Source organism: Mesorhizobium sp. M0207 (assembly GCF_040321995.1).
Classification (GTDB): Bacteria; Pseudomonadota; Alphaproteobacteria; order Rhizobiales; family Rhizobiaceae; genus Mesorhizobium.
On the sequence record NZ_JAMYSQ010000010.1, the window covers coordinates 107,886 to 163,982 of the forward strand.

Genomic DNA, 56,097 nt, shown 5'->3' on the forward strand with positions numbered 1-56,097 from the left:
CAAACTCAGCTCCCTTTCTTCAACTCTGGAGATTGGCGAAATCCTTGGCGAAGGCACCTTTCTCCCCGTCACTATACGGGGAGAAATGCCCGGCAGGGCAATGAGGGGCAGCGCACACCTCATGTGATTTGACGCTGCCGCGCGCTGACCTACCCTCTAATGCCGAACCGAGGAGACGAGCGATGCAGTCACCTTTCAACCGAAGCGTCATGCTGGCAGCGGCGGTGATCCTTGCCGCCGCCACCGCAGCCTATGCCCATCACGGCTGGTCGTGGACGCAGGACGGATTTTTCGAACTCAAGGGCAAGATCACGGCCATCTATATCGGCATCGGCAATCCGCACGCCACGCTGGACGTCGATGCCGAGGGAGAGGCCTGGCGGGTGGAGATGGCGACGCCGTCCCGCACGATCGCCGCCGGCTTTACCGAGGAGGTCGCCAAGATCGGCGACGAGGTGACCGCGATCGGCAACCGCTCGCGCGACGAAAACGAAAAACGCATGAAGGCAGTGCGCGTCATCGTCGGCGGCAAAACCTATGACGTCTATCCTGACCGCGTGCCGCCGGCCTGAATGGACGGGTTTTTCGCCGGCATCGAGCAACTCGCTTTGGTGCGGGGACTGAAGGCCTCCTTCGTCGCCTACCCCATCGTCAATGCGCTCCACATCATGTCGATCGGCGCGCTGCTGACCAGCGTCTGGCTCATGGATCTCAGGATCCTCGGCGCCTTCCGCTCGCTGCCGCAGGCGCCGTTCATCGCGCTGCTGCGCCGTACCGCATTTGCCGCGTTCGGCGGTGCGCTTGTCACGGGGTCGCTGCTCTTTTCAGTCAGGGCGAGCGAGTATGCGGCGATGCCAATCTTCCTCGCCAAGATGGGGCTCATCCTGCTTGCCGGCGCCAACTTCCTCGCCTTCATGCGGCGCGCAAAAGGCGGTGAGGAGCCGGTCGATGGGGCCGCGACCATGCTGGCTGTGCTCTCGCTGATGCTGTGGACGGCCGTGCTTTTCGCGGGACGGTTTATTGGATTTCTCTAAGGGACTGGCGAGACGGTGCGTAGCAACGTCGAAACGCAGACGGAGGCATCGCTGAAGCGCTGAAACATTGCCTGAAAGCGCCGGGCGCCTCGCTCAACAACTTGATGATGGTGCGCATCTACACCGTCAATTCCGGCTTCTACAACACCGTCAACCGCGTCTACGCGAAGTACTTCTCGACGAACGCGCCGGCGCCCAGCTTCGTGCCAGTGGCGTCCTGGCCGATGGAGTTGAAGTTGAGATGGATACGATCGGAGCATCTCTCGGTGCACCCTTCTATGCCTTCTTCCTACTTAATTGCTTCATTGGCTGCGACTCGAAATTCCAATATCCAAGACTGCCAAGCAAAATTATGCGTTACAGGATCGATCCAAAACATAGCGTCTGATGGATGCTTAAATTTATTGTTATCGTATTTAACTTTTATCGCATTAATGGAAGAAATATTTTCTCTATTAAGATGAGAGCATGTATTCCTTACAATTTGGAGGTCTACCGCAAGCGTAATAGCGCTGAATGCTGTCGCCATAGTATTCACGTTGGAAGGCGCCAGGCCCAGCAAGATTTTTGGTATTTTTGTTACGTCTCCCCAAGTCGGTTCAGCATACATTCCGGGGATGGCGCGAATGTGATTTGGCATAGAGTTGTTCGCCAAACATTTGGCTATAAAAAGTATCTCTGCTTCGGTGTGGTGACTAAACGGGCAGGTAGTGTTAATTCCTGCCTGCGTGGTCGTACCGCGGCATGACAAAATGATAGTTTCGCGACAAAAGCTACACCACGCCTGCCAAAGTGACGACAAGAATCCTTCCTGTGCCGCCCAACGTTCATAGATGTTGCGCCCACCCCTTACGATTTCGAAAGACGTGAATGCGGTTGAGAGTCGCGTCACCCTGTTCGAAAATCTTGCATTTACCTCAACGAGCGAGGCTGCCATCCAACAAATCGCCTACGTGAGAGCCAAGAGCGGACAGAACATATTTGAAACGAACAGCTCTACGCGGGGCTCGATTTGTTCCACCTGAAGCTCCCCACACGTATTCAGAATATGGGCCATCCAGCTCTTTTCCTTCATGAGCTTCCGCGAGGGCTTGGAGTTCGACTGCACTTCGGCCGGGATCGGTCGAGAAAACCCCTGCGCTTTCGGCCTGAACCTGACTGGCAATTGCCGGAATGCCATACCGATTGAATATCAGAGCCAATATCAAGGTCTGAAGCGCGTAGGGTTTCATCAAGAACGTGTTTCTTAAATTCGAAAAATTGCTTGTAATGTAGTCAAACGACGAGCTTATTTTCTCTTGAAATTCTTGTTTTTCCGCGAAAGTGGCATCGTACTTGTAATATAGTTTATTGAGCTGGGAAGGAGAGGTGCTTACAAGCCCGGACTCCATGGCCAGTGACACTTCCGCAAGAAATTCTGCGTCGGCCATTCTGACAATCTGTCTACTGGTAAAAACGCCATATTCCACAAAAAATGAGTCCAGATGGTCCGCCATCTCATTGATAAACCACTTAAATTCGCCAAAGTGACTTGAGTGCCTTTTCTCGGCTTCATTTAGCGGAAGTGTATATGCGTTCATTCTCCGGAACATCTGAAGAATTTCCGCTTGCGTTGCGTTGCCGATAACGTCGGCTGAAACAGGGTAAGCGAGAAACGAACCTTTTATGTCATCGTCTAGATCAGCAAATCTCAACCCAGCAAACTGACTGTCGCCGGAAATTGCAAATTCATTCTTGCAAAAATCGATTATTGTAAACACTCTTTGCTGACCATCAACGACCTCCCTTCGAATCTGCCCTTCTTTCCGGTCAATATATTCATAGAAATATATCTTTGGGAAAGGAAATCCCTCTAAGATTGTGTCGATGAAATAACTTCTGGGGCCGTTTGGCCAAAGCCCGGAACCCCTTTGATATTGTCTATTTACGACCAGTGCGCGCCGATCGACCATATCGATTATTTCGGCGATACTATAAGAATTCGATCGTATCTGCATTGTTAGATCCAAATCGCCAGATATTTTCCAATGTCCGAACTAAAATTCATTTATAGGCAATGAATGGTCGTGGCAATGGCACTTTTACTCATATTCTATCTCGATATCATGCGGTTGCCAAAGTCGGGGGTCATTTGACGAAATACTTCTTCAGTGAAGCGAAGCCGGCGGTCGAGAAGCGGGTGCGATTGGTCTAGCCCCCCTCCGACCTGTCGGCCATCTCCCCCACAAGGAGGGAGATTGGCTAATCGCCTACGCAAAATACTCCTGCAGCGGCCGCACTTCGAGGCTGCCCGCCCTCAACGCCGCAATCGCCTCGGCCACCGCAGCAGCGCCCGACAGCGTCGTGTAATACGGCACCTTCTGCATCAGCGTCGCGCGGCGCAGCGACTTCGAGTCCGACACCGCTTTCTGGCCGTCCGTGGTGTTGAAGACGATCTGGACCTGGCGGTTGCGGATGGCGTCCTCGATGTGCGGGCGGCCTTCCAGCACCTTGTTTATCTTTTCGGCCGCGACGCCGTTTTCGGCGAGGAAGCGGGCGGTGCCGGAGGTGGCCAGCACTTTGAAACCCTGGCCGGCGAGACGCTTGACCGCCGGCAGGATGCCTTTCTTGTCCTCGTCGCGCACCGAGACGAACAGTGTGCCCGCGCGGGGAAGATCGACACCCGCCCCTAACTGGCTCTTGGCGAAGGCGAGCGCGAAGTCGCGGTCGAGGCCCATGACCTCGCCGGTCGAGCGCATTTCCGGGCCGAGCAATATGTCGACGCCGGGAAAGCGGGCGAACGGGAATACCGCTTCCTTGACGGCGATGTGGCCGGGATTGCGCGGGTCGGGCATGGCGCCGTAATGGGCGAAGGCGTCTTCAAGGCTTTCGCCGGCCATGATGCGGGCGGCAATCTTCGCAATCGGCCGCCCGATCGTCTTGGCGACGAAGGGCACGGTGCGTGACGCCCGCGGGTTGACCTCCAGCACATAGACGGTGCCGTCCTTGATCGCGTACTGTACGTTCATCAGCCCGCCGACGTTGAGCGCGCGGGCCAGCGCTGCCGTCTGGCGCTCCAGCTCGTCGACCAGCTCGGAAGGCAGCGAATGCACCGGCAGCGAGCAGGCCGAGTCGCCGGAATGGATGCCGGCCTCCTCGATGTGCTCCAATATGCCGGAGACGTAGGTCGACCTGCCGTCGCAGAGACAATCGACATCGACCTCGATGGCGCCCGACAGATAGGTATCGAACAGAAGCGGGTTCTTGCCGAGCAGCGTGTTGATCTGGCCGGTCTTGTCGTTGGGGTATTTCTGCTTGATGTCCTCCGGTACCAGGCCGGGCACGGTGTCGAGCAGATAGGATTGCAGCATGCTCTCGTCGTGGATGATCTGCATGGCGCGGCCGCCGAGCACGTACGACGGGCGCACCACCAGCGGGAAGCCGAGCTCGCCGGCGACGAGGCGGGCCTGCTCGACCGAATAGGCAATGCCGTTCTTCGGCTGGCTGAGGCCGAGCTTGTGCAGCAGCTTCTGGAAGCGGTCGCGGTCCTCGGCCAGATCGATCATGTCGGGCGAGGTGCCGAGGATCGGGATGCCGGCCTTCTCCAGCGCATCCGCCAGTTTCAGCGGCGTCTGGCCGCCGAACTGGACTATGACGCCGACCAGTTCGCCCGACGCCTGCTCGGCGCGCAGGATCTCCAGCACGTCCTCCGGCGTCAGCGGCTCGAAATAGAGCCGGTCGGAGGTGTCGTAGTCGGTCGAGACGGTTTCGGGATTGCAGTTGATCATGATCGCCTCGAAGCCGGCGTCGCGCAGCGCAAAGGCGGCATGGCAGCAGCAATAGTCGAACTCGATGCCCTGACCGATGCGGTTGGGGCCGCCGCCGAGGATGACGACCTTTTTCCGGGATGAGACCTGCGCCTCGTTGGCCAGCGCGCCAGCGAACGGGACCTCATAGGTCGAATACATGTAGGCGGTGGGCGAAGCAAACTCGGCGGCGCAGGTGTCGATGCGCTTGTAAACCGGATGAACGTCGAGTTTTTCGCGAATCTTCTGGATCTCTTCGACGTCCTTCCTGACCAGGGATGCTAGGCGGGCATCGGAGAAACCCATCGCCTTCAGCATGCGCAGATTGGCGGCGTCCTCGGGGATGCCGTGCTCGCGGATGCGCGCCTCCATGTCGAGAATGCCGGCGATCTGTTCGAGGAACCACGGGTCGATCTTGCACATCGCGTGCACGTCTTCCAGAGAGGTGCCCATGCGGATCGCTTGCGCCACCATGCGCAGCCGGTCCGGCGTCGGCGTGCCCAAGGCGGCGCGGATGGCGTTGCGGTCGTCGACGTGGCTGGCAGCTGTCGTCCCATGGCCGATGCCGGGGATCTCGATTTCGTCCAGACCGGTCAGGCCGGTCTCCAGCCCGCGCAGCGCCTTCTGCAGCGATTCCTGGAAGGTGCGGCCGATGGCCATGACCTCGCCGACCGATTTCATCGAGGTGGTCAGCACCGGCTCGGCGCCGGGAAACTTCTCGAAGGCAAAGCGCGGGATTTTTGTCACGACATAGTCGATGCTCGGCTCGAACGAGGCCGGCGTTGCTCCGCCGGTGATGTCGTTCTCGAGCTCGTCCAGCGTGTAGCCGACGGCGAGCTTGGCGGCGATCTTGGCGATCGGAAAACCGGTCGCCTTGGAGGCCAGCGCCGACGAGCGCGAGACGCGCGGGTTCATCTCGATCACCACCAGGCGGCCGTCGGCCGGGTTGACGGCGAACTGCACGTTGGAGCCGCCGGTCTCGACGCCGATCTCGCGCAGCACCGCGATCGAGGCGTTGCGCATCATCTGGTATTCCTTGTCGGTCAGCGTGAGCGCTGGGGCGACGGTGATCGAGTCGCCCGTATGCACGCCCATCGGGTCGATGTTCTCGATCGAGCAGACGATGATGCAGTTGTCGGCTTTGTCGCGGACAACCTCCATCTCATACTCCTTCCAGCCGAGCACGCTCTCCTCGATCAGCACTTCGGTGGTCGGCGAGGCGTCGAGGCCGGATTGGACGATCTCGAAGAATTCGGCGCGGTTGTAGGCGATGCCGCCGCCGGTGCCGCCCATGGTGAAGGAGGGGCGGATAATGGCGGGCAGGCCGACATGGTCGAGCGCTTGTGCTGCAATCGCCATGGCATGGCTGATATAGCGCTGCTTGCGGTCGCCCTCACCGAGGTTCCAGCGCGTTTCCAGAGCATCGAGCGCGGCGTCGAGATTTTCGGGCTTTTCCGCCTTCAGCGCGGCGCGCTCGGCCTCGTGCGTCTTGCGGTCGGCATTCTTGACGTCGGTGGCGTTGGCCAGCATCGACTTCGGCGTTTCCAGGCCGATCTTGTTCATCGCCTCGCGAAACAGCGCGCGGTCCTCGGCCTTGTCGATTGCGGTGGCGTCGGCGCCGATCATCTCGACCTGATAGCGGTCGAGCACGCCCATGCGGCGCAGCGACAAAGCGGTGTTGAGCGCGGTCTGGCCGCCCATGGTCGGCAGCAGCGCGTCCGGCCGCTCCTTGGCGATGATCTTGGCCACCACTTCGGGCGTGATCGGCTCGATGTACGTGGCGTCGGCCAGCTCCGGATCGGTCATGATGGTGGCCGGATTGGAATTGACCAGGATAACGCGAAAACCCTCTTCCTTCAGCGCCTTGCAGGCCTGGGTGCCGGAATAGTCGAATTCGCAGGCCTGACCGATGACGATGGGGCCGGCCCCGATGATCAGGATCGACTTGATGTCGGTGCGTCTTGGCATGTCGAGGGTCCGTTTCGGCGGGCGGCTTGCACAAAAAGCCGGACGGGATGACCCGGCCGGTTGTGCGCGCGATTCTGGTATCAGGCTAGGAGGGCCTTATAGGGAAGAGTTTTGCCGGATGTAAGCCCCTAAAATGGCAGTAGGGCAGTAGGGCAGTAGGGCAGTAGGGCAGTAGGGCAGTAGGGCAGTAGGGCAGAGGTTCGAGCGCCCTTTAAACATATTGCCCTACTGCCCTACTCCCTTACCACTATCCCCCAACGCCAAAGCGTCCGTAATCTCGAAGCGTTCGGAAGCACCGACGCGGATCATGTTCAGGCTGCCCTCGCGGGTGAAGCGGAATTCGCCGGGTGCGTCCGCACCGGCCGGCTTGCCGGCCTTGAAGCTGATGATGCGCGTGCCGCCATCGGGCCAGGTCACGGTCACGTCGGTCTTGTCGCCGGTGCGCACCACGCCTGCCTTGCAGCTGGTCATCGGCTGGCCGAGATAGCGCGCACAGGGGATGGCGTTGCCGGCACCGGGTACCGGTGTCCCCGGCGGCTGAAGCCGCGCAACGGTCTGTGCGTCGGCCGGGGGCGCCGCGTTGGCCGCGCCGAAATTCTGGACGGGACCCACTGCCGCGGGCGGCGATCCATCAACCTGTCCAGTCGTGGGTTTTCCACCGGCCAGGGCCAGGCGGTAAGCATCCTCGATCGCCACCCTGCCGATCGCGTCAGGGGAATTCAGCGGCGTTTCGGGAGCGGTCGCGCCGAGGCGCTTTGTCAGGTCGGGCAGCGGCTGAGGCGCAGGGTTCTCCGCACTGGCCGCCACCTGCGGTGTCACTTGCCGGGGATTGATAGGGTCGAGGTAGCGTGCGGGCGCCCATCCGCTCATCTTCGGGTCATCAATGTCTTCAACCTTGCACCATTTGTAGCCGCTGACGTCGCCGCAGCCGAGATTTTTCACGCTCGAACCACTCGGCAGCCGCGCCTCGATCTTGCCCATGGCCGACGCCGTGGCGCGCACGTTCAGGAGGTCATCCGGAGCGAGACCCGTCACAATCGAGACGATGGGCTCCGGCTCCTGGCCGTTGGCCGGCAACTCCGCCAGGATCAGCGGAGCGGCAATCACCGCAAGCAGCGTCGTCGGGAGTGTTACTGTGCGCCTAATCATCTGCCATGGGCGGTAGGTTCAATTGCCGAAGGCGCGGCCAGGCACGAAAGCGCCATCGCACGCCAGCCGGCTTTTATAGGCGACGAGACGGCGCTGTGTAAGCCCGAAAAGGTGCCGCGTGTTGAATCGCGACCAGGCCACTTCCGTGAACTAACAGCCGGCAAAATATTGCACATTTCATGTAAATATGCACTCTCTCAAGTAAGGTTGAGGAGGGCAATATGGTCGACCTTGAAATATTTGCGCAGGTGGAAAACATAGTTCGCCAGCGTATCAAGAAAACGCGCGCCGAGATTGAGGCTTCACTTGGTCACATCGCCAACGGCAATCCGCTGGCCGCCGAACAGACCCTCTCCAGGCGCCTCGACAGGTTGCAGGTAAAGGCGTCGCTCAGCCGCAACGAAGCGGAGATGATATCGGCAGCAATTGACATGAGGTCTGCCGGGGAAAGAAAGGCCGCCGCCAAGCAGCCAGGGCCGGAGGCTATTCTCGGCCCAACGCTCGATTTCATCGGGGTCGCATTCCTCGAGCGTGGGCGCCGTGCTGCCGATGCGGTTGGCCGCGTTGCCTTTCTCAACGGCAATCCGCAAGGATCGGGTTTTCTGGTCGGGCCAAGGTTGTTCCTCACAAACAACCATGTGATTTCGTCGCAGGCGGATTCCCGGCGCTTCCAGGTCCAGTTCGATTATGAGCAGGACGGTGCGAATGCCGTGCGTACGCCGACGACGTTCCTGTTCGATCCTGAATCCTGTTTCGTGAGCGATAGCATAGAGGGTCTGGACTATACGCTGATCGGAGTCGGCGAGCGGCGTTCCGGCCCAAAGGAACTGGGGGAGTTCGGTTTTATCTCGCTGTCGGATGCGCGCGACAAGCATATGCTCGGCGAAATCGCCAACATCGTCCAGCATCCCGATGGCCGCTTCAAGGAACTGGTGTTGCGTGAAAACCGGCTGGTGGCCCGCGACGAAACGGTGCAAGTGCTGCACTATGTCGCCGACACCGAACAGGGTTCTTCCGGCTCCCCGGTCTTCAACAATGAATGGGAACCTATCGCCCTGCACCATTGGGCCGGCCCGTTCCACGAGGTGACGGGCATAGGTGGCTATGCGCTTGCGCGCGAGATCAACGAAGGCATACGGATCAGCGCCATCGTTGACGATCTGGGTGCTAGAAAGTCCAAGCTGCCGGGCTCCTCGGCATCGGCGGTTTCGCAAGCTCTGGCGATTTGGGCCGGCATGCCGCGCATGATGGACGAGACAGTTCGGCTGAACGCCGATATTCGCGAAGATGTGCCGGACAAGCCGGTGCAGCGGCCGGAACCGGATCGCAATCGGCCGGCGACGAGACACAATGCCGATGGCTCGGTCACCTGGACTTTTCCCGTCGAGATAAATGTCCGGGCGCCGCTGATCGACCGCGACGGAGGCGATGCGAGACGAAACGACGGCAAAGGCCCGGCAAGCGAACCCGGGAAGGTGGCCATCGCCGAGGCCGCGGGTTGGAAAACAGAGGATTTCGACGATCGTGGAGGGTATGAGCCCGGCTTCATACCGGGCTTTGTCCTGGCAATGCCGACGGTTGCCAATTCACCCTACCGGTTGGCCAAAAACCTTCTTGCCAAACCGGGAGAGGACCCACACGAATTGCGCTACCATCATTTTTCGATCTTGATGAACGCCGATCGCAGGCTTGCCTTCGTCACCGCCTGCAATATCGATGGATCCCGCACCAAGGCGGTCAATCGTGAGGACAAGACGGTCATCGACAACCCGTCGCTTCTCGAATTGGGGGTGGAGTCGATTTCCGGTTCGGAAGCCAGCGATGCTTTCCGGCCGGATCGGCGCATCGATCTTGGCGAGCAGATGACCCAGGAATTCTATTCGAGCCAGAATGTGCCTGGATTTCCCGTCGCAAAATCCAAGGAACGAATCGCTCGAATGTTCCAGAAGGGCCATATTACACTTCGCGGCGACCCCGCATGGGGCGTCGATCAGGAGGCGGTCGCGGCAGAACGCGACACGTTCTTTTATACCAATGCTGCGCCGCAAGTCGGCTTCTTCAATCAAGGAAGCTCGCTTAACCATCCCGGCTCCAAGGGGAAGTTGAGATGGCGCGCGGTAGAAACCTATGTGCTGCGCAACGCCTATACGACGCGAGGCCGTGTCACGGTGTTTGCCGGGCCAGTGTTCGGCGAGGACGATCCTCCCTACCGCTTCGACAGCCATGTTCCGCTGAAGTTCTGGAAGATAGCGCTGTGGTCCGATCAAGCTGGCCTGCGCGCCATCGCGCTGCTGGCGGACCAGAAGCCGGTTTTGGAAGTGATGCCCGAAGCGTTCGGCGAGCGTGCCGAGGCATTCGATGACCCGCTTGAAATTGCCAGGGTATCGGAGTTCCTTTCGACGGTGGCCGAGATTGAAGAGCTGACCGGCCTGAACTTTGGCCAGCAGGTGCGCGACGCCGACATTCGGGCCGGTTCCGAATCCGCCCCAGCACAGACTTTCAACCCAACGCAACTGGCGCCCAAGACGTCACGGCCAAAGGCTTCGGCGACCAAGACTTCGACGTCCAAGACTTCGACGTCCAAGACTTCGGCGTCCAAGACTTCGGCGGCCAGCGCCCGACGTCCTGCCAAGCGATCGAAGCGATCGGCGTCTGACGACTGAAGATTGGACCGGTCGCGACTTCTGCCGCTCGAAGGCGGTCATCCGTTCAGCTAGGCATGAGCAGGCTCAGCCCGGGATGAGCAAGCTCAGCCCGGCATGAAGCCGGTACGCAGCGCGTGGGCCCATTCGGGCCGTCCCGCCTGCTCGGCCTGATACGCCGCCGCCTCATGGTCATAGTCGACGGCGATGGATTCGAAACGATCAGGATGCAAGTCGACGATGCCGTAGCGGGCGTGCGGCGAGCCCTGCTCGGAGACATGCGCCGGCGGCGTATCATCGTGATAGGCCGGGCAGCCGATGCTGCCCGGGTTGAAGATGACCGGACCGCCGGGAATGCGGACCAGCTCGCTGCGGTGGCTGTGTCCACAAAGCATGATACGGCAGGTGGCATCGATCGCGCCGAGCCGCCGTTCGATGGCGGCCAGCGGCGCGCGCACCAGCCGGCCGTCGAGGATCGCGTCAGTCAGGTATTTTTCGTCGTGGTCGGGCCGGGCGTGGAAGGCGAGTATGCCGGGCGCCACCTTCAGCGTGAGGGGCAGCGCAAATAGCGCCTCGCGTTGGCCTGCGGTCAGCCGTTCCTGCGCGTAGCGGTCGGACGGCCACATGGTCTCGTCGGCGGTGTCGCGGGCAACGCGGCGGTCGTGGTTGCCGCGCACCGTCGGCAGGTCGAGCGTCTCGAGCCTCTCCATGGTCTCGCGCGGCCAGAGCGGGCCGGAAACGCAATCGCCGAGATTGACGATGAGGTCGGCGCCGCCGCGCTGCCGCAGATCATCGAGCACGGCGTCGAGCGCCAGGACATTGCCGTGGATGTCGGCGAGGACGGCAATGCGCATGGCAGGCTCCGTTAATTGGAATGGCTGGAGGGCAGGTGAAGCTATTTTGCCCGCCTCGCGAAGCGGGCGAGAGCGGAACCCAGCTTCGGGCCGTTCAGGCGCGGACTTCGATCTCGTGGCCGCCAACCGCCGGCAACGATGCGTCGTCGCCGGCCGCGGCAATCACGCTGTCGAGCAGGCCCGGGAAGCGGCGGTCGAGATCGTCACGGCGCAGCGTGATCAGCCGGCTGGTTCCAACCGCCTCGGTGCGGGTGACGCCGGCCTCACGCAGCTTGGCCAAATGGTAGCTCAGATTGGTCTTCGAGCAGAGATCGAGAAACCGGCTGCAATTCAGCGGCACGCCCTCTTTGCTGGCGAGATAGCGCACGATGGCCAGCCGCGTCGGGTCGCCGAGCACGGCAAGCACGTTCGGCAGGCTGATCTGGTCGACGGTGGGATGGGGCAAGGTCATGCCCAGGAATTAAGCACATTCGGAGCCGATTTCAACGCATCTCCTCTCGTGGCCAATGGACACATAGTTTCGTCCCGTCGCCCCGTCCTGACACCGGGCTGTCAGGATGGTTCGGCTATTTTGCAGCGGCTTTATTGACATCATGCCCTGTTATGTCCAATTGTTCAATAATCTTTGAACTAAGGAAGTTGCCATGGATAAGCGCCTAATCTGGCTTGCGCTCGGATCGTTCACGATTTCGACCGAAGGTTTCGTCATCTCCAGCCTTTTGCCCGACATCGCAAAGGATGCCGCCATCTCCGTTCCGCTCGCCGGCACGCTGATCACCGCGTTTGCGCTCGCCTATGCGATCGGCACGCCGATCCTGGCAACGCTGACCGGCGAATGGGACCGGCGCCGCGTCATCCTATGGACGCTGGTGTTCTTCGTGTTGGGCAACGTCGCCGCGGCGCTAAGCTCCTCCTTCGAATTGCTGTTGATCGCGCGCATCGTCATGGCGCTGTCGTCAGGCTTGTTCGCGGCGACCGCACAGGGAACGGCCGTTGCGCTTGTCGACGATCATCATCGCGCCCGCGCCATTGCCGTGGTCGTCGGCGGCACTACGGTTGCGGTCGCGGTCGGAGCACCGCTCGGCGCGCTCGTTGCGACGGTTGCCGGCTGGCGCGGCACCTTCTTTGCAATCGCCGGCCTTGGTGCGCTCGCCGGCGCGATCCTGTGGTACCGGCTGCCGCGCGGCATCGTCGGCACCAGGCTGCCGCTCCGGATGCGGCTTGCAGCGGCACTTCGCCCCGGCGTCATGCCTATCCTGGTGACGACCATCCTGGCCCTGATCGGCGCCTTCACCGTCTTTGCCTTTGTCGCGCCGCTCGCGATCGAAGGCGGCGGACTGAACCCGATCGCGCTTCCCGGAATGCTGCTCGCTTTCGGCGTTGGCGCGGTCATCGGCAATATCGGCGGCGGGCAGGCCGCCGACCGTTTCGGCGCGACGCGCACCGTCTGCTGGTCGCTGGCGCTGAGTGCCGCCATGCTGGTCACGTTTTCGCTGATCCCGATGTTTCTGCCGCGCGAGATCGCCGGGCCGGCGCTCATGGCCATGATGGTGCCGTGGGGCATCGTCGGCTGGGCGTTCCCGCCGGCGCAGGCCAGCCGCATCATCAAGCTGGCGCCCGATGCCGCGCCCATCGTGCTGTCGCTGAACGCCTCGGCGCTCTATCTCGGCGTGGCACTGGGTGCCGTGGTCGGCGCCGCTGTGCTGCGCTATGGCGCACCGGCCGACCTCGGCGTGGTCGCGGCGGCGTTCCCGATCATTGGTCTGGGCGTGGTGCTGGCGGGCCATCTGGCGGCGCGTCCGGTGGCGATGCCGGCCGAATAAGGCTGTCAGTGGAGCTTGGCTGCCGGCCGCCGATAATTCAACTCGCGGCCGGCGGTATGTCAAAATCCAGCGCGGCGATTTCGTCCAGCGCCGAATTCTGGGAAGTAGCCGGAAGCGAGCGCGCCAACGTTCCGCAAGAAAATCGTCATGACTGCCGACGATCTGGTCGATGCAGCGCTGGTTGGCCTGGCAAAGGGTGAAGCATTCACGGCACCGGGTCTTGCCGATATTGCCGGGGAGGTGCCTTTCTTCGCGTCCGCAAGGCTTCTTCGGCAGTCTTCTGGCGGGCAAGCCGGCGGCGCGTTACGCTGCCTGAAATAACTGATCTTACGCTGTCCGCCACATCGGGATGATCGAGGCGGCCAGCAGCAGGCCAAGCATGATGTTGAGCATGCGCCACTGCCGCTCGGTTCGCAGCAACCGGGCGAGCAGCGTGCCCGCCACGCACCACGCCGCCAGCGATAGGGCCGCTGCAAGACCGAAGACCGTGCCGAGCAGCACGGCGAGCTGCAGCGGCCCGTTGGCGAGCGCGGCAAAGGATGCCGCCGCTCCCAGCCCCATGGCCCAGCCCTTGGGGTTCATCCATTGCAGGCCGGCGCCGCCCAAAAAGCTGTTCGGCTTTGCCATGGCCACGTCCAGATTGGGCGGACCGCTGCGGCCGATCTTGAGGGCAAGCCACGTCAGATAGAGGGTACCGGCCATTTTCATTGCCAGTTGCAGGGAAGGAGCGGCGGCCAGCAGACCGGCGAGCCCGGCAGCACCTGCCGCAGCCACCGTGGCCAAGCCGGCCGCACTCCCGGCCATCAGCGGGATAGAGCGGCGAAAGCCGAACTGCGCGCCGGACGCCGTCGATAAGGTCGTGGCCATGCCAGGCGTTGAGGTTGAGACCAGCGCGAACAGGACGAGGGGAAGGACGGTTTCAAACATGCTGCTTCCTTTGAAGCCTGCACGGTAGGCTGTTTGGCTCATCAGTAAATGCAATGTTTGCTATGATCTGTATTAGCAAATATAATAGCCGGATGCTCCGCAACCTCGATACTGCCCTGGTTCGAACCTTCGTCACCGTTGCCGACAAGGCCAGCATGACGGCGGCGGCCAACGCGCTGCATTTGACGCAAGGTGCCGTCAGCCAGCAGATCAAGCGTTTGGAAGAGGTTCTCGGCTGCAGCCTGTTCGATCGCGATCGGCGCGGATTGCGATTGACCCGCTCCGGCGAGCGATTGTTCGGCAAGGGCAAGCGCCTGCTTTCCCTCAATGACGAGATCTTGGCGGAGATGGCGGGCGATGCGGTTGCCGGTCAGGTGCGGCTCGGCGTGCCGTACGACCTTGTCGGCACCTTGCTTGCGCCGGTGCTGAAGGCCTATGCCGAGGCCTATCCGCAGGTCGAGATCTCGCTTGTCTGTGCTTCGTCGCCAGAGTTGGCCGCAGCCTTGGCGACCGGCACGATAGAACTCGCGGTGATCGAGGAGCCGATCGGTCGGTCGGCCGGCGAATGCCTTGTTGTCGACTTGCTGGTCTGGGTCGGCGCCAAAGGCGGCGCCGCCCGCGGCAAGCGGGCCTTGCCGGTTTCGATGGTCGCCGAGACCTGTGCGTTCCGCCCGGTGGTGCTGGAGGCGCTTAACGAGCATGGGCTGGAATGGCGCACCGTATTCGAAAACGGCAGCATTGACGCGACGACGGCGACAGTGCGTTCGGACTTGGCCGTCACCACCTGGTTGGCGTCGACCGTGCCTGTCGACCTCGACATTTTGGCCAACGATCCGGAGCTGCCGTCATTGCCGAATTTTTCGATCAATCTGCATTTGCCGAAGCACGACGTCGCGCCGGCTGCACTGGCATTCGCGGGCCACCTCCGCGATGGGTTGGCAGGGCGACGAGAGGCGGCTTAAAAACAGCAAAAAGGACGGCCAGTGTTCAGCCGTCCTTGATCGCCCTGCGGCATCTACTTCCAGTTCTTGCGCCGCTCGATCTCGGCTTCGGACGGCTGCTCCGTGGCAAATGACCCGGTCTTGATCTCGCCGGAGCGTTCATAGCTCGCCATGATGACACCGGTGGTCGATGCCTGCGAACGGGTCAGCTTGAAGGCGGCGGGTATTGTGCCGCTGCCGAACAGTTTTTTGCCCTTGCCCAGCACCAGCGGGAAAATCAGCAGGCTGATCTCGTCGATCAGGTCATTGGCGAGCAAGGTCTGGATCAGCTCGCTCGATCCCTGAATGAGCAGGTCGGGGCCGTCCTCCTGCTTCATCCGGCGCAACGTCGCCACGACGTCGCTGCCGAGCGGCTGGCTGTTTTGCCAGGACAGCGAATCCGGCCTGTGCGTCGCCACATATTTGGTGACGGCGTTGAAGATGTCGGCGATCGGATCATTCTTCTGATAAGGCCAGTGGGCGGCGAAGATGTCGTAAGTCTTGCGGCCGAGAAGCAGCGCGAACGGTTTTGAAAACGTCTCGCCCATCGCGGCGCCCATCACATCGTCCCAGTAGTGAAACGTCCAGCCGCCGAATTTGAAGCCGCCGACAGGGTCCTCTTGTGGGCCGCCGGGCGCCTGCATGACGCCGTCGAGGCTGACGAATGTTGCGGCGATGATCTTCTTCATTGGAGCTCCCTTTCCCTAGTCCGTGCCGTCATGGCCGGAGTTCGAGCCAAGGACGCGCGAACGGACATTTGTCCGACAGCGGCCGGCAAATTTCTAGTCTAGGACCGGGGGCAGGTGACTGCCGACCTTATCGTCTCAGCTTGGAGCCGAGAACGCTCAGCCCAAGCCAACGACCGTATCGTAGAGCAGCTTGAAGTTGAGCACCAGGATGAGCGCGGCAACCACCCAGGCCAGCACGGCGACGGCGCGGGAAATGGCAAAATTGCCCATCTTGCGCTTGTCCGAGACGAACTGCACCAGCGGTACGACAGCGAAGGGGAGCTGCATCGACAGGATTACCTGGCTGAAGACCAGCAACTGACCGGTTCCCTTCTCGCCATAGAGCGCGGTGACCACCACCACCGGAATGATGGCGATGCCGCGCGTCAGCAGGCGGCGCGCCCATTGCGGGATGCGCAGCCGCAAGAACCCTTCCATCACGATCTGGCCGGCGAGCGTCGCCGTCACCGTCGAGTTCAGGCCGGAGGCGAGCAGCGCTACGGCAAACAGGATGGAAGCGATGCCGAGGCCAAGCAGCGGCGACAGAAGCTCGAAGGCCTGGCCGATCTCGGCAACGTCATGATGACCGGTGCCGTGGAACGCCACCGCCGACACGATCAGGATGGAAGCATTGACGAACAACGCCAGTATCAGCGCGATGGTCGAGTCGGTCGTCGCCCATTTGATGGCGTCGCGCTTGCCGCGATCGGTGCGCTCATAGGCGCGGGTCTGCACGATCGAGGAATGCAGATAGAGATTGTGCGGCATCACCGTGGCGCCGATGATGCCGATGGCGATGTAGAGCATGGCCGGATTGGTGACGATCTCGGACGACGGCACGAACATCGCATGCAGGATGGAGCCGACCGGCGGGGCGGCGGCAAAGATCTGGATGGCGAAGCAGCCGAAGATGATAATCAAAAGCGCTATGATGAAGGCCTCGAGGAAACGGAAGCCCTTGTTCATCAGCAGCAGCAGCAGGAAGGCATCAAGCGCGGTGATGATGGCGCCGCCTATCAGCGGAATGCCGAACAGCAGTTGCAAGGCGATCGCCGTGCCAATGACCTCGGCCAGGTCGCAGGCGATGATGGCCAGTTCGCAAGCGACCCAAAGCATGAAATTGACTGGTCGCGGATAATAGGCGCGGCACGCCTGCGCAAGGTCGCGGCCGGTGGCGATGCCGAGCCGGGCGGCGAGTGCCTGCAGCAGGATCGCCATCAGGTTCGACAACATGATGATGAAAAGCAGCGTGTAGCCGAATTGGGCCCCGCCGGCGAGGTCGGTCGCCCAATTGCCCGGATCCATATAGCCGACCGAAACCATGTAGCCCGGCCCCATGAAGGCGAACAGCCGGCGAAGCCAGATCCCCGAGTGCGGCACCGCGATCGTTGCGTTGACTTCGCGAAGGCTGGGCTGCTCGTCGTCCTCCGGGCGGGCAAATCGCCACATGGACCGGGGGGCTGAGGTGGCTTCGGCTTCCGACATGAAATGGCTTTCCACTGGAACGATCGATGTTGTCTCCTTATCTATGCCACGGCTGAACATTATGCAATATGCTATATTTCATTGTCTGAGCTTTTTCTTGTGGCCGCTTGGCGTGCGGCCTGAACGGCAGTGAACGCCGGTTGCGCCGGCCACCGAATGGAAATAAACGGCCAGAACCAATAGGGTTCCGTGTTATGACCGCAATGTCGATTCAAACTGCCGGGAGGAGCGCGTATTGGCGCTGAAGAAAAGACCGGTTCCTCGCGAAAAGCCGCTGCCTGACGCAGAAATCCACTCGGAAGGCTTCAGGCAGACGCGTGAAGCGCGCCGCAGCGCGCTGGTCGAGGATTATGTCGAGCTCATCGCCGACCTGATCGAGGATGGCAACGAGGCGCGCCAGGTCGATATCGCGGCACGGCTCGGCGTCGCTCAGCCGACGGTCGCGAAAATGCTGACGCGGCTGTGCGCCGACGGGCTGGTCTCCCGGAAGCCTTATCGCGGCGTGTTCCTGACCGATGCCGGCCGCAAGGTTGCGGAAGAGAGCCGCATTCGCCACCAGACGGTCGAGGCCTTCCTGCGCTCGCTCGGGGTCAGCGCCGAGACGGCGCGCATCGACGCCGAGGGCATCGAGCATCATGTCAGCGCCGAGACGCTCGAAGCCTTTCGCAAGGCAATAATCGCCGCCCGCTGAAAAGCACGGCCAGCGTATCTCTTCGCGCGACTCGCTTCCCACGAGCAGGGTGAACGGCACAGACCTTGCGATGTCTCGGCCAGAGCAGGCAAGCGTCAGCAAGCATTGCTTGTTCGCACGAAAAATACTGTGACTTGGCGTAACCGTTGAGATAATTGTTGTCGTGTCCGATCGAACCGGGACACGGCCCGATCGGCCGGAAAATTGCATCACGGGGGTTGCCATGCTCTGGAAGGGCCGTCGTCAGAGTGACAATGTCGAGGACGAGCGCGGCCAGAGCGGCGGGCTTGGCGGCGGGCCGGGGCAGTTTCGCATCCCGATCGGCGGTCGCGCGGGCGGCGGCGGCATGTCGGGCATTATCATCGTAGGGTTGATTTTCCTGGCAGGGTGGTATTTCGGCTTCGACCCGAGTCAGATCCTCGATAACAGCGGCTTGCAGCCCGGCGGCGGTCAGATCACCGACAATAGCGGTGCGCAAGGCGGCGGCACCGGTGCGCCCGCCTCCGACGAGATGAAGCAGTTCGTGTCGACTGTGCTGGCCGAGACCGAGGACACGTGGACCGGTATTTTTCAGTCCGAGGGCCTGACCTATCAAGATCCAAAACTGGTCCTGTTCAGCGGACGGATCGGCTCTGCTTGCGGCTCTGCCTCGTCAGCGGCCGGACCATTCTACTGTCCCAACGATCGCAAAGTCTATCTCGACACCACCTTCTTCCAGCAGCTCGATCAGCAGTTCGGTGCCTCGGGCGATTTCGCACAGGCCTATGTGATCGCGCATGAGGTCGGCCACCATGTGCAGAACCTCGTCGGCATCCTGCCCAAATTCAACCAGATGCGGCAGAGCATGGGCGAAGCGGACGCCAACCACATGTCGGTGCAGGTCGAGTTGCAGGCCGACTGCTTTGCCGGCATCTGGGCGCATTTCACCGGTCAGAAAGGCATCTTGGAACAGGGCGACATGGCGGAGGCACTGAACGCCGCCAAGCAGATCGGCGACGACACGCTGCAGAAGAAGATGCAGGGCTACGTCGTGCCGGAAAGCTTCAACCACGGCACGTCGCAGCAGCGGCAGACCTGGCTGGCGCGAGGCTTCCAGAACGGCAAGCTTTCGGACTGCGACACGTTCAACAACCCGATCTGAGCCGACGGTTTTCTCGTAATCCGAGAGACTGGATCGCAGTCAGGGGATGTCAGGATGAAAGCACTCTGCCCGTTCCCTCATTGTTCCCAGCGATGTGCTCGCCTATAAGGTGTGTTCCCGTTAGCTTGGGCGGCCCGAGGAGATACCATCATGATAGACCCCAAAACCGCCAGGCGGGGCCTTGCGCTTGTTTTCACCACCCTGCTGCTCGACATCATTGGCTTCGGCATCATTATGCCGGTGCTGCCGGCCTATCTCAGGGAATTGACCGGCGTCGGCATCAGCGAGGCGGCTATCGAGGGCGGCTGGCTGTTCTTCGTCTATGCGGCGATGCAGTTCGTTTTCGCACCAGTGATGGGCGGGTTGAGCGACCGGTTCGGGCGGCGGCCTATCCTGCTTGCCTCGGTGCTGACGTTCGCTATCGACAATCTGATCTGCGCTATCGCCTGGTCCTATCCGATGCTGTTCATCGGCCGCGTGCTGGCCGGCATTTCCGGCGCCAGTTATTCCACGACATCGGCATTCATTGCCGATATCTCGACCGACGAAAATCGTGCGAAGAATTTCGGGCTGCTCGGCATTGCTTTCGGCGTCGGCTTCGTCATCGGGCCGGTTCTGGGCGGGTTGCTCGGCACGTTCGGGCCGCGTGTGCCGTTCTATTTCGCTGCCGGGCTTGCTTTCGCAAACTTTCTGATCGCGCTGTTTCTGTTGCCGGAAACACTTGATAACAAGCACCGTCGCCGCTTCGAGTGGAAACGCGCGAACCCGGTCGGCACGCTCGTCCAGATGCGCAACTACGAAGGTATCGGCTGGATCGGACTTGTCTTCTTTCTGATGACGCTGGGGCACATGATGTATCCTGCGGTCTGGTCGTTCGTCTCCAGTTATCGCTATGGCTGGAGCGAACAACAGATCGGCTTCTCGCTCGGCGCTTTCGGCCTGTGCGGGGCGATCGTCATGGCGACAGTCCTGCCGCGCGTGATCCCTAAGCTCGGCGAGTGGAAGACGGCGGTAATCGGTCTGGCATTTACCGCACTCAGCGCCTTCGGCTACGCCTTCGCGTCACAAGGCTGGATGATCTATGCAGTGATCGTCGTCGGATGTCTCGAGGCGTTGGCCGACCCGCCGCTCAGAAGCCTGGCGGCCGCCAAGGTGCCACCTTCCGCCCAGGGCGAACTCCAAGGCGCAATGACCTCGATCTTCTCGATTACGTCGATCATCACACCGCTGCTTTATACGGCGATCTTTTCCTGGTTCACGGGCCCGAACGCGCCCGTGGTTTTCGGCGGTGCCCCCTATCTGCTCGGCGCGATTTTCCTCACGCTGGCGCTCGTCGTCTTCGTCACCAGGGTGGCCAAGCCGACGCCGAAGGAAGTCAAACGCATGCACACGCAGGAAGCCGTGACGGACGGGGCTTGATCGGCGCCGGGAGCCCGGCCGGCGCCGTCAATCAAATCCGTTTTTACGCAATGCGCTAAACACGCTCGGCCAGTGCCGGCTCGCCGCGCTTTTCGCGGATGAGATTGACGAAGCGGCGAAACAGATAGTGCGAATCCTGCGGGCCGGGCGAGGCTTCGGGATGATGCTGGACCGAGAAGACCGGCCTGCCGGTGAGCGCAATGCCGCAATTCGAACCGTCGAACAGCGAGACATGGGTTTCCTCGACGCCGCTCGGCAATGAGTCGGCGTCGACGGCAAAGCCATGGTTCATCGAGACGATCTCGACCTTGCCGGTGGTGTGGTCCTTGACGGGATGATTGGCGCCGTGGTGGCCCTGATGCATTTTTGCGGTCTTGCCGCCCAGCGCCAGCGCCAGCATCTGGTGGCCGAGGCAGATGCCGAAAAGCGGGATTTCGGTCTTCAACAGATCCTGGATAACCGGAACGGCGTAGTCGCCGGTGGCTTCCGGATCGCCAGGGCCGTTGGATAGAAAAATGCCGTCCGGCCGCATCGCCAGGATCTCCTCGGCGCCGGTTTTTGCCGGCACCACAGTGACCTTGGCGCCGAGGCCGGCCAGTAGGCGCAATATGTTGCGCTTGACGCCGTAGTCGACGGCAACGACGTGCATCGACGGATCAGCCTGTTCGCCAAAGCCCTCGTTCCAGACCCAAGGCGTCTCGCGCCAGACTGATGACTGGCCGGAGGTCACCTCCTTGGCGAGATCAAGCCCGATAAGCCCTGACCATGCGGCGGCGCGGCGTTTGAGGTCATCGATGTCGAAGATACCGTCGGGCGCGTGCGCGATGACGGCATTGGGCATGCCCTTTTCGCGGATCAGCGCGGTCAGCGCCCGCGTGTCGATGCCTGAAAGTGCGACGATGCCGCGCTTCTTCAGCCACTGGTCGAGACCGGTTCCGGCCCGGTAATTCGACGGGTTGGTGACATCGGCCTTGAACACGGCGCCGACGGCGCCGGCGCGGGCCAGCGGGTTGAGGTCTTCGGTGTCTTCGTCATTGGTGCCGATATTGCCGATATGCGGAAAGGTGAAAGTGACGATCTGGCCGGCATAGGATGGATCGGTGAGTATCTCCTGGTAGCCGGTCAGCGCGGTGTTGAAGCAGACCTCGGCGACGGCGGAGCCGGCGGCGCCCAGACCACGGCCCTCTATGACAGTGCCGTCGGCCAGCACCAGCAGGGCTGTCGGCCTCTCGCTGGCCCAAGGGGGGGTCGACGCGGCTGTCATCGTAGCCATGGCGGCACTCCTAAAGGTTGCGCCCTCAGTCGGCGCAACAAAAGGCGCGAAGCGGCGATCTCACAGCCTCGGCGCGCTAGGTTTTCATTTGTGCCTGTCGTTGCCCAAAACCGCTGCGCATTTTTGGGCGACGTGCACTAGAATTCAATTTCATGCAAGGCCCAGTACATAGGGGAAGGCGCCAAGGCGGTCAATGATGCCGCGCCGTGCGAGCCTAGATTTATTTCGTCGAATAATATCAGCGGTTTGCCGGACGCTATCGAGTTTGCCTTGAGCTATCGGCACGACTATTGTCCGCCGCATTCGAAGGAGAAAGCACCATGCGAGGCAAAATCGCCGAATCCCTGAAGAGCGCGATGAAGTCGCAGGACAAGCGCCGGCTGCCGACATTGCGGCTGATCCAGGCGGCCATCCATGATCGCGACATCGCCAATCGCGGCGCCGGCAAGGAGCCGGCGAGCGATGACGAGATCCTGCAGATCCTGGCCAAGATGGTGAAGCAGCGCGAAGAATCGGCCAAGGCGTTCGATGACGGCAAGCGGCCGGAGCTTGCAGCGCAGGAGCGCGACGAGATGGCCATCATCCGCGACTTCCTGCCGACGCAGCTGGGCCAGGCCGAGACGGAAAGCGCCGTCCGTTCCGCCATCGCCGAGACTGGTGCCAGCGGCGTCAAGGACATGGGCAAGGTGATGGCGGCGCTCAAGGAAAAATACGCCGGCCAGATGGATTTCTCCAAGGCGAGCGGCATCGTCAAGAGCCTGCTGCAGTAAGCCGCCGAAGGCCCTTGCCGTCGCGCCCGCAATCCGGCAGCCAAAAGCTCGCGCCCGTGATCGAACTCGTCAAACCGGCGTTTGAACACCTGCCGTCCTACAAGGCGGCCCTCGAGCGCGGCTGGTCGCCGGACAATGTGCGGCTGCTCGACGCGACGCGCGAGCAGCTTGCGGCTATCGAAAAGGATCCAGCGACTTTCCTTGGCGATCTCGACGATTCCGATGGCAAGGGACCGCCGATCACCTTGCCCGACGGTTCGACGGTGCCGCGGCTGCCCGGATTCCGGCGCTGGATCTGGGACGGGGAAGTCGCAGGCTCAATCGGCCTGCGCTGGCAGCACGGCACCGCGTCGCTGCCGTCGCATGTGCTCGGCCACATCGGCTATGCGGTGGTGCCGTGGAAACGGGGACGCGGCTATGCGACCGAGGCGCTGCGGCTGATGCTGGTGGAGGCGAGGGCGGTTGGCCTGCCCTTCGTCGAAATCACCTGCAAGCCTCACAATGTGCCCTCGCAGAAGGTCGTTCTGGCCAATGGCGGCCGGCTGGTCGGGCGTTTCTTCGAGGACGCCGCCTATGGCGGCGCGGAAAGCCTGCGCTACCGGATCGATCTGTAGCCCTATTCGGCGGCAGCCGGCAGCGGCGGCGCAGCCCGGCTTCGCCATTCCCAGACATGCGAGGCAAGCGCAACCGCGACGGCGACCAGCATGGCGATCGCGCCAACCACCGGCAGGCTGCGATAGCCATAGCCGGCATTGAGCATCGCCGCGCCGAGCGATGCGGCGAGCGCGATGCCGACATTGAAGCCCGACGGGATGAGCGACGAGGCAAGGTTGGAGGCGTCCGCGGTCCAGGTCAGGATGCGGGTCTGGATCGGCGTGCCGATGGCAAAGTTGAGGCCGCCCCAGACGAAGATCGCTATCACCATCGGCAGCGGGTAAGGGCCGACAGCGTAGATCAAGGCGAGCATTGCCGCCTGTAGGAAAAGCATGGCGATAAGCGACGGCATCAGCTTCCAGTCGGCGAGCCGCCCGCCGACAAAGACGCCGATCGTTGCGCCGACCCCGTTGAGCAAGAGCACCCAAGGTATCCATTTCTCGTCGAGGCCGGTGACCTCAAGCAGCGTCGGCGTGATGTAGGTGAACAGGCCGAACTGGCCGATCATCAGCATCAGCATAATAATGAGCGAGGTCCAGACCTGCTGGCGTGCGAGCACACGGACCTCGCTTCCAAGGCTCGCCGACGGGCTCGACGATCCCGTCTTGCGCGGCAGCAGGGCGCCGACTGCCGTGAAGGCCACCACACCGAGCGCGCACATCACCCAGAATGTCGCACGCCATCCCCAGATGTTGCCGATTGCCGTGCCGGCCGGAACGCCGATTACGTTCGATACGGTGAGGCCGGACAGGATCAGCGCCACCGCCATGCCGCGCTGGTCTTCGCGCACGAGGCCGACGGCCACCACCATGGCAACGCCGAAATAGGCGCCATGCGCGACGGCCACCGCTATCCGCAACAGCAGCATCGAGGCGAAGTCGGGCGCCAGCGCACAGGCGGCCTGGCCGATGGTGAAGGCTGCAGTCAGTCCAAGCAGCAGGGCCTTGCGGGAGAAGCTTTTGGTGGCGAGCGCCAGCAGCGGGCCGCCGACTGCAATGCCGCCGGCATAGCCGGAAACGAGATAGCCGGCGGTCGGGATCGCGACACCAAGGCCCTCCGCCACCTGCGGCAGCACGCCGGCGATGACGAATTCGGTAGTGCCGAAGGCGAAGGCGGCAATGAACAGGGCAATGAGGGGGAGCATGGCGGAAAGGCGATCCTCAGATAAGGTCGCCTCAAACCACGGATGAGGGCAGCGGGCAATCCAGAAATTGTCGACGCCGCTTTAGCTTTTCTTGATCGCCGGTCAGGCGTCCGCGCGGAGGCAAGAGCTAGGCGGCTGCCTTCCTCCCGTAAGGAATTTTCAGCCACGCACGTTCGTGAAAATAGTAGAGCAGCGACTTGGTGACGACCTCGGTCAGGCCGATGGCAGCGGCGAGCTTAATGCTTCCGGTCACGACGAGCGAAATGATCATCGTATCGATGGTGCCGGTGATGCGCCAGGAAAGCGCTTTGGCGAAGCTGCGAGAATGGGTGTCCATCGACTTTCCTTCCGGTAGATGCGGCGATCTTTAGCCGACAGACAGGAGGTGGCGCAAAGATAATTTCTGCGCATTGGCCCACAGCAATTTTCATAGGCGATGTTGTGAAGCTTCCCGGCCTGTGGATGCAATCTATCCGGCCTTCAGCCGCGAACCGGTGAGCAGGCCACGCTCTTCAAGAACGGGATAGGCCATCGAGGCGAGCAGCGAGTTGATCTGCTTGAGGTCGCGAATGGTGTCGAGATGGATGGAACTGGTCTCGACACTCTTGGCGGTGCCGTCGCGCAGCCGCACGAAATGGCTCTGGCTGGTTTCCTTCTCGCGGTCGCGCAGCCGGTCCTTTTCCAGCACCAACTGGCGAGCGGTCTCCGGATCGCGGGACACCAGCACGTTGAAGGCAAGCCTGGCATTGGCAAGCACCAAGGCATGGAAGGCGCAAAGCTCACGCCAGCCTTCCGGCGTGAACTCCAGCCCACGCTCGAATTTCTTCTTCACGTGGACCAGCATGTTGCGCACGATGATGTCGCCGACCTGCTCCAGCTTGACGCAGGCGCCGATCAGTTCCTGGCAACGCAGCGCCTCGTCCTCGCTCAGCGGGTTCTTGGTGACCCTGGCCAGATAGAGCTTGATCGCAGCGTGCTTCCTGTCGACACGGTCGTCGAGTGCGGCCAGCGCGCCGATCTTGTCGGCATCGGCGCTCTCATAGAGCTCGATGATCCGTTTCAGCATGATCTCGACCGTTTCGCAGACCCGCACCACCTCGCGGGTGGCGTTGGCCAATGCCTGGCTCGGCACGTCGAGCGCACTTTCGTTGAGCGCCGAAAGCTCGACGACGTCGAGCGCGTTGGCGGCCTGGGGCTTGGTGCCCAACGCCACGATCCTTTCCGAGGCGCGATAGACCAGGCTCGCCAGCGGTAGGCCGGCGACCAGGATCAGGATGTTGAAGACAATGTGGGCATTGACGATCTGCTCGGGCACCGTGCTGCCCAAGAAGGCGACCGGCGGCTTGAACGTCAGGAACAGGATCAGCATGATCAGCGAACCCATGCCGCGCATCAGGAGATTGCCGATCGGCACGATACGAACGCCGGGTTCTGCGTTGCGGGTTAGAAGCGGCGCGATGATCGAAGAGCCGAGATTGACACCCAGCACCAGCACGATACCGAGTTCGGGCGGGATGAAGCCGCGGCCGGCCAGCGTCACCATCAGCAGCACCGCGGCGATCGAGGAATGGAACAGCCAGGTGATCACCGCCGCCAGAAGATAGGCGGTGACCGGATCGCCGGAGAAGTAATCGACGATGAGCGGCATCAGCGTGCTCTGGCGCAGTGGCTCCGACGCCTGGCCGATCATCTCCAGCGACAGAAGCAGCAGGCCGATGCCGACCAGGATGCGGCCGAACTGGCGCCAGTCGCGCCGCTCGGTGGCCATGAACATGACGGTGCCGGCGACCAGGCAGATCGGCACCAGCAGCGACAGATCGAAGGTGAGCAGCTTGACCACCAGTGCCGAGCCGATCTCGGCGCCGCGCACCGCAAGCTGGCCCGACATGCCGCTGACAATACCGGAGCCGGCGAATGAGCCGACCAGCAAGGTGACGGCGGTCGAGCTTTGCAGCGCGACAGCCAGGCCGCAGCCGGCCAGAACCGCCATGAACGGATTGCGCATTGTGGCGCGCAGTTTGTGGCGCAGCACATCGCCATAGGCGCGCTCGACGCCGGTCTTCACCAAACGGGTGGCAAACAGCATCAATGCGACCGCACCGGCAAGGTGCAGCAAAACGACAGAGCCACTCATGCCCGACCCCGCAACCCAACAGATGCCAGCGACGCGGGCGCGGTGACGTCAAGGGTGCAAAAGTGGGCGCGAATCGTGGACATTGCAGACGTTGATATTACTCCGATTTATTTTAGCCGAATAATAAATTTTGCCCGCTTCGGACGTGTGTTGCCACGCGACGGGGCGTGTCGGAAATGGATGGCTGACAAAATGGTTGCATAGCCTGCGGAGTTGCGGCGGGTCATGCGTCCATTCTCGGGCGCCCGCTTTAAAGGTAGCGCTGAATTAGTCGTTCTAACTGTAAGAAATCATTACGAAAACGTAATCTCGGTGTTCAGTTTCGGTTCATCCTTCCCGCTCTATTCCGTAGGCAGCGACAACCAAGGAGTACCCGCCATGAAACGCATCGTTCTTTCCGCCATTGCCTTCTCGATGCTGGCTGCAACCACCTGGCAGGGCCAGGCCGCACCTCTGAACACACCAAACGCGCCGCAGTCGAACTACAGCCAGGTCGATTGGCAGAAGCCTGGCAGGCATGTCGACGTGAACAAGCATGTCGACGTGAACAAGCGCGTCCTAGTGAAGAAGAAGATCGTTGTGAAGCGCAGCCATTGGCGCAACGGCCAGAGATATTCCAGCTGGAAGCGTCACCAGCCGATCCGCGACTATCGCCACTATGGCCTGCGCCGTCCGGGTCCCGGGCAGGAATGGATCCGGGTTGGCAATGACTATCTGCTGGTCAGCGTTCTTTCCGGCTTGATCTTCGGCGCCATCGCCACGCAGTGACCGCGGAACGTCTGACCGGCACGGCGCTGGTCAATGAAAGAGAGGCGGCCCACCAAGGCCGCCTTTTTTCATTGGTCCATCTTGATCCTAATTCAGCGCGGCCGAAAGTTTCACGGTTCCGCTGAAATACTTCGCCGAATCGGAGCCGATGCCGCCATAGCTGGTGGAGAGGCCGAGACGCATGCCGCCCGGCATGCGGGTATCGACGCCGGCTCCGACGCGGCCATGGAAATTGTCGGCGCCGCTTTCGGTCGCTGTGTCGCTTATGTCGAAGACGCCGTCGAGCCGCAGGTTAAAGTCGAGGGTAACGTCGTCATCCGTGACATGGCGATAGGAAACGCCGGGGCCGAAGGCGATCTGGCCGAGGCCGGCGGTGACGGAGGGAATGGGGACGTTCAGGCCGTCGACATAGGCTCCCGATTTTTCCTCGAAATAGGAGAAGCGCGCCCGCGGCGAGAAGGTCCAGGCGTCATATTGCCATTCCCCTTGCAGCGTGGCGCTGACCAGCCAACGGCTGGCGTCGAAGCCGTCGGTGTAGGTATCCATGGGGCTGACGCTGTTCGAGGATGTTCCAGCTCCGGCGAGCAAATCGAAATACAGATTGTCCGTCAGCCGAGCGGTCAAATAAGGCCCGGCGATCCAGCCGGTGCCCTCGGCGGTTCCGCCGCCGCTGCCGGTGAAGCCGTCGGTACGATCGATCTGGACGAAGGCGCCAACAAGCAGATTGCGGCTGACCAGATAGTCGGCGCCGAAGGTTGCGAGGGCGAATTTGCCGTCTTGGTCATTGATGTCGAAGCGGCTGTAAGTGCCTTCGAACCAGATGTCGAACAGGCTGTTGGCATCTTCCCCGCCAAGCCGCCGCATGGAGGCAAGGCTTGCGCTGACATTGACCGAGTTGGTGTCGGCCATGCCGGGCAGGTACGCGAGCAGGGTGGCCACTGGGCTGCCGCCGCCGGCGACGCCGTCGAGCCGGTCGATGCGGCGCTGGATGTCGGGCTGGTTCTCCAGGATGAGGCTGGCGCGTGTCTCCATGAATTCCTTGATGAGCGCCGTGGTATTTTCGCGTGAATTGGTGCTGGCGAACGTGCAGACGACGCTTTCGCCGGGCGCCATGTTGATCACAGCCGTGCGGTTCGCCACATTGCCGACGGAATCGCCATCGTTGCAACTGATCGAGGTCAAGGCGAAGCCGGCGGCGGTCATGTCGGCGGCGGTGATGCTGTAGGAGCCGGTCGGCAGCGAAACGGCCGGTCCGTCGCCGGAGCCGCTGCTGGTGGCGATGGTGAAGTTGAGGCCGGGCGCCGGCGAGGAGAAGCCGAAGGAGCCGTCGCCGCTGTCGGTGGTCTGGCGGATGGTGATGGAGCCCAGGGCGTGGACTTCCTGGGCGAGCGCGCTGGAGGTGCTTGTCGCGTTGTTCGCGTCGCCATTGTAGGTCGCGACAACCTGACGGGTGCCGACCGGGAGGGCGGACGTCGTCAGGGCAGCGGTACCGCCGGCGAGCGCGACCGTAGCAGCGGGCGAGCCGTCGACACTGAAGGTGACCGTTCCGGCCGGCGGCGGGTTGCCGGGAGCCGAAACCGTTGCCGTGAAAGTGACCTGATCGCCCTGATTGGAAGGGTTGAGGCTGGAAACGACCAAGGTGGTGGTGCCAAGCTTGTCGATGGTCACCGAATAGGCCTTGGAACCGGATTTCCCATTCTGATCGGTTGCAACTGCGGTGAAGTCGAATGTGCCGGTATTGGTCGGGGTACCGGAGAGCAGACCGGTCGCGTCGAAGCTGATGCCCGACGGGAGGGTTCCGGACGTCAGCGCGAAAGTATAAGGCACCGCGCCGCCGCTGGCCGCAAGCTGTTGCGAATAGGCCTGGTTGTATACGGGGTTTGGCAAGGATGCCGGCGTCAGCTCGACGGTCGGCTCGGCAATGATCAGCGTGTAGGATTTCGAACCGATGAAACCGTTTGCGTCGGTTGCCGCCACGACCAGGTCGAACGTGCCGGTATTAGTCGGGATTCCGGAGAGCAGACCGGCCGCGTCGAAGCTGATGCCCGACGGGAGGGTTCCGGACGTCAGCGCGAAAGTGTAGGGCGTCATACCGCCGCTGGCCGTCAGCTGCTGCGAATAGGCCTGGTTGTAGACCGGACTGGGCAATGACGGCGGCGAGACCGTGATCACGGGCGGTGTAAAGGTGACCGTGTTGTCGGTGCTGGTCGAGGCTTCGTTCGCATCGACGGCGGCATTGGTTGCCACGCCGGCCGGTATTGTGGCCACGACGGACCCTGAACCCGTCATGCCGCTGACCGCGACGCTGAAAGTGCTGCCGGAGCCGGTGACGACAGCGATGGTGGCGCCGGCGGTGCCGGAAAGCACAACGTCGCTGCCGCTGAAGCCGGTCACCGGCTCGCTGAAGACCACGTCGAAGAGGATTGGCGACGAACCGGTCGGATCGCTCTGGCCGGCAGCCTGGTTGATGGTCACTGTCAGCGGCGGTGGCGGCGGCAGATTGTAGGTGACGGTATTGTCGGTGCTGGTCGAGGGCTCGTTCGGATCGACGCTGGCGTTTGGTTGCCACGCCGGCCGGTACTGTGGCCACGACGGAACCTGAACCCGTCATGCCGCTGACCAAAACGCTGTAGGAGCTGCCGGAGCCAGTAACGGACGCGGTGGTGGCGCCGGCGGTGCCGGAAAGATCGACGTCGCTGCCATTGAAGCCGGTCACCGGCTCGCTGAAGACCACGTCGAACCGAATTGGTGACGAACCCGCCGGATCGCTCTGGCCCGCTGCCTGGTTGATGGTCACCGTCGGCAGCGCGAACGCCGCGGTCGGCACGAGCACGAGCACGAGAATGGCGGCGTAGGCGCGCCTCAGCGTTGCGAACAAAAGCAGGAAAATCGACGACAACAGAAAGGAAAGTGCGGACAACGGCAAACGCCGCAGCCGCATGGTGACATGCGCATCCAGAGCTACGGTCACCCCGTCCCCCAAAATCCCCCGACCGGCAGGCCTGCTCTCTACGGGCGCTGAATTCCGGACGAGTCGCCTTTGCTTATGATCATCTAGATTGGCGAGTTCATGCAAAGTCAATCTTGAAGCCACGGGTCAGGTAAGCTTGAGACTATTCCCGCTGCGGTGTGGCGGCCACGCAACGTCAGGCGCCTGGACCCCTTGGCCCTGTGAAAACCGGGTATGGTTCCGCATTAGGAGTCGTCGGGCTTCGCCGGCGTGATTATATGGAGGCCAAACGAGCTGTCCCCCATGCGCTTTCCGCCTGCTTTCCTCGACGAGATCCGCGACCGCGTGCCGATTTCTTCGGTGATCGGCCAGCGCGTCGCGTGGGACAGGAAGAAGACTAACGCGCCGCGCGGCGACTATTGGGCGTGCTGTCCCTTCCATGGCGAGAAGAGCCCGTCCTTCCACTGCGAGGACAAGAAGGGCCGCTACCATTGCTTCGGCTGCTCGGTTTCGGGCGACCATTTCAAGTTCCTGACCGAACTTGACGGGATGAGCTTTCCTGAAGCGGTCGAGAAGATCGCCGACATGGCCGGCGTGCCGATGCCGGTTCGCGATGCCCAGGAGGAGCGGCGCGAAAAGGAACGCGCCAGCCTGACTGACGTCATGGAGATGGCGACGGCGTTCTTCCAGGAACGGCTGCAGGGACCGGAAGGGGCAAAGGCCCGCGCCTATCTGCGCGACCGGGGGCTGACACCGGCGACGCAGCAGTCTTTCCGCCTCGGCTATGCCCCCGACAGCCGCAATGCGCTGAAGGAGCATCTTGCCGCCAAGGGTGTCCCCAAGGCCGACATCGAGGCGTGCGGGCTGGTGCGCCATGGCGACGACGTCCCGGTTTCCTACGATTGGTTCCGCGACCGCATCATGTTCCCGATCCCGGATTCCAGGGGCAAGATCATCGCCTTCGGCGGGCGGGCACTGGCGCCGGATGCGCCGGCCAAATACATGAACTCGCCCGATACGGAGCTCTTCCACAAAGGCAACGTGCTCTACAATTTCGCCCGTGCGCGCCAAGCGCTCGGAAAGGGGGCGCTGGCCAAGGGCGGCACGGTCATTGCCGTAGAGGGCTACATGGATGTGATCGCGCTGGCGCAGGCCGGCTTCGAAAACGTGGTGGCGCCGCTCGGCACCGCGTTGACTGAAAACCAGCTCGAACTTCTATGGCGCATGGCTGGCGAGCCGGTGCTGTGCTTCGACGGCGACCAGGCCGGGTTGAAGGCAGCGTGGCGCGCCGCCGACATGGCGCTGCCGGCGGTCCAGGCAGGCCGCTCCGTGCGATTCGCCCTGCTGCCGGAGGGCAAGGATCCCGACGATCTGGTCAAGGGTGACGGGCCGGATGCGTTCCGCGCCGTGCTTTCCGAGGCACGGCCGCTGGCCGACCTCTTGTGGATGCGCGAGACCGCCGGCGGCATCTTCGACACGCCGGAACGGCGGGCGGAGCTCGAAAAGACGCTACGCGAACTGACCAGCCGCATCCGCGACGAGAGCCTTCGTTATCACTACCAACAGGAAATGCGCGAGCGCGTACAGAGCTTCTTCGGGACCCAGCGCGGACGCCAGGGACGTCAGGACGGACGGCCAGGTGAGCGCTTCCCGGGCAGGGTCTCAGCACCCGGCGGACAGTTTGCACGTGGCGGCAATGCCGGTGGGCGCACCGCGATCACCGAAAGCCTCGGCCGCTCGGCGCTGGTCAAACGCGGCGGCGAGGGCATGTCGGTGCGCGAGGCGACGATCATTGCGGCCCTCGTCAACCATCCCGTGCTGATCGACGAGAATTTCGCCCATGTCGAGTTCCTCGATCTCGCCAATTCCGATCTGAAGCGGCTGCATGCGGCCATCCTCGACGCTATGGCGCACGATATGGCCAACAACCGCGAGGCTGTAATCGCGACGATCGAGCGGGCCGGCTGCGGTGAGATCTGGCAGCGCGCGGTGGCGCTGATCAAACGTGCGCGGCAATGGCCGGCGCTGGAAACGGCAGCACTCGACGATGCTCGCGATGCGTTCAGCCAAGCTCTCCACTTGCAGCGCAGCGCGCGCACCTTACATAAGGAGCTGAAGCAGGCGGAAGCAGCGCTCGCCAGCGATCCCACGGACGAAAATTACCGGCACCTGGTCGAAATCCAGGCGCAATTTCGTGATGTGCAGGCAACGGAAGCGCTGATCGAAGGGTTTGGCGTATCGTCGGGCAGAGCTGGGCGCGTTTAGATCGAAGCCTCCAGAAGACTGAAATGTAAGGACGTGCTTGCGCGTTGAATCAAGCGTGCGGTGCTCTAAGTCGGGTAATTGATTCGCTTTTTTCATGCGAATCATGCGAGAGGCGCTTGACCTTCCGGCAGAATGGCGGAATCAGGTCGATTCGAAACGTTAACCCGCCCCGGCATCGACGGGAATGCAGCGATGTAAGGTACTGATCACTGGACAGGCAGTCAGCTTGCCACAGATATCAGGGTTAATCTGGACTTAACGAGAGATGCAGTTACTGGCCCGGTAAAGCGCGTTCTGGAAAGAGCGCATCCAATTTGACCGGACCGGCAGCTTACGCGGCTTTGATACTCAGCCGCTTGGAGAAAATAAAGACTATGGCGACAAAAGAAAAGGAAGAAGTCGAGACCGAACGCGAGGCCGCGACCGATGGCCCTCTGCTCGACCTTTCCGACGATGCTGTCAAGAAGATGATCAAGGCCGCCAAGAAACGCGGTTATGTCACCATGGACGAGCTGAATTCGGTGCTGCCCTCGGAGGAAGTGACCTCCGAGCAGATCGAGGACACGATGGCCATGCTTTCCGACATGGGCATCAACGTGGTCGAGGACGACGAGCAGGGCGAGGAGCCCGAAGCCGCCGATACCGCCGCTGACGCCGAGGAAGACGCCAACGAGCTGGCCGAGCAGACCGGCACCGCCGTCGCCGCCACCACGACCAAGAAAGAGCCGACCGACCGCACCGACGATCCGGTCCGCATGTATCTGCGCGAGATGGGCTCAGTCGAGCTTCTGTCGCGCGAGGGCGAAATCGCGATCGCCAAGCGCATCGAGGCCGGCCGCGAGACGATGATCGCGGGCCTCTGTGAAAGCCCGCTGACTTTCCAGGCCATCATCATCTGGCGTGACGAGCTCAACGAATCGAAGATCCTGCTGCGCGAGATCATCGACCTCGAGGCGACCTATGCCGGGCCGGAGGCCAAGCAGGCGCCGGTTGTCGAGCGTATCGAGGAAGCCAAGACCGAGGAAAAGTCGCGCCGTTCGCGCGAGGACGAGGACGACATTACCAATGTCGGCGGCGACACGCGTGGCCTGGTGGACGACGACGAGGAAGACGATGACGAGGCGAGCCTGTCGCTGGCGGCCATGGAAGCGGAACTGCGCCCGCAGGTGATGGAGACGCTCGACGTCATTGCCGACACCTACAAGAAACTGCGCAAGCTGCAGGACCAGCAGGTCGAGAACCGGCTGGCTGCCGCTGGCACGCTGTCGCCCAGCCAGGACCGCCGGCTGAAGGAATTGAAGGACCAGCTGATCAAGGCGGTGAAGTCGCTGTCCTTGAACACGGCGCGCATCGAGGCGCTGGTCGAACAGCTCTACGACATCAACAAGCGCCTGGTGCAGAACGAAGGCAAGCTGCTCAGGCTGGCCGAAAGCTATGGCGTGCGTCGCGAGGAGTTCCTCAAGGAATATCAGGGCTCGGAGCTCGATCCCAACTGGACGCGCTCGATCGGCAATCTGACCTCGCGCGGCTGGAAGGAATTCACCAAGAACGAGAAGGACGCCATCCGCGACCTGCGCGCCGAGATCCAGAACCTCGCCACCGAGACGGCGATTTCGATCCAGGAATTCCGCAAGATCGTCAACCAGGTGCAGAAGGGCGAGCGCGAAGCCGCGATCGCCAAGAAGGAAATGGTCGAGGCCAATCTGCGCCTCGTCATCTCCATCGCCAAGAAATATACCAATCGCGGCCTGCAGTTCCTCGACCTGATCCAGGAAGGCAATATCGGCCTGATGAAGGCGGTCGACAAATTCGAATACCGCCGCGGCTACAAGTTCTCGACCTACGCGACGTGGTGGATCCGGCAGGCGATCACCCGTTCGATCGCCGACCAGGCGCGCACCATCCGCATTCCGGTGCACATGATCGAAACGATCAACAAGATCGTGCGCACCTCGCGCCAGATGCTGCATGAGATCGGCCGCGAGCCGACGCCGGAAGAACTGGCGGAAAAGCTCGCCATGCCGCTGGAAAAAGTGCGCAAGGTTCTGAAGATCGCCAAGGAGCCGATCTCGCTCGAAACGCCGGTCGGCGACGAGGAGGATTCGCATCTTGGCGACTTCATCGAGGACAAGATGGCGATCCTGCCGATCGACGCGGCGATCCAGGCCAATCTGCGCGAGACGACGACGCGCGTGCTGGCCTCGCTGACGCCGCGCGAAGAGCGCGTGCTCAGAATGCGCTTCGGTATCGGCATGAACACCGACCACACGCTTGAAGAGGTCGGCCAGCAGTTCTCAGTCACCCGCGAGCGCATCCGCCAGATCGAAGCCAAGGCGCTGCGCAAGCTCAAGCACCCGAGCCGGTCGCGCAAGCTCAGAAGCTTCCTCGACAGCTGAGGCCGGGTGACGGACAAGCAGTTTAAAGGGCGCCGGTGGCGCCCTTTTCCGTTTGGACACAGGCGATCACGATTGGACGCGCCGCTCTTGCGGGTCGTGCCCTACGAGAGGATAATTCCGCGACGGACGCATTCTCTGGGCGACAAACCCGGATGCCCGCCCCGGCGGTTTGACGCCGTGCTCCGTGGCACCGGAGGGAGGTGTGCCATGACAACTTACATCGTGCTGATCAACTGGACGGAGCAAGGCGCCAAAAATGTGCGCGAATCGCCGAAGCGGCTCGATGCCGCCAAGAAGCTGCTGGGAGACATGGGCGGGTCCTTTAAGGCATTCTATCTCACCATGGGGGATTGCGACATGGTGGCCGTGCTCGAAGCGCCCGACGATGCTGTCCTGGCTCGTTTCTCGCTGATGCTGGCGACAGGCGGAAACGTCAGGACGCGGACACTCAAGGCTTTCCCCGAGGATGCCTATCGCGAGATCATCACCTCGCTCGGCTGAGCCGCGGCGCCTGAAGCGCGTCGCGCTGAACGGCCCTTGCGACGCGCTTTAAACTCTTCTTTTTATGCATGTCGTTATCGTAAAACCGCTGCGTACCCTTTGGGCGACCTGGATCAGCGAAGCCGGCCATTCCGCCGGTATCGTGTCACGTTGCGGCGCAACGGCATTTCTCGGATAATCCGTGCGTGTCCTCTGGTGCCGTTTCGAAACATGGCCAAGCCTCTGCTGACTGTCTGGTACAATACGCGCTGTCCGGTCTGCGATGCCGGCATCAGCCGGCAGAAGCGGCGGCTGATCGAGGCGGTCAAGGCCGGGCGGATCGAATTTCGCGACATCAATGCCGAACCGGCGGCGCTGGCCGGGTACGGCATCGGCCTGGAGGACATCCGGCGCCGGCTGCATGCGATCGACGCCGACGGCAAATTGCTGGTCGGCGCCGATGTTGCCATTGCTGTATGGCGCACGACGCCCGGCGAAGCCTGGCTCGCAACACTGTTCGGCAATCCCGGCGCACTGCCGTTGACGCGCTATGGCTATGATCGCTTTGCCGATCTGCTCTATGCCTGGAACCGGCGCAAAGGCCGCTGGTAACGGGTATTATGCGCTCCGCACCGAAAGGTCCGGAGATTGTTTCCGGGCCTTTCGCGTGCCCTGCTATCGAGCCACGGGCTCGCAAAGCCAGCCAACGATGCGGCGCACCGCCGGCAGCACCAGCAGCAGCGTCGGAAAGGCCACCAGCCAGGACAGGCCTCAAGCCGTCAGCCAAGTGGCCAGCATGTCGGGCTGGAAGCCAAGGCTTTTCAGTGTCGAGATGAACGACACGATGAACGTCGTCAGCAACGACAGCACCAGCGGGCCGAGCACGGCGGCATAGCGCGCAGGCAGCCTGCTGCGCGGGGTTTTCATGGTCATTTGGATTTCCCTGAAGCATCCGGTTCGTCGCCTTGCACCCATTCGCCGGTATTGTCGGCGTAACTGCCCGGAACGACCGGGGTGGATGCGTTGCTTCACGTCAGACGCTTACGGAGCGGCCTTCGGCCCTCATGCACCGTCTAGCTGCCCTCGCTGGCGAAATCAATCCTGCTGGTGCCATTTTCAGATACATCGTAAGATATATCTTGACTCGGCCGTGGCGGGCACTTAGTTGAGATATATCGTAAGACATAACTCAAGGAGCAGACAATGCACAAAGACAATCATTTCAGCCATCATCGTTTCGGCGAACGCGCCGAGCGCGTCTTCATGCATATGGCCGGCAAGTTCGGCGGACGTGGCGGCGGCTTTGGCCCGTTCGGGCATGGCATGAGAGGCGGCGGACGCGGCGGGCCGGGCGACATGTTCCGCGCCGGCCGCATGCTGGCCGACGGCGATCTCAAGCTGATCACGCTGTCACTGCTGGCCGAGGCGCCGCGGCACGGCTACGACATCATCAAGGCGCTGGAGGAGCGCACCAGCGGCGTCTACAGCCCGAGCCCCGGCGTGGTCTATCCGACGCTGACCTTCCTGGAGGAGGCCGGCTACGCCGTTTCTGCGGCGGAAGGCAACAAGAAGGTGTTTTCAATCACCGAGGCTGGGCAGGCGCACCTCAACGAAAATCGCGAGATGATCGACCACGTGCTCGAACATCTCGAGCGCTTCGGCCGCAAGATGGCCAAGGCGCGCGACTGGTTCGGCTGGAACGATGACGGCGACGGTGGCCGGCGCGGCCGCGGCCGCTCGGAAAAGCGCGACGAGTTTCGCGCCGTGCGCCACCGGCTACGCGCCGCGCTCGGCGAGATCGTCGATGCGCCTGAAGCAAAGCAGGCCGAGGCAATCAGCATATTGGAAGCTGCCGCGGAAGCCCTGGAAGCACTGACGCGCGACTGACCTCTAACGGCAAGCCGCAGGCGGCCCTTGCCGGTCCAGCCAAGGACCGGTACTGAAAATCATCCTGCGTCGCGCTATGTGGTGCAGGATGATTGCCGTTGGAGGATACCCCATGTCTTTTCTGAAGCGTCTTTTCGGCGGAGGCAACGAAGCCGCCGAGCCAAAGACAGCGGCGCCGGCAAAGCAGATCGAGCACAAGGGATTTTTGATCAGCGCCACGCCCTACAAGGCGGAGGGCCAGTACCAGACCTGCGGCGTGGTTTCGAAAGAGATCGACGGCGTGATGAAGGAGCACAAATTCATCCGCGCCGACCGCTTTGCCGGGCTTGATGATGCCGTCGACATCTCGATCAAAAAGGGCATCCAGCTGGTCGACGAGCAGGGCGAAAAGATCTTCGGATAGATCGGCTACTACAGCCTTGGGTCGATTGGCTCGCTTTCCAACGCCAGCACGGCGAAGACACACTCGTGAACCCGGCGTAGCGGCTGCTTGGCGACAAATCGCGTTAGCGCTTCGTGGCCAAGCGCGAACTCCCGGAACGCCAGGCTGCGCTTGCCGGCCAGGCCGCGTTCTCGGAGGCGGATGAGATTGTCGGGTGCATCATATTCGGGACCATAGATGATGCGCAAATATTCCGGGCCGCGGACCTTCAGCGCCGGCTGGATGAGCCCCTTCTCGCTACGGCTGACGAAGTCGCGTGGTTTGACCACCATGCCTTCGCCGCCTGAGCCGGTCAGTGCTTCCCACCAGGCGACGGCCTCGGCACACGCGCTGCCGTCGGCGAGGTCAACCATACGCCATCGAGTCGGCGTGACCACGCCGCCACGGGCAGCCAGACGGTCCGCGAGCGACATGTGCCAGACATGGTCCTGGTCAAACCAAACACGTCCCTCGCTGGCCAGCAGGTGGAAAGGCGCGGCCTTAAGGTCCTCGACGCCCGAAACTGGCCATACGTAGGGCGCCCAGGCGGTGGCGTATTTGGCTGCGCGGACGGCCCGGTCTTCAAGGCGTGCGTTCAGGCCGGCTGCATCGACGCCGCGCGCCATCGCACGGGCCAGCGCCTCGTTGCTGGCCTTGAAACCGGCGGCAGAGGATATCGCCACAGGCGCATACTGGCTTTCGATCAGACTGCCGGCCTTGGCCGACCAAGGCATTATCTCGGCGTCCAGCAGCAGCCAGTCGCTGTTCAATTCCTTCCACAGATCCGCCGCGTCGACCTCGGTGCGAAGACGGGCGAGCAGGTCCTCCGTCATGGCACTGTCATTGAAAAAGGAGCGTCCGGTGCGGGTCCAGATTGCGCCGGTTTCGTCGCCAGGGACCCCGAAGCGGCTGCGTGCCGCCTGCGCGTTCCGGCAGAGCGCGATCACTGCCCGCGAACCCATGTGCTTCTCCTCGCACACGATCTGCGCAACGCCGCGCTCGCGGAAGTAAGCGAAGGCATCCTCCGGACGTTCCAGCCAGCCGTCCTGGCTGCTGGTCTCGGACGGCGACATGGTCGGCGGCAGATAGATCAGCCATTGCGGCGAGAGCGCGAAGCGGCTCATCACCTCCAGTGCTGCCGACGCGTTCTCCTCGGCCACGACAATCCGGCCCCTCAGTCCGGTCTCGATCCAACGGCGACCGGAGACATCCTGATAATCGAGCACGCCGTCGGCGTCGGCCTGTGCCGATTTACCGGGACCGGACCCGCCCAGCGGACGTATCGGCTCCGACCAGGTCTCGATTGCCGGCACCTCGACCAGTTCGCGTTCCGGCCAGCGCAAGGCCGTCAGCTTGCCGCCGAATACGCATCCGGTGTCGATGCACAGGGTGTTGTTGACCCATTCGGCCGATAGCGTGGGCGTATGTCCATAGATAATGGCCGTCTTGCCACGATAGGCCGCAGCCCAGTCGGCACGGACGGGCAGCCCGAATTCGTCGGTCTCGCCTGTGGTCTCGCCGTACAGAGCGAACTCGCGCACAGCGCCGGAACCGCGTCCGATCATCCCTTCCTTGAGGCCGGCATGGGCGACGGCGAGGCCTCCGCGATCGAGCCAGACATGGCTGCGCAGGCCGTCGAGAAAGGCCGGCAGCACCTCGCGCAGGCCTCGGTCCTGTGCATTTAGCTGATCAAGAGTCTGCTGGAGGCCGTGAGCGACAGTGACCTTGCGGCCTTCTAGCCAGCGGCTGAGTTTGCGTTCATGGTTGCCCTGGACACAGTAAGCCGTTCCAGCCGCGACCATGCTCATGGCAATGCGCAGCACGTCGGGCGAGTTGGGGCCGCGATCGACGAGGTCGCCGACAAAGACGATCTTGCGGCCCTCTGGTGGAACCACGGTGACCATTCGGTCGCCCTGATGCTCAGACCAGGCGACGCTGTAGCCCAGTCGAGCGAGCAGGATATGAAGCTCATCCGAACAGCCGTGGATGTCGCCAATGATATCAAACGGGCCATGGTCGTCGCGCTTATCGGTCCACAGCGGCTGTCGCGACACCTCGGCCGCGTCGATGCTGGCCTCGCTGGTAAGCTTCCAGACTTGGCGGAAGCCCTCGCGTTGGAGGCCGCCAAGACCCTTGCGGACCTCGGTTGTCATGCGCTGGGCGACCCCGGCGCCGAACTGCCGGTCGGCTCGCACTGCATTGCGTGCGACGCACACCTCGACGCCTGGATCGAGGACCACGGCGACGGGCAAAGCGTGCCACTTGCGCGCCAGCTCAATCCAGGGCTTGCGGTCGGCGGCTCGCACATTGGTGGCATCGATGACGGCCAGCCTGCGGTGTTTGAGCCGCTTGCCGGCTATTTCGCGAACCAGATCGAAGGCATCCGCAGAGACGTCCTGGTCGGTTTCGTCGTCGGAGATCAGCGCCCGGCACTGGTCCGAGGAGATAATCTCGGTCGTCAGGAAATGCTTGGTGGCGAAAGTCGACTTGCCCGATCCGGTCGAGCCGATCAGCACGACGAGGGCGAAGTCAGGAATGGTGAGGTTGGTCTTATCAGGTTCTCTCATCGGGTGAACACCGCCATCTGTGTGGGGGCGCCGAGGGTCGGGTCCTCGGCTCCGATACCGCTGAAGGTGGCTGCATAGCCATAGATCTCGCCGATTTTGGCCGTCCAGGCTTGGAACTGAGCCCGGCTCCATTCGAAACGGTGATCGGGATGGCGAAATGCGCCAGGGACCAGTCTTGGAAACAGAGCGTTGTAGTCCGCATTCGGAGTGGTCACGATGACGGATTTGGGCGCCGTCTCACCGAAAACGATGCGTTCGACCAGGGGCAGCCTGTCCTCGTCGAGATGCTCGATGACCTCGACCAGAACGGCGACGTCGGCTGCGGCCCAACGGCTGTCGCGGTAGGTCAGCGATCCATGCAGCAGCGTGACCCGGCCCTCGGGCGGCCCGCCTAATTCGTTCAGCTTGAGACGCTTTGCGGCCCATTCCAGTTCGCGCGCCGCCGGATCCAGACCGAACAGCTTGTGAATCCATCGCTCGCGCACCAGCCTGTCGAGCAGCTTGCCTTCACCGCATCCCAGGTCCGCAACCGTGGTTCCTCGCGTCGCCCGAATGGCGTGGACAACTGCGTCCATGCGCAGATCGTTGAGCCGGATAGGCGTCTCCAGCGCTTCCTCGGGCGTAACGCGCGGCTCGGCAGGTTGTGCCTCGCCAGCCGTCTCGGGAGCCAGCCGCTCCAGGGCGATGCGGGCCAAAGCCCGGCGATTGCCCAGATAGCGGCGCACGATCAGGTCTTTGGCCGGATGGTTTTCCAGCCAGCCTTCGCCTTTGGACAGCAGCTTGTCGATCTCTGCTTCGCCGACCCAGTAATGCTTGGCATCGTCCATCACCGGGATCAGCACATAGAGGTGGTTCAACAAGGCGCTGAGCCGGCCCGTGCCGGTCAGCTTCAGATGGCCGTATCGGGGCTCGCCCGCAGCACCCCCGATTCCTTCGATTGGCGTCAGATCGACTGTCCAGCCCAAGGGTTCGAACAAACTTCGAACCAGAACCTCATCGCCGCGCGTTGGCAGTGGCGTGACCACGGCTTCCAGCGGCAGTTCGCTGTCGGCTAGTTCCTGGCGCTCCTTCGATATACCGGTCATCGCCGTCCGCAGCATTTTGTTCAGCGCCACCGACAGGAAGGATGATGCAGCGTAAGGCCGGTCGTTCACAAATTGGTCTAGCAAGCCTTCTGACTGGCCCTTGCCTCGCACCAGTCCCACCGGGTCGACGTCGAGCAGGAGTGCAGCCTCGCAACGCTCTTCGGTTGCCTCGGGATAGAACAGCCACGCCTTGCCGAAAGACAGGTCGGTCTCGTGCAGGCGATCCGGATGCTTGTGCAGCAAGAAGCCGAGATCGGTGGCCGGACGGTGCGTTGTGGCAACGGAAAGGAACATCCGCGACCGATAGCGCAGACAAGCGGAATAACCAATGGCGGTTGTGTGACCCACCACAATAGGTTGTCGCCAACGATAACAAGGGCAGGCGCCGGGCACCTGCCCTTGTACAACTCAGACGATGCTGACGCTTTTACGCCGCGGTGGCGACGCGCTCGGCATTACCGGTCGCGGCCACAATGGCGTCGACCTTGGTCGAGGCCTTGGCCAGCGCTGCTGCCACCGCATCGGCGCCCATGCCGACTCCTTCGATGCGGATGACCTCGACATCGGTCATGCCGAGGAAGCCAAGCACGCTGCGCAGGTAGGGAATGGCGTGATCGAACTGCACGGCCGCACCTTCGGAATAGATGCCGCCCGAAGCCAGCACGATGTAGACCTTCTTGCCGGTGACTAGGCCCCTTGGGCCGTTCTCGCCATAGGCGAAGCTCTTGCCGGAACGGGCAATGTGATCGACCCAGGACTTCAGCGTCGAAGAGATGTTGAAGTTGATGAAGCCGGTGGCGAGAATCACCGTATCGGCCGCGAACAGTTCATCCAGAACAACATCGGAAACGCCAACGACTTCAGCCTGGCGTGAGGTGCGCGCTTCGGCCGGCGTGTAGATGCCGGTCGCATAATCGGCATCGATGTGCGGCAACGGATTGGCGACGAGGTCGCGCACGACAAGCGTGTTCGACGGATCGGCGGCAACAAGCTTTTCAGCGAATTCAGTAGCAATTCGGGTCGAGTGCGAGGCAGCGCCGCGCGGGCTCGATATGACAAGAAGGATGGACATTAATGGGGTCTCCAGGGTTCGATTAAAATCTCCCGGCAGATATGTGTGCGCGGACCCATTTGAAAAACTGGTATATTTTGTATATTATCCATCTAAAATGTGGATTGAACGATGCAACCGAACCCGACGCTTGACCAACTGCAGATCCTGGTTGCGGTGGCCGAGACCGGCAGCTTCTCGGCCGCCGGGCGCAAATTGAATCGCGCGCAATCGGTGATCAGCTACGCCATCGCCAACCTCGAAGCGCAGCTTGGGCTGAAGCTGTTCGAGCGCGAGGGCACGCGTGAACCGCAACTGACCGATGTCGGCAAGGCGACGCTGGAAGATGCGCGGCGAATGGTCGGCGTGCTGCAACGCATCCGCTCGCGTGTCGACGGATACCGGCAGGGATTGGAGGCGGAAGTTACGCTGTCGGTCGACGTGACGCTACCGTCGCCGGTGCTGGTTCGGGTGCTAAAGGCATTCGAGGCGCAGTTCCCGGCCGTGACGCTGCGTCTGCATATCGGCTCGCTTGGCCTTATCCTCGATCATGTTGTCGGCGGACAGGCCGATCTCGGCATCGGGGGGCTTCTGGGTGAGACGGACGTGAATCTGCTTCGCATCGGCTTCTTCTCCCTGGTGCCAGCCGCAGCGCCTGATCACCCGCTGGCGCTGCTGCCGAGACCAGTGGCGCTAGAGGATGTCCGCGAACACATCCAACTGGTCGTCTCGGACCAGTCCGAGCGTACGCGCGGGCGTGACTATGGCGTCTTCGCCTACCGCACCTGGCGGCTGACGGATGTGCGCACCAAGCACGTGCTGATGCGCGAGGGGCTGGGCTGGGGCGGGCTGCCGCGATGGCTGATCGCCGATGATCTGGCGACCGGCCGGCTCGTCGAACTCGATCTCGAGCCTTACAGCGAAGTCCGCTCGCCGCTCTATGCCATGCACCGCGCCGATCGCAGCCCGAAACCGGCGGCCGCCTGGCTGATCGACCAGTTCAAGCGCCAGCTAGGCTGTTTCAACGAGTTCGAACCGGGTGAGATACCTGAGGAGAAGCCGGAGACAGGCCGTCGATCAGCGCCATGAGAACGGCGCGGTAGTCCTCGATCGATGCTCCAGTTTCGATTGCGAGCGCTGCGCGGTCGAAGGCGGCTGCGAGCAACGCGGTCAGTGCTTCCACAGGCAGTCTCGTCATGGAGTGCGAGCGCATCGCAGCAACAAGGCCTTCGCGCAGCGAACGGTTACCATGGCGATTGTCGATCGCATCCATGGCGGCGCGGCCGAGCACGGCCGGGCCGTCAAGCAGCAAGAGCCGCGTGCGGCCGGGGGCACGCATGGCAGCCAGATAGGCATCCGAGCCGGCAATCAGCGCATCGCGGGCAAATAGCGAAGGCGGCGACGCGCGTTCGATCTCTTCCGAGACGGCTTGCGCCTCCTGTTCGACCACAGCGGCAAACAACGCCTGCTTGTCGGCAAAGTGATGATAGAGCGCACCGCGCGTGACGCCGGCAGCGACGACGATCTCGGGTGTGCCGGTCTGGGCATAGGACTTTTCGGTGAACAGTTTGCGAGCCGCGGCGATGAGCTCGGTGCGTGTCGCCGCAGTGCGATCACGGTTGGAGCGGCGAGCGGATCCTTGTTGCATACATGCAGCCTGTATGTTAATTCCATTTACCTGCAGACTGTATGTTATTTGCCGGGAGAAGGAAAGATGAGGACGACGAGCTATTATCCGGTGCTGATGACGAGCGACGTTGCCGGCACGGCAGCCTTTTATGTTGCGCATTTCGGCTTCAAGCCGCTGTTTGAGGCCGACTGGTACGCGCATCTGCGCTCGGCCGAAGACCGTCGCGCCAACCTCGGCATCGTCCAGGGCGATCATGAGACGATCCCGGAGGAAGGGCGGGGCCGCACATCTGGCCTGCTGATCAATTTCGAGGTCAGGGATCCGGATGCCATCTATAAGCGGATCACCGCCGCTGGCCTGCCGATCCTGCGAACGCTACGCGACGAACCCTTCGGCCAGCGCCATTTCATCACCAGGGATCCCAACGGCGTGCTGATCGACGTGATCAGGCCGATCCCGCCGAGCCCAGAATTTATGGCGCAATATGCGCAGGGTGCTGCGGCGCGCTAACTAGCCCGCGCCAACGGCATCACGGTGACCTGAGTAATGCCGGAGCGGCGCACCACCGTGCACAGTGTCTCGCGGCCGATTCGCTCGGCGTCGAGCATGCGCACCAGATCGTCGACGCCGGTGACCGGGCGGCCGTCGATGGCGGCAATAATGTCGCCTTCCCTGAGGCCGGCTTTGGCCGCCGGGCTGTTCTTTTCGACGGTGCGCAGGCGCACCGCCGTGCTGCTCGATACTTGCGACAAAAGGGCTGCGCGGCGCGGCAGGTTGGTGGTGTCGGCGGAAACGCCGATGAAGGCACGGCGCACACGGCCGAAGCGGATGATTTCCGAGATGACGAAATTGGCGGTGTTGGAGGCAACCGCGAAGGCGATGCCTTGCGCGCCGTGGATCATCGCGGTGTTAACGCCGATCACCTCGCCAGCCGAGGACACCAGCGGTCCGCCAGAATTGCCGGGGTTGAGCGCGGCGTCGGTCTGGATGACGTCGTCGATCAGCCGGCCGGTGGAGGCACGCATCGAGCGGCCGAGTGCCGAGACGACGCCAGTGGTGACGGTCCATTCGAAGCCGAGCGGATTGCCGATGGCAATTGCAATCTGGCCGCGCCTCAAACGCTTGGAATCGCCAAGCGGCGCAACATCGGCAAAGTTGCCGTCGGCGCGCACCAGCGCAATGTCGGTGTCGGGATCGCGGCCGAGCACGCGGCCTTCCCTGGAGGCGCCGTCCGGCATTGACACGCGTACGCTGCGCGCATCGCCGACGACGTGGAAGTTGGTGACGACCAGCCCGTCCTGCGCGATGACGAAGCCGGAGCCATGGCCACCCGGGCCACCGATGCGCTCGATGCGGCAGACGGCGGGCCCGATGCGGTCGACGGCATCGGCGACCGTCGCCGAATAGGCATCGAGAAGGGCATCGTCATATTGCAATTGCTGGGCGGGCAGGGCCATCCGAGGGCTCCGTTTGGAACAATGTGAACAATGCCTATATGTGCGGAGCGGCCGGACCGGCCGCGACCTGACCAGATGGCCAGTCAAATGCCCAACTAGCCGTCAGGCGAGTATCCGCCAACGCCCTGCCGGGCGATATCTGGGTCACGAAGAACCCAGGAGACAAATCATGAGCGATTTCAATCTGAGCACGTTTTCCGACGCCATTGCCGACATCGCGGCAGCCGCGGCACCAGCGACGGCCAGCTTCGCGACGCACCACCGGACGTCAACTGCTTTCCACTGGCGGGACGGCTATTTCGTCACTGCCGAGGAGGCGGTCGAGGCCGGCGAGGAGATCGAGCTGACGTTTTCTTCGGGCGAAGCCGTCAAGGCGGAACTGGTCGGCCGCGACCCGTCCACCGGCACGGCCGTTTTGAAACCGGCCGGCGCGCCGGCCGCCCCGTCACTGGTAAAGGCGGATGCGGTGCGGCCGGGCAACCTGGTGGTCGTGGCGGGCAATAGCGACGGCACCTCGCTCGCTACCTTCGGCACGGTCGGCGAGGTCGGCCCGGCCTGGCGTTCAATGCGCGGTGGCACGATCGACCGGCGCATCAACCTTGCCGTCAATGCCGGCGGCCGTTTCGAGGGTGGCCCTGTGCTCGACGCCAAGGGCGGACTGATCGGCATGCTGCTGTTCGGGCCACGCCGGCGGGCGCTGGTCATGCCTTACGAAACGATCGAGCGGGCAGTCACGACGCTGCGCGAGAAGGGTCATGTGGCGCGCGGCTATCTTGGCGCCGGCCTGCATCCGGTCCGCAATGGTGATACACAGGGCGCCATGGTGATGAGTCTCGACGATAACGGGCCGGCGAAATCAGCCGGTCTCAGTCTCGGCGACATCATCGTGTCGTGGAACGCAGAGACGGTGCATGGCCCGCGCGAGCTGATCCGCAAGCTCGGGCCGGACAGCGCCGGTGCCTTGGTGACACTCGGCGTGGTGCGCGGCGGCGAGAATCGTGAGGTTTCCCTGACCATCGGTGAAAAGCCACTGAGCTGAGGGATAGATGGTAAGCGGTGAGGTCGCTGGCAGACGGCTGACGGTGCTGATCGCGCTCGGTGACGCCGAGCGCACGCGAAGTCTGTCCGCCATTCTCGCCGCGACCGATGATCTGCGGCCGGTTCTGGCCGGCGAAGTCGACGGGCGTGAGGCGGCGGATGTCGCCATCGTCGATGATCATGGGCTACAAGGCGGGCTCGTCGACGCGGCTATGCCTCGCGTGCTGCTATCGTCGCGAGCGGCCCGCGAACGGCCGGCCGATACAGTGTTTGCCGTGCTGCCCGTGCAAGCGGACGAGTTGCTGATCGCCGCCGCCGCGCGGCTCGCGGCTGCGGGCTACCGGATTTCGCGTGACAGTCATGCTCTATCCGATCTGCATCACGATTTGACCTTCCATGGCAGCGACCGGTTCGAAGAGGAACCGACTGACGAGCATATCGTCCGGCCGACGCTTTCGCCGCGGGAAGGCGAGGTGCTGGCGCTGCTGGCCGAGGGCGCGCCCAACAAGGTCATCGCGCGACGGCTGAACATCTCCGTGCACACGGCGAAGTTCCACGTCGCTGCGATCCTGACGAAGCTCGGTGCCGCCAACCGCACCGACGCGATTGCCATCGCCATGCGGCAGGGCCTGGTGCTGGTCTAGTTCAGATTGTCTCAAGGCCGACGCAGCGTAACCCGCATGCGGTGTGTTGGGCCTTGCGCGGCGGTTCTCAGCCGCGCAAGGATCGTGTCTTTCATGTTGCAGGAAGGCGCAAGGATGTCGCTCAAGGGAAAGACGCTTTTCATCTCCGGCGGGTCGCGCGGCATCGGGCTGGCGATTGCGCTGCGCGCCGCGCGCGATGGCGCCAATGTGACGATCGCGGCCAAGACCGCCGAGCCGCATCCGAAGCTGCCCGGGACGATCTACACGGCGGCGCACGAGATCGAGCAGGCCGGCGGCAAGGCGCTGCCGGCGCTGTGCGACATTCGGGATGAAGAACAGGTCGCCGAGGCGGTCGCCAAGACCGTGGAGCGGTTCGGCGGCGTCGATATCTGCGTCAACAACGCCAGTGCCATCCAGCTCACCGGCACGTTGGAGACCGATATGAAGCGCTACGATCTGATGCACCAGATCAACACGCGCGGCACTTTTCTCGTCTCCAAAATGTGCATTCCGCACTTGAGGTTGGCGGAAAATCCTCACATCTTGAATCTGGCGCCGCCGCTCGACATGAAGGCCAAGTGGTTCAAGAACCATGTCGCCTACACGATGGCAAAGTTCGGCATGTCGATGTGCACGCTGGGCATGAGCGCCGAGTTCGCCAGGGACGGCATTGCGGTCAATTCGCTATGGCCGATCTCGACCATCGACACGGCGGCGGTGCGTAACCTCCTGGGCGGGGCGACGGTGGCGGCGATGAGCCGTTCGCCCGACATCATGGCCGATGCGGCATACGCCATCCTGGTCAGGCCGTCGCGTGAGGCGACCGGCAATTTCTACATTGACGAAGAAGTGCTGCGCGCTGAGGGCGTCAGCGATTTCTCGGCCTATGCGCCGGGTGCGACAGGCCCGCTCGCCGGCGACTTTTTTGTGCCGGACGAGGTGTTCGGCCGGACGGATACCAAAATCAAAGGTATCTACTGACGGAAAGTATCTAGCTGACAGGCATATCTCTTAAAGACCGGCACAGACGTGTGCTCAGTCTTCGGCTTTCTTGGCTTTGCCAAGACCCATCAGCCGGTCGATATAGGCAAGCATCAGTGCCGACAGAACGAAGGCCAGATGAATGATGGTCAGCCACATCAGCTGGTCGGTCGTGTAGGAGACCGAGTTCAGGAACACCTGCAAGAGGTGGATCGAGGAGATCGCTACGATTGTCGAGGCGACCTTGACCTTCAGCGAGCCGACATCGATCGTGCCCAGCCAATGCACCTTGCCGTCATTTTCATCGAAGCGGCTGACGAAGTTTTCGTAACCCGAGATGATCACCATCACCACCAGTGAGGCGACCAGCGCGGCATCGATGAGGCCGAGTATTTTCAGGATGGTGTCGGTGTCATCGAGCGTGAAGGCAACGGAGACGAACTCGAACAGCTTGTTGCCGAAGGACACGGCATAGATGGCAAGTGCCGCACCCAGTCCGAGATAGAAGGCGACCAGCAGCCAGCGCGAGGCGAGAATGATCGATTCGATGGCGAGTTCGAGGCGCTTCATGCGGCGATTCGGGCTCCGTTGTCGGAGTGCCGTATTTCGGGCAGGCTGCGGCGGTTTGCAAGGTTTCAAAAAAACGAAACCCCGCCGGGGAGGGGAACCGGCGGGGCTCGTGTGTCCCGCTGGAGTCGGGACAGGGCAGGGAACGCCCTTTCCAGAATCTGGGATGGGTAACCGCGCGTTTCAAGATTGATGACCGCGCGATTCAATGGTTGATCAAATCGCGCGGTTCACATTGCGGTTTATTGGGCGCTGGCCACAGGCGCTACCAGGGGGGTAATCCGGCGGATGGCGACGCGGCGGTTCTCGCGGTTGGGTCCCGACGTGTTGACCTTGAGATACTCCTCGCCATAGCCCTGCGTCGTCAGGTTCTCCGGCGGGATGCCGAAGGCGTTGGTCAAGGCTTCGGCGACCGCCTCGGCGCGGCGGTCGGACAGAGCAAGGTTCGCTTCCGGTGTGCCGACAGCGTCGGTATGGCCCTCGATCAGGAAGCTCTCGGCCGGGTTTTTCTTCAGCAGCTTGTCCATGGCGTTGGCAACACCCTCCAGCTTCTGGACCTCGGTGTCGGAAATCGAGGCCGAACCGAATTCGAAGTTGAGCGTGTCGAGGTCGATGCGGCGGGCGATGTCGCGCACGCGGGCCGAGCGCTTGACCTCGTCGATCGAATAGAGGCGCTGGACCCTCTCGACCGGCGGCCGTTCGAGGAAGGTGTAGTAGTCGTCCGGATCCTCGACCTCTTCGGAATCCAGAATGTATTCCTCTTGCGGGATGGTAAGGCGCATCGGCGGCAGGTCGTCGCCCGGGTCGCGCCAGTCTGCATCGTCGTCATAGTTCCGCTCGTCGACATAGCTCAGCACATATTCGCGGCCGTCGGGCGCGAAGCGTGAACGCTGGATGACGTCGCCGTAGCGGTTGCGGATGGTGACGATCCGGACACCATTGTCACGCTCAACGATTTCCCGGGTGCGATCGCCCGACAGGTCCTCGTAATAGACATTCCTGGCGCCGCGGTGCATGCGCGGTGCATCACTGCTTTCGACGAACGTCTGGTTGTTGAACTGCAGGATAACGCGGTCGCCGAATTCCCTGACGACGTTGGCACCCTGGGGGCGCGGACGACGACGAACATCCTCGACGTCCGGCGCACGCTCGACGCGCTTGCCTTTTTCCTCGGTCACCGGAACGATCTTTTCAGGCTTGATCTCCCGCTGGGCTGCCCGGTCGTCGGTGGGTGGCGGCCCCTGATCGACCGGAGCCGGCTTCGGGGCTTCCACCTGGTTCTCGCCCTGCTGGGCGGGCTGGTTGCCCTGCTGCTTACCGGCATTTTGGCCGCGCTCCTTGCCACCCTTGCGCTTGCGCAAGACATCCTTCTGGCTGTCCAGAACAGGTGCCTCGTTCGGATTGGCCTGGGCTTCACCCTGGACCGGATTTTCACCCTGGACCGGCGCGGCCTGGCCAGTCGAAGGCTGTTCGCCGGTCGAGGGCTGTTGCTCTCCTGTCACCGGCTGTTCGCCGACAGGCCTCTTGCCACGTTTCTTGATCTTGTCCTGGGGCTGTTCGCCCTGGACGGGAGCGGCCTGCTGCTCGATCGGAGCCGGTTGGGCCTGTGGGGTCGCTTCCTTATTGGTCGGCGCCGGCTGGCCTTCCGCCTCCGTGGCGGGTCCGGTCAATTCAGCAGGCTTCTTGCGCTTGCCCGGCTTTTGTCCGGGCTCGACAGTCGGAGCCTGTTCTGCCGGGGCAGCCTCGATCTGCTGGTTCTGTTTTTGCTTCTTCTTGCGCGGGTTGACGTTGGGCTGGTTGTCGTTTGCCGGCGCTGCCTGCTCGGCCGGTTGTTCCGATGGGGCCGCTTCGATCTGCTGCCGATTGCGCCGCTTCTTGCGGGGTTGCTCGGTCTCGGCCGGAGCGATCTGCTCGGCCGGAGCGGATTCTGTTTGCTGCTGCTGATTGCGCCGCTTCTTGCGGGGTTGCTCGGACTCGGCTGGAGCGATCTGCTCGGCCGGAGCGGATTCTGTTTGCTGCTGCTGATTGCGCCGCTTCTTGCGGGGTTGCTCGGACTCGGCTGGAGCGATCTGCTCGGCCGGAGCGGATTCTGTTTGCTGCTGCTGATTGCGCCGCTTCTTGCGGGGTTGCTCGGACTCGGCTGGAGCCGCCTGCTCGGCCGGAGCGGATTCCGTTTGCTGCTGCTGGTCGCGCTTCTTCTTTCTGGGCTGCTCTGCCTGCTGGCTTTGCGCGCAGGCCTCCGCCGACTCGCCCTCGGCGCAACTCGATTGCACTGGGATGAGCGGCGCTGCGGTACGTTGCACGGGGCCGAATGCGGCGTCGCCTTGCAGCGGGAACGCGCCTAGCGGCGCGGACGCCATCAACAGGCCAAGCGCCGTGCCTGCCAGAATCCGTGGTTGGCGTTTCATCATAAACACTCCTTGTGGCGTCCCATCCATGCCCAAACTTTCAGCAACCATGTTTGGTTCCTGTTTGTAGGTTCTAGCTGTGGCACAGGGCGATTGACCGGCGTTTTGAAGGCGACTTCATGTCATTCGTATGGTCCTGGCGTATGGTCCTGGCGTATGGTCCCGGCGTATCGTTCGGACGAGGGTGCACGGTTGCCGTGCTTGACCTTGAAGCGTCCGGGGGCCACATGCCGACGATGGAAAAGCCGTTCTGGAAGACCAAGACGCTCGAGGCGATGACCCCGGCCGAGTGGGAATCACTCTGCGACGGTTGTGGCAAGTGCTGCCTGTCCAAACTCGAAGACGAGGACACCGGAGAGATCTACTGGACCAGCGTCGGCTGCCGGCTGTTCGATGCTGGAAGCTGCCGCTGCTCCGACTATGCCAACCGGCTGGCGCGTGTTCCGGATTGCGTCGGGCTGACGCCGCAGAACGTGCGCACCATCAGCTGGCTGCCCAAGACCTGCGCTTACCGGCTGGTGGCCGAGGGCCGCGATCTCTATTGGTGGCACAGGCTGGTGTCGGGAAGCGACGAGACCGTGCACGAGGCCGGCATCTCGATGCGCGGCCGGGTCAGCGCCAGCGAGACCGACCTTGCCGAGCCGGACGAGTATTTCGACCATATGCTCGCGGACGAGCCTTAGGATTTCCTGCGGTAACGAAGACCGGGAACCATGGCAAAAGGGTACGTTCCCCATCTGCCCTGCATAGAACGGTTCCAGAAACGGACAGACTGACGGCTGGCCCATTCTTGCCGCATGAACGGGGGATGAATGGCTGGTTCGCAAAAAATTCAGACAGGCGGGTGCATTCTCCTCGCATAGGTTTGACGAAAACGGGTGGAAACCCTCAAACAAGGAGAGAAGACAATGTTCAATACCATCAAGACGGTTGCTCTTTCGGCACTTGTCGGCCTTGGCACGCTTGCTGCCATCCCCGCTCATGCTGACAGCATCTATCTCGGCTTCGGCAACAACCAGGATCCGCGCGTCGGCGTCTATACCGGCGACGAAGATGATGGTTACTATCGCGAACACCGCCGTCATGGCGGCTGGCGCCGGTCCTGTTCGCCGGAGCGTGCCATTGACAAGGCCGAACGCATGGGCCTGCACCGCGCCCGCATCATCGACATCAACCGCCGCACGGTCAAGGTCGCCGGCCGCCAGTATGGCGACCGCGTCGTAATCGTATTCGCCAACGAGCGCGGCTGTCCGATCATCTATCGCTAAGGTCTTCGGGCTTGCGGCAGGCTGACTTGCAGCCGGTAGAGTAGCGGAGCCCTTTCCGCCAGGACGGAAAGCGCGGCTCAAAAAAACCCCGGAGGATCGATCCTCCGGGGTTTTTCATTCTGCAAGCGATGGTCATTTCAATTCGAAAGTCACCGTCACCTGTGCGGTATAGGAATTCTCGCCGGCTTGCACCGGGACCGACGCGCCGGCGGCATCGAATGCCTTGGCGTTGATCGGCATCGGCGGTGGTGCGAAATTCTGGTCGGTGATTTCCAGGACCCGGCCGATGCCGACGCCGGCCGCTTCGGCCAGCGTCTTGGCCTTGGCCATGGCATTGGCGACGGCCTTCTTGCGTGCCTCGGTGACGGCTGCCGCCGGATCGTCGTTGGAGAAGGAGATGCCGCCGCCCTGGTTGACGCCGAGCGACACCGCCTTGTCGAGAATGTCGCCGGTCTTGTCGATGTCGCGGACGCGCACCGAAAGCGTGTTGGTCACTTGGTAGGCGACAAGCTCGGCCTCCTGGCTGCCGTCGGGCTTGTTGGTGTAGTTATAGCGCGGATTGATCTGGATGCCCGCGGTTTGCAGGTCGCGCTCCTTGATGCCGGACGATTTCATGGCAGCGATCACCGCGGCCATGGCGTCGTTATTGGCATCGAGCGCTGCACGTGCCGTCTTGGCTTCGCGCATGACGCTGAGCGTCAGCAGAGCCAGATCGGGTGCTATCGCCGCCTCGCCTTCACCGGTGACGACGATACGCGGCGGCGGTGGCGAATCGGCGGCGGCCGCGATCGCCGGAAATGCGATTGCGGCGGCAATCGCCAGGGGCAAAATACGTCTGGTCATGAAATCTCCTCGATCTGGGATCCCAAGACAGCCGAGTGTTGGCCGGCGTCCAATGGGCGACGTGCAATAGGTTATCAATATGGGCTGATTTGGGCGATCTCTGCCAGCCCCCTTGGAACGCCTGCTCGGAAAGCCCTCGGAAAGCCTTGTGCGGTTCAGGGAAAAACACTAATCCAGCGCCGTGGGGCCTGTAGCTCAATGGTTAGAGCCGGCGGCTCATAACCGCTTGGTTGGGGGTTCGAGTCCCTCCGGGCCCACCAAGACCTTTGATTTTAGTGCGAAAAAGTGGCCTCGGCCCAAAACGTTTTGGGCCGATTATGGGCCCAACAAAAAAGGGCGGCCGATAAGCCGCCCTGCACCGGTCCGAATTGAAACCATTCACTTGATGACGCGAAGCGGTGTCCGATGCTTTATGGCGTCGCGTTTCGCCTCCCGCTCGTTGATCGCGCGGGCGATATCGACGGCCATCCGCTTCTTGTTGGCTTCCCGTACGTACGCGTCCGTCACCGTCATGGAGGAATGTCCCATCGCTTCCATAATGGCGCGTGCCTGGATGTTGCATTCGGCGAGATACGTGCCGAAGGTACGCCGGAGCCCGTGCAGGGTGTAGCCCTCCGGAATGCCGGCCTGCTTGTTCCAATGTGCCATCATGCCGGTGAGGCTTTTTTCCGCAAACGGACGCCCATAGCCATTCCTCAATACCGGTCCACCTTTCGAACGGTCCAGCGGCTCCAGAGCCTGCGCCAGCTTGTCCACGACGGGGATAAACACTTCCCTGCCGCCGTGGCGGTTTCGGTTCTTTTTCTGCCGGAACTCGAAGGCCTCGATCAAAACCAGCGAGCCATCGAACAGTTCGATTTCCTCGCTGACCAGATCTTCCCATTCCAGTGTGGCGATATCGCCGCGTCTATTCCCGAGCCAGAAGCCGAGGGCATAGCAGGTGCGCGCCGCCGAGCCGACCGCATGGCGCGCCTCGAACTTTTCACGAATGGCCATCGGCCACCCGGGATTGGCCGTCGATTTGGGAATGCGAACGCGAATTGACAGCGAAGGATCGTCCTGCGGCTTGATCCACTTCTCAACGTCAATCGCCACCCAAAGGAGCTTTTTGATCGCTACCAGCAGGTGCTTTGCGACTGTCCGTCTGGTGCCAAAGACGCCTTCGATAATCGCACGCAGACGGTCGGCATCAAGATGCTCGATCGGCGTGTCGCGCCAGGTCAGCGGATAGGCGGGATCGACCTTCATCTCAAGGAAGCGTTCAATAAGCCGAGCATTCTTCTGCTGGGTCGCTTGGTCGAAGTCCAGCCATTCCATCGTCGTTTCAAGTCGGCGGGCAGCATGACCGAAAGTCTTTGGCAACGCCCGTCCAGGCAAGTCGATGATCACGGCCTTCTGACTCTGGCCTTGAGTTGCCCGTCCATAGGCGGCTTCGAACTCTGGATCACCCGGCCGGCCTGGAAGCCGAATTTCGGGCTTTCCCTTGCCGCGGTAACGATAGACGAGTTTACCGCCTTTTAGGCGCGACGAGACTCCGGGATATTTGTCATCCTTGAATGGCCGGCCCATTAAGCCCTCCTTCCAGCCTTCTGCTGTTCCAAGCGCCGGGGCACCTCGATCGTCGCCGGAGGCGAAGGGCCTTTGCTCTCCATGGCGACCCGAAGGAGCAACGGGTAAGGGAAGCCCCTGCCTTGCTCAATGCCTTCAAATGTGCGCTTGGGTATCCCAAGCACCTTGGCTGCGGCTTCGGCCGTGAATCCTGCCTTGGCGCGCCAAATTTTAACTTCTTGCGCAAGCTTTTCACGATCGTTCACGTCGCGTGTTCCGTACGAGCCCGCGACTTTATTACGCCAGCAGCGTATGCGCAAGCTGCCTATTCTATCTCCTTGCTTCCTTTTTGCTCCGCTCCAAAAGCTGTTGCAGACCGTTGTTTTTGTCGGGTAACGAGGTGAACGCGATGTCGAGCGCTACACGGTCCCAGACGGCCCGACTGTTGATGTGTTTAGGTCTCGGCATGCGCCCATCAGCAACCATCTCTTCAAAAAGCGTCGATCCGACACCGACGTAGCGTGCGGCTTCGTCGCGAGAGAGTCCTCTCGGCGGATAGGAAATCGCGTCACTCTTCATAGACGCTGCCTCGGAGATATCGGCGCGCAAAAGCCGCAGCCGCGCGAAGCCAAAATAGGCAGTTGCTTCGGCAGCTTCGTGGCAAAGAAACAGGGCTATGTTGCCATGAGTGCAACCAGATCCGCATATCCATATCATCCCAACAGGGCGAGATCATCCTGCCATAATAGGATGTGGCTTTGTGCGGAAGCTGCCTCAATAGTTCGTTCGGCAAAAGCGAACAGCGACGTGTAAATCGGACAAATGATACTCACAGAATATTCCGCTGCAAATGTGGGGGGCCGAGTCGCTAGACCGCTACATCGCAAGACCCCCTATCGAGGAGGCGTTCTTTTGCTATCGTCGGCAAGCGGCCTGACAACAAATCGAGATCGAGCAACCACGAACTCGAAATTGCGAGTCGGGACGATGATGGACTGGACGGACTGATCCGGAAAAGATAATAAAAATCAAAGCTTAATGGGATTTAAGTTGGCGATGCAGTACCAAATGCAGTACCGCTGAAGCGCAGCCGATGATGTTTTCAGGGTCGTAGGACGGACTTGCCGTTGCGAACGTCGGCGCGACAGAGCACTTGCGGAGCCCGTGGTCGCAGAGGTTGCCCGAATGCACATTCGAGACCGGCTGAATCCCAGTCCGCGAGGTCTGCGGCGGCGCGATATG

Annotated in this window: 52 protein-coding genes, 1 tRNA gene and 2 pseudogenes (1 of these 55 cut by a window edge); 28 read left to right on the forward strand and 27 right to left on the reverse strand. The window is 62.2% G+C overall.

Features of this window, described 5'->3' with window-relative positions:
• The first annotated feature begins 182 nt into the window (after positions 1-182).
• The 3 genes and pseudogenes from NKJ15_RS15855 to NKJ15_RS15865 form a co-directional block, all read left to right on the forward strand.
• Positions 183-572: a DUF6152 family protein gene (locus NKJ15_RS15855; RefSeq protein ID WP_352816143.1), complete on the forward strand. Its 390-nt coding sequence runs from the start codon at positions 183-185 to the stop codon at positions 570-572.
• Complete coding sequence (locus NKJ15_RS15860) at positions 573-1,034, forward strand: hypothetical protein (protein ID WP_352816145.1); 462 nt, start codon at positions 573-575, stop codon at positions 1,032-1,034.
• A gap of 107 nt (positions 1,035-1,141) precedes the next feature.
• A pseudogene (locus tag NKJ15_RS15865) lies at positions 1,142-1,207 on the forward strand (RidA family protein); the annotation flags it as partial.
• A gap of 116 nt (positions 1,208-1,323) precedes the next feature.
• Here the strand turns inward: NKJ15_RS15865 and NKJ15_RS15870 are convergent.
• The 4 genes from NKJ15_RS15870 to NKJ15_RS15885 all read right to left on the reverse strand — a co-directional run bounded on the left by NKJ15_RS15870 (position 1,324) and on the right by NKJ15_RS15885 (position 7,936).
• The gene (locus tag NKJ15_RS15870) at positions 1,324-1,971 is read right to left on the reverse strand and encodes a hypothetical protein (RefSeq protein ID WP_352816212.1); all 648 of its coding nucleotides are present in this window, start codon (positions 1,969-1,971) and stop codon (positions 1,324-1,326) included.
• Positions 1,952-3,031 carry a GmrSD restriction endonuclease domain-containing protein gene (locus NKJ15_RS15875; RefSeq protein ID WP_352816147.1) on the reverse strand — a complete coding sequence of 360 codons (1,080 nt, stop codon included), beginning with the start codon at positions 3,029-3,031 and terminating at the stop codon, positions 1,952-1,954. Before NKJ15_RS15875 ends, NKJ15_RS15870 begins: the two co-directional genes overlap by 20 nt.
• Before the next feature lie 252 nt (positions 3,032-3,283).
• Entirely contained in the window at positions 3,284-6,787 is a 3,504-nt protein-coding gene (gene carB, locus NKJ15_RS15880) for a carbamoyl-phosphate synthase large subunit (RefSeq protein ID WP_352816149.1), read from the reverse strand.
• Positions 6,788-7,012: 225 nt separating this feature from the next.
• Positions 7,013-7,936, reverse strand: coding sequence for an SH3 domain-containing protein (locus NKJ15_RS15885; RefSeq protein WP_352816151.1), 924 nt, complete (start codon positions 7,934-7,936; stop codon positions 7,013-7,015).
• A gap of 221 nt (positions 7,937-8,157) precedes the next feature.
• On the opposite strand from NKJ15_RS15885, the gene NKJ15_RS15890 reads away from it, so the two are divergent.
• Complete coding sequence (locus NKJ15_RS15890; protein WP_352816153.1) at positions 8,158-10,599, forward strand: DNA/RNA non-specific endonuclease; 2,442 nt, start codon at positions 8,158-8,160, stop codon at positions 10,597-10,599.
• An 86-nt stretch (positions 10,600-10,685) separates the two neighbouring features.
• Here the strand turns inward: NKJ15_RS15890 and NKJ15_RS15895 are convergent, their stop codons facing one another.
• Both NKJ15_RS15895 and NKJ15_RS15900 read right to left on the reverse strand, forming a co-directional pair.
• Positions 10,686-11,432 (reverse strand): metallophosphoesterase family protein, encoded by a 747-nt coding sequence (locus NKJ15_RS15895; protein ID WP_352816155.1) that lies wholly within the window; start codon positions 11,430-11,432, stop codon positions 10,686-10,688.
• Between the two features lie 94 nt (positions 11,433-11,526).
• A complete protein-coding gene (locus NKJ15_RS15900; protein WP_352816157.1) occupies positions 11,527-11,883 on the reverse strand; it encodes an ArsR/SmtB family transcription factor in 357 nt (118 codons plus the stop codon).
• A gap of 193 nt (positions 11,884-12,076) precedes the next feature.
• Here NKJ15_RS15900 and NKJ15_RS15905 point away from each other — a divergent pair, with 193 nt between their 5' ends.
• The gene (locus NKJ15_RS15905) at positions 12,077-13,255 is read left to right on the forward strand and encodes an MFS transporter (protein ID WP_254820339.1); all 1,179 of its coding nucleotides are present in this window, start codon (positions 12,077-12,079) and stop codon (positions 13,253-13,255) included.
• Positions 13,256-13,402: 147 nt separating this feature from the next.
• On the forward strand, positions 13,403-13,576 hold the full coding sequence (locus tag NKJ15_RS15910) for a hypothetical protein (RefSeq protein ID WP_352816159.1): 174 nt from the start codon (positions 13,403-13,405) through the stop codon (positions 13,574-13,576).
• A 6-nt stretch (positions 13,577-13,582) separates the two neighbouring features.
• On the opposite strand, the gene NKJ15_RS15915 is transcribed toward NKJ15_RS15910, so the two are convergent.
• On the reverse strand, positions 13,583-14,182 hold the full coding sequence (locus NKJ15_RS15915) for a LysE family translocator (RefSeq protein ID WP_352450708.1): 600 nt from the start codon (positions 14,180-14,182) through the stop codon (positions 13,583-13,585).
• A 92-nt stretch (positions 14,183-14,274) separates the two neighbouring features.
• Between NKJ15_RS15915 and NKJ15_RS15920 the strand changes: the two genes are divergently transcribed.
• A complete protein-coding gene (locus NKJ15_RS15920; protein WP_352816161.1) occupies positions 14,275-15,144 on the forward strand; it encodes a LysR family transcriptional regulator in 870 nt (289 codons plus the stop codon).
• 53 nt (positions 15,145-15,197) lie between these two features.
• Here the strand turns inward: NKJ15_RS15920 and NKJ15_RS15925 are convergent, their stop codons facing one another.
• Positions 15,198-15,851, reverse strand: coding sequence for a dihydrofolate reductase family protein (locus NKJ15_RS15925; protein WP_352816163.1), 654 nt, complete (start codon positions 15,849-15,851; stop codon positions 15,198-15,200).
• A gap of 156 nt (positions 15,852-16,007) precedes the next feature.
• Positions 16,008-17,375 (reverse strand): Nramp family divalent metal transporter, encoded by a 1,368-nt coding sequence (locus tag NKJ15_RS15930; RefSeq protein WP_352473938.1) that lies wholly within the window; start codon positions 17,373-17,375, stop codon positions 16,008-16,010.
• A gap of 235 nt (positions 17,376-17,610) precedes the next feature.
• On the opposite strand from NKJ15_RS15930, the gene mntR reads away from it, so the two are divergent.
• The 3 genes from mntR to NKJ15_RS15945 all read left to right on the forward strand — a co-directional run bounded on the left by mntR (position 17,611) and on the right by NKJ15_RS15945 (position 20,626).
• On the forward strand, positions 17,611-18,066 hold the full coding sequence (mntR, locus tag NKJ15_RS15935; RefSeq protein ID WP_023678308.1) for a manganese-binding transcriptional regulator MntR: 456 nt from the start codon (positions 17,611-17,613) through the stop codon (positions 18,064-18,066).
• Between the two features lie 223 nt (positions 18,067-18,289).
• Positions 18,290-19,207 (forward strand): KPN_02809 family neutral zinc metallopeptidase, encoded by a 918-nt coding sequence (gene ypfJ, locus NKJ15_RS15940; RefSeq protein ID WP_352473939.1) that lies wholly within the window; start codon positions 18,290-18,292, stop codon positions 19,205-19,207.
• 150 nt (positions 19,208-19,357) lie between these two features.
• Positions 19,358-20,626: a TCR/Tet family MFS transporter gene (locus NKJ15_RS15945; protein ID WP_352683610.1), complete on the forward strand. Its 1,269-nt coding sequence runs from the start codon at positions 19,358-19,360 to the stop codon at positions 20,624-20,626.
• Between the two features lie 55 nt (positions 20,627-20,681).
• On the opposite strand, the gene carA is transcribed toward NKJ15_RS15945, so the two are convergent.
• Positions 20,682-21,899, reverse strand: coding sequence for a glutamine-hydrolyzing carbamoyl-phosphate synthase small subunit (carA, locus tag NKJ15_RS15950; protein WP_352541094.1), 1,218 nt, complete (start codon positions 21,897-21,899; stop codon positions 20,682-20,684).
• 320 nt (positions 21,900-22,219) lie between these two features.
• Here carA and NKJ15_RS15955 point away from each other — a divergent pair, with 320 nt between their 5' ends.
• Together NKJ15_RS15955 and NKJ15_RS15960 are read left to right on the forward strand one after the other, a co-directional pair.
• On the forward strand, positions 22,220-22,669 hold the full coding sequence (locus NKJ15_RS15955) for a GatB/YqeY domain-containing protein (RefSeq protein WP_292658734.1): 450 nt from the start codon (positions 22,220-22,222) through the stop codon (positions 22,667-22,669).
• Between the two features lie 56 nt (positions 22,670-22,725).
• Positions 22,726-23,283, forward strand: a complete 558-nt coding sequence (locus NKJ15_RS15960) for a GNAT family N-acetyltransferase (RefSeq protein WP_352473942.1) — start codon at positions 22,726-22,728, stop codon at positions 23,281-23,283.
• A 2-nt stretch (positions 23,284-23,285) separates the two neighbouring features.
• On the opposite strand, the gene NKJ15_RS15965 is transcribed toward NKJ15_RS15960, so the two are convergent.
• The 3 genes from NKJ15_RS15965 to NKJ15_RS15975 form a co-directional block, all read right to left on the reverse strand.
• Positions 23,286-24,467, reverse strand: a complete 1,182-nt coding sequence (locus NKJ15_RS15965; protein WP_352473943.1) for an MFS transporter — start codon at positions 24,465-24,467, stop codon at positions 23,286-23,288.
• 127 nt (positions 24,468-24,594) lie between these two features.
• The gene (locus tag NKJ15_RS15970) at positions 24,595-24,804 is read right to left on the reverse strand and encodes a DUF2061 domain-containing protein (protein ID WP_352473945.1); all 210 of its coding nucleotides are present in this window, start codon (positions 24,802-24,804) and stop codon (positions 24,595-24,597) included.
• 132 nt (positions 24,805-24,936) lie between these two features.
• Complete coding sequence (locus tag NKJ15_RS15975) at positions 24,937-26,601, reverse strand: Na/Pi cotransporter family protein (RefSeq protein ID WP_352816167.1); 1,665 nt, start codon at positions 26,599-26,601, stop codon at positions 24,937-24,939.
• 378 nt (positions 26,602-26,979) lie between these two features.
• Between NKJ15_RS15975 and NKJ15_RS15980 the strand changes: the two genes are divergently transcribed.
• Positions 26,980-27,369, forward strand: coding sequence for an RcnB family protein (locus tag NKJ15_RS15980; protein ID WP_352473947.1), 390 nt, complete (start codon positions 26,980-26,982; stop codon positions 27,367-27,369).
• 87 nt (positions 27,370-27,456) lie between these two features.
• On the opposite strand, the gene NKJ15_RS15985 is transcribed toward NKJ15_RS15980, so the two are convergent.
• Positions 27,457-29,844, reverse strand: a complete 2,388-nt coding sequence (locus NKJ15_RS15985; RefSeq protein ID WP_352816170.1) for a putative Ig domain-containing protein — start codon at positions 29,842-29,844, stop codon at positions 27,457-27,459.
• A gap of 188 nt (positions 29,845-30,032) precedes the next feature.
• On the opposite strand from NKJ15_RS15985, the gene NKJ15_RS15990 reads away from it, so the two are divergent.
• The 5 genes from NKJ15_RS15990 (at position 30,033) to NKJ15_RS16010 (ending at position 36,072) form a co-directional block, all read left to right on the forward strand.
• A complete protein-coding gene (locus tag NKJ15_RS15990) occupies positions 30,033-30,224 on the forward strand; it encodes a hypothetical protein (RefSeq protein WP_352816172.1) in 192 nt (63 codons plus the stop codon).
• A gap of 398 nt (positions 30,225-30,622) precedes the next feature.
• Positions 30,623-32,584 carry a DNA primase gene (dnaG, locus tag NKJ15_RS15995; RefSeq protein WP_352771682.1) on the forward strand — a complete coding sequence of 654 codons (1,962 nt, stop codon included), beginning with the start codon at positions 30,623-30,625 and terminating at the stop codon, positions 32,582-32,584.
• Between the two features lie 374 nt (positions 32,585-32,958).
• Complete coding sequence (gene rpoD / locus NKJ15_RS16000) at positions 32,959-34,980, forward strand: RNA polymerase sigma factor RpoD (protein WP_023678297.1); 2,022 nt, start codon at positions 32,959-32,961, stop codon at positions 34,978-34,980.
• 207 nt (positions 34,981-35,187) lie between these two features.
• Positions 35,188-35,481, forward strand: a complete 294-nt coding sequence (locus tag NKJ15_RS16005; protein WP_292658752.1) for a GYD domain-containing protein — start codon at positions 35,188-35,190, stop codon at positions 35,479-35,481.
• A 210-nt stretch (positions 35,482-35,691) separates the two neighbouring features.
• Positions 35,692-36,072 (forward strand): thiol-disulfide oxidoreductase DCC family protein, encoded by a 381-nt coding sequence (locus NKJ15_RS16010; protein ID WP_352542055.1) that lies wholly within the window; start codon positions 35,692-35,694, stop codon positions 36,070-36,072.
• A 63-nt stretch (positions 36,073-36,135) separates the two neighbouring features.
• Here the strand turns inward: NKJ15_RS16010 and NKJ15_RS16015 are convergent.
• Positions 36,136-36,393 (reverse strand): annotated as a pseudogene (locus tag NKJ15_RS16015) (DUF2798 domain-containing protein).
• A gap of 270 nt (positions 36,394-36,663) precedes the next feature.
• On the opposite strand from NKJ15_RS16015, the gene NKJ15_RS16020 reads away from it, so the two are divergent.
• Both NKJ15_RS16020 and NKJ15_RS16025 read left to right on the forward strand, forming a co-directional pair.
• Entirely contained in the window at positions 36,664-37,347 is a 684-nt protein-coding gene (locus NKJ15_RS16020; RefSeq protein WP_352491496.1) for a PadR family transcriptional regulator, read from the forward strand.
• A gap of 112 nt (positions 37,348-37,459) precedes the next feature.
• Positions 37,460-37,750 carry an HlyU family transcriptional regulator gene (locus NKJ15_RS16025; protein WP_023678291.1) on the forward strand — a complete coding sequence of 97 codons (291 nt, stop codon included), beginning with the start codon at positions 37,460-37,462 and terminating at the stop codon, positions 37,748-37,750.
• 8 nt (positions 37,751-37,758) lie between these two features.
• On the opposite strand, the gene NKJ15_RS16030 is transcribed toward NKJ15_RS16025, so the two are convergent.
• Genes NKJ15_RS16030 through NKJ15_RS16040 form a run of 3 tightly spaced genes read right to left on the reverse strand, consistent with a single transcriptional unit; the run spans position 37,759 to position 42,492 of the window.
• The gene (locus tag NKJ15_RS16030; RefSeq protein WP_352816175.1) at positions 37,759-40,335 is read right to left on the reverse strand and encodes a polynucleotide kinase-phosphatase; all 2,577 of its coding nucleotides are present in this window, start codon (positions 40,333-40,335) and stop codon (positions 37,759-37,761) included.
• On the reverse strand, positions 40,332-41,813 hold the full coding sequence (locus NKJ15_RS16035; RefSeq protein WP_352816177.1) for a 3' terminal RNA ribose 2'-O-methyltransferase Hen1: 1,482 nt from the start codon (positions 41,811-41,813) through the stop codon (positions 40,332-40,334). Before NKJ15_RS16035 ends, NKJ15_RS16030 begins: the two co-directional genes overlap by 4 nt.
• A gap of 34 nt (positions 41,814-41,847) precedes the next feature.
• On the reverse strand, positions 41,848-42,492 hold the full coding sequence (locus tag NKJ15_RS16040) for an FMN-dependent NADH-azoreductase (protein WP_352816179.1): 645 nt from the start codon (positions 42,490-42,492) through the stop codon (positions 41,848-41,850).
• 111 nt (positions 42,493-42,603) lie between these two features.
• Between NKJ15_RS16040 and NKJ15_RS16045 the strand changes: the two genes are divergently transcribed.
• A complete protein-coding gene (locus tag NKJ15_RS16045) occupies positions 42,604-43,560 on the forward strand; it encodes a LysR family transcriptional regulator (protein ID WP_352816181.1) in 957 nt (318 codons plus the stop codon).
• On the opposite strand, the gene NKJ15_RS16050 is transcribed toward NKJ15_RS16045, so the two are convergent.
• A complete protein-coding gene (locus tag NKJ15_RS16050) occupies positions 43,493-44,119 on the reverse strand; it encodes a TetR/AcrR family transcriptional regulator (protein ID WP_352816183.1) in 627 nt (208 codons plus the stop codon). The two genes, NKJ15_RS16045 and NKJ15_RS16050, sit on opposite strands and share 68 nt — an antisense overlap.
• A gap of 66 nt (positions 44,120-44,185) precedes the next feature.
• Here NKJ15_RS16050 and NKJ15_RS16055 point away from each other — a divergent pair, with 66 nt between their 5' ends.
• A complete protein-coding gene (locus tag NKJ15_RS16055) occupies positions 44,186-44,611 on the forward strand; it encodes a VOC family protein (protein ID WP_352816185.1) in 426 nt (141 codons plus the stop codon).
• On the opposite strand, the gene NKJ15_RS16060 is transcribed toward NKJ15_RS16055, so the two are convergent.
• Entirely contained in the window at positions 44,608-45,558 is a 951-nt protein-coding gene (locus NKJ15_RS16060) for a S1C family serine protease (RefSeq protein WP_023678284.1), read from the reverse strand. The two genes, NKJ15_RS16055 and NKJ15_RS16060, sit on opposite strands and share 4 nt — an antisense overlap.
• 169 nt (positions 45,559-45,727) lie before the next feature.
• Here NKJ15_RS16060 and NKJ15_RS16065 point away from each other — a divergent pair, with 169 nt between their 5' ends.
• The 3 genes from NKJ15_RS16065 (at position 45,728) to NKJ15_RS16075 (ending at position 48,221) form a co-directional block, all read left to right on the forward strand.
• On the forward strand, positions 45,728-46,597 hold the full coding sequence (locus tag NKJ15_RS16065) for a S1C family serine protease (RefSeq protein WP_352491489.1): 870 nt from the start codon (positions 45,728-45,730) through the stop codon (positions 46,595-46,597).
• Positions 46,598-46,604: 7 nt separating this feature from the next.
• A complete protein-coding gene (locus NKJ15_RS16070) occupies positions 46,605-47,240 on the forward strand; it encodes a helix-turn-helix transcriptional regulator (protein WP_352473965.1) in 636 nt (211 codons plus the stop codon).
• Positions 47,241-47,354: 114 nt separating this feature from the next.
• A complete protein-coding gene (locus NKJ15_RS16075; protein WP_352473967.1) occupies positions 47,355-48,221 on the forward strand; it encodes an SDR family oxidoreductase in 867 nt (288 codons plus the stop codon).
• A 54-nt stretch (positions 48,222-48,275) separates the two neighbouring features.
• Here NKJ15_RS16075 and NKJ15_RS16080 read toward each other — a convergent pair whose 3' ends face one another.
• Positions 48,276-48,791, reverse strand: coding sequence for a TIGR00645 family protein (locus tag NKJ15_RS16080; RefSeq protein WP_352450730.1), 516 nt, complete (start codon positions 48,789-48,791; stop codon positions 48,276-48,278).
• Between the two features lie 239 nt (positions 48,792-49,030).
• Positions 49,031-51,196 (reverse strand): OmpA family protein, encoded by a 2,166-nt coding sequence (locus NKJ15_RS32995; protein WP_502906914.1) that lies wholly within the window; start codon positions 51,194-51,196, stop codon positions 49,031-49,033.
• A 236-nt stretch (positions 51,197-51,432) separates the two neighbouring features.
• Between NKJ15_RS32995 and NKJ15_RS16095 the strand changes: the two genes are divergently transcribed.
• Positions 51,433-51,879, forward strand: a complete 447-nt coding sequence (locus NKJ15_RS16095; protein ID WP_352816208.1) for a YcgN family cysteine cluster protein — start codon at positions 51,433-51,435, stop codon at positions 51,877-51,879.
• 225 nt (positions 51,880-52,104) lie between these two features.
• Positions 52,105-52,464, forward strand: a complete 360-nt coding sequence (locus NKJ15_RS16100; RefSeq protein ID WP_352637442.1) for a hypothetical protein — start codon at positions 52,105-52,107, stop codon at positions 52,462-52,464.
• A gap of 132 nt (positions 52,465-52,596) precedes the next feature.
• On the opposite strand, the gene NKJ15_RS16105 is transcribed toward NKJ15_RS16100, so the two are convergent.
• Entirely contained in the window at positions 52,597-53,307 is a 711-nt protein-coding gene (locus NKJ15_RS16105; RefSeq protein WP_352472400.1) for an SIMPL domain-containing protein, read from the reverse strand.
• 184 nt (positions 53,308-53,491) lie between these two features.
• Between NKJ15_RS16105 and NKJ15_RS16110 the strand changes: the two genes are divergently transcribed.
• Positions 53,492-53,567: transfer RNA gene (locus NKJ15_RS16110), tRNA-Ile, on the forward strand.
• A 118-nt stretch (positions 53,568-53,685) separates the two neighbouring features.
• Here the strand turns inward: NKJ15_RS16110 and NKJ15_RS16115 are convergent.
• From NKJ15_RS16115 to NKJ15_RS16130, 4 genes are all read right to left on the reverse strand, one after another.
• Positions 53,686-54,876 (reverse strand): tyrosine-type recombinase/integrase, encoded by a 1,191-nt coding sequence (locus NKJ15_RS16115; protein WP_352816191.1) that lies wholly within the window; start codon positions 54,874-54,876, stop codon positions 53,686-53,688.
• Positions 54,876-55,121: a helix-turn-helix domain-containing protein gene (locus NKJ15_RS16120; RefSeq protein ID WP_352541475.1), complete on the reverse strand. Its 246-nt coding sequence runs from the start codon at positions 55,119-55,121 to the stop codon at positions 54,876-54,878. Before NKJ15_RS16120 ends, NKJ15_RS16115 begins: the two co-directional genes overlap by 1 nt.
• A gap of 64 nt (positions 55,122-55,185) precedes the next feature.
• Positions 55,186-55,434: a helix-turn-helix transcriptional regulator gene (locus NKJ15_RS16125; RefSeq protein WP_352816193.1), complete on the reverse strand. Its 249-nt coding sequence runs from the start codon at positions 55,432-55,434 to the stop codon at positions 55,186-55,188.
• Positions 55,435-55,957: 523 nt separating this feature from the next.
• Positions 55,958-56,097: the end of a DUF5996 family protein gene (locus tag NKJ15_RS16130; RefSeq protein ID WP_352816195.1), read on the reverse strand. Its footprint extends 388 nt past the window's final position; 140 of the gene's 528 nt are visible here — the last part of the coding sequence; its start codon lies off the right edge, out of view — the gene reads right to left on this strand; its stop codon occupies positions 55,958-55,960.

Coding starts and splice junctions, on each gene's coding strand:
- NKJ15_RS15855 (WP_352816143.1), top strand. CDS start 183: ATGCAGTCACCTTTCAACCGAAGCGTCATGCTGGCAGCGGCGGTGATC.
- NKJ15_RS15860 (WP_352816145.1), top strand. CDS start 573: ATGGACGGGTTTTTCGCCGGCATCGAGCAACTCGCTTTGGTGCGGGGA.
- NKJ15_RS15870 (WP_352816212.1), bottom strand. CDS start 1,971: ATGGCAGCCTCGCTCGTTGAGGTAAATGCAAGATTTTCGAACAGGGTG.
- NKJ15_RS15875 (WP_352816147.1), bottom strand. CDS start 3,031: ATGCAGATACGATCGAATTCTTATAGTATCGCCGAAATAATCGATATG.
- carB (WP_352816149.1), bottom strand. CDS start 6,787: ATGCCAAGACGCACCGACATCAAGTCGATCCTGATCATCGGGGCCGGC.
- NKJ15_RS15885 (WP_352816151.1), bottom strand. CDS start 7,936: ATGATTAGGCGCACAGTAACACTCCCGACGACGCTGCTTGCGGTGATT.
- NKJ15_RS15890 (WP_352816153.1), top strand. CDS start 8,158: ATGGTCGACCTTGAAATATTTGCGCAGGTGGAAAACATAGTTCGCCAG.
- NKJ15_RS15895 (WP_352816155.1), bottom strand. CDS start 11,432: ATGCGCATTGCCGTCCTCGCCGACATCCACGGCAATGTCCTGGCGCTC.
- NKJ15_RS15900 (WP_352816157.1), bottom strand. CDS start 11,883: ATGACCTTGCCCCATCCCACCGTCGACCAGATCAGCCTGCCGAACGTG.
- NKJ15_RS15905 (WP_254820339.1), top strand. CDS start 12,077: ATGGATAAGCGCCTAATCTGGCTTGCGCTCGGATCGTTCACGATTTCG.
- NKJ15_RS15910 (WP_352816159.1), top strand. CDS start 13,403: ATGACTGCCGACGATCTGGTCGATGCAGCGCTGGTTGGCCTGGCAAAG.
- NKJ15_RS15915 (WP_352450708.1), bottom strand. CDS start 14,182: ATGTTTGAAACCGTCCTTCCCCTCGTCCTGTTCGCGCTGGTCTCAACC.
- NKJ15_RS15920 (WP_352816161.1), top strand. CDS start 14,275: ATGCTCCGCAACCTCGATACTGCCCTGGTTCGAACCTTCGTCACCGTT.
- NKJ15_RS15925 (WP_352816163.1), bottom strand. CDS start 15,851: ATGAAGAAGATCATCGCCGCAACATTCGTCAGCCTCGACGGCGTCATG.
- NKJ15_RS15930 (WP_352473938.1), bottom strand. CDS start 17,375: ATGTCGGAAGCCGAAGCCACCTCAGCCCCCCGGTCCATGTGGCGATTT.
- ypfJ (WP_352473939.1), top strand. CDS start 18,290: ATGCTCTGGAAGGGCCGTCGTCAGAGTGACAATGTCGAGGACGAGCGC.
- NKJ15_RS15945 (WP_352683610.1), top strand. CDS start 19,358: ATGATAGACCCCAAAACCGCCAGGCGGGGCCTTGCGCTTGTTTTCACC.
- carA (WP_352541094.1), bottom strand. CDS start 21,899: ATGGCTACGATGACAGCCGCGTCGACCCCCCCTTGGGCCAGCGAGAGG.
- NKJ15_RS15955 (WP_292658734.1), top strand. CDS start 22,220: ATGCGAGGCAAAATCGCCGAATCCCTGAAGAGCGCGATGAAGTCGCAG.
- NKJ15_RS15965 (WP_352473943.1), bottom strand. CDS start 24,467: ATGCTCCCCCTCATTGCCCTGTTCATTGCCGCCTTCGCCTTCGGCACT.
- NKJ15_RS15970 (WP_352473945.1), bottom strand. CDS start 24,804: ATGGACACCCATTCTCGCAGCTTCGCCAAAGCGCTTTCCTGGCGCATC.
- NKJ15_RS15975 (WP_352816167.1), bottom strand. CDS start 26,601: ATGAGTGGCTCTGTCGTTTTGCTGCACCTTGCCGGTGCGGTCGCATTG.
- NKJ15_RS15980 (WP_352473947.1), top strand. CDS start 26,980: ATGAAACGCATCGTTCTTTCCGCCATTGCCTTCTCGATGCTGGCTGCA.
- dnaG (WP_352771682.1), top strand. CDS start 30,623: ATGCGCTTTCCGCCTGCTTTCCTCGACGAGATCCGCGACCGCGTGCCG.
- rpoD (WP_023678297.1), top strand. CDS start 32,959: ATGGCGACAAAAGAAAAGGAAGAAGTCGAGACCGAACGCGAGGCCGCG.
- NKJ15_RS16005 (WP_292658752.1), top strand. CDS start 35,188: ATGACAACTTACATCGTGCTGATCAACTGGACGGAGCAAGGCGCCAAA.
- NKJ15_RS16010 (WP_352542055.1), top strand. CDS start 35,692: ATGGCCAAGCCTCTGCTGACTGTCTGGTACAATACGCGCTGTCCGGTC.
- NKJ15_RS16020 (WP_352491496.1), top strand. CDS start 36,664: ATGCACAAAGACAATCATTTCAGCCATCATCGTTTCGGCGAACGCGCC.
- NKJ15_RS16025 (WP_023678291.1), top strand. CDS start 37,460: ATGTCTTTTCTGAAGCGTCTTTTCGGCGGAGGCAACGAAGCCGCCGAG.
- NKJ15_RS16030 (WP_352816175.1), bottom strand. CDS start 40,335: ATGAGAGAACCTGATAAGACCAACCTCACCATTCCTGACTTCGCCCTC.
- NKJ15_RS16040 (WP_352816179.1), bottom strand. CDS start 42,492: ATGTCCATCCTTCTTGTCATATCGAGCCCGCGCGGCGCTGCCTCGCAC.
- NKJ15_RS16045 (WP_352816181.1), top strand. CDS start 42,604: ATGCAACCGAACCCGACGCTTGACCAACTGCAGATCCTGGTTGCGGTG.
- NKJ15_RS16050 (WP_352816183.1), bottom strand. CDS start 44,119: ATGCAACAAGGATCCGCTCGCCGCTCCAACCGTGATCGCACTGCGGCG.
- NKJ15_RS16055 (WP_352816185.1), top strand. CDS start 44,186: ATGAGGACGACGAGCTATTATCCGGTGCTGATGACGAGCGACGTTGCC.
- NKJ15_RS16060 (WP_023678284.1), bottom strand. CDS start 45,558: ATGGCCCTGCCCGCCCAGCAATTGCAATATGACGATGCCCTTCTCGAT.
- NKJ15_RS16065 (WP_352491489.1), top strand. CDS start 45,728: ATGAGCGATTTCAATCTGAGCACGTTTTCCGACGCCATTGCCGACATC.
- NKJ15_RS16070 (WP_352473965.1), top strand. CDS start 46,605: ATGGTAAGCGGTGAGGTCGCTGGCAGACGGCTGACGGTGCTGATCGCG.
- NKJ15_RS16075 (WP_352473967.1), top strand. CDS start 47,355: ATGTCGCTCAAGGGAAAGACGCTTTTCATCTCCGGCGGGTCGCGCGGC.
- NKJ15_RS16080 (WP_352450730.1), bottom strand. CDS start 48,791: ATGAAGCGCCTCGAACTCGCCATCGAATCGATCATTCTCGCCTCGCGC.
- NKJ15_RS32995 (WP_502906914.1), bottom strand. CDS start 51,196: ATGAAACGCCAACCACGGATTCTGGCAGGCACGGCGCTTGGCCTGTTG.
- NKJ15_RS16095 (WP_352816208.1), top strand. CDS start 51,433: ATGGAAAAGCCGTTCTGGAAGACCAAGACGCTCGAGGCGATGACCCCG.
- NKJ15_RS16100 (WP_352637442.1), top strand. CDS start 52,105: ATGTTCAATACCATCAAGACGGTTGCTCTTTCGGCACTTGTCGGCCTT.
- NKJ15_RS16105 (WP_352472400.1), bottom strand. CDS start 53,307: ATGACCAGACGTATTTTGCCCCTGGCGATTGCCGCCGCAATCGCATTT.
- NKJ15_RS16115 (WP_352816191.1), bottom strand. CDS start 54,876: ATGGGCCGGCCATTCAAGGATGACAAATATCCCGGAGTCTCGTCGCGC.
- NKJ15_RS16125 (WP_352816193.1), bottom strand. CDS start 55,434: ATGAAGAGTGACGCGATTTCCTATCCGCCGAGAGGACTCTCTCGCGAC.